Here is a 57671-nt window from a genome sequence, read left to right on the forward strand (position 1 = left end):
CTGCGTTGAATAGCACCCCATCACCCCGTGGCGACCAGAATAAGTGTCTTTCCACTTGCCCCCCATGGTGTGTGCACAGTCTTCAATTACTTTCACACCGGCAGCGTCACAAATCTGCATAAGGCGGTCCATATCGCAAATGTGGCCGCGCATATGTGACAGCAACAGAACATCAGCCTGATCAATTTTGGCCGCAAGGTCATCAAGATCAATCTTAAGGTCCTCGCCTACGCCCACAAAAATTGGCGTAGCCCCCAGACTAGCAATAGCGCCGGGCACAGGCGCCAGCGTAAACGCGTTCGTCAGAACTTTGTCGCCTGCTTTCACACCACAGGCCCGCATCGCGGTGGCCATGGCGTAGCCGCCAGAGGCACAAGACAAACAGTATTTTGATCCCATTTGTGCTGCGAACTCTTCTTCCAGCAGCGCAGTTTCCGCAATCTCATCACCGTGGGTGTTATAGCGGTGCAAGCGCCCACCATTCAGCACGGCCAACGCTGCATCAATGCCCTCCTGAGGAATTGGTTCTTGCTGCGTAAACGCACCAGTAAATACATCAGGCGTGGCGGGTTGTGGGGTGTGCTTTGTCATATTCACAGATGGGCAAACTGTTGCCGCGCCGTCAAGCCCCATTCGCCACAGGTCTAGCCGATAAGTGAGCTAACCACAGATCGCAGGTGACGGTAATCTGACAACAGCGCTTCGGGGTCCATGGCTTTAACGTCCTCAGCGCCGGGTCCGAAAGTGACCAATACAGATGGGACGCCCGCATTCAGGCTGGTTTGCCTATCAGTCATCGTGTCACCGACCAGCAATGATCTTTCGACCGAGCCGCCCGCTTGCTCAACCGCCGCCACATAGGGCGCGGTGTCAGGTTTGCGCGTAGGCAGCGTGTCTGCGCCAATCAGCGAATGAAACTCTTTCAGCACACCGAGGCGGGTCAACAACAAACGCGCGAGGCCTTCGGGTTTATTCGTGCAGATACCCACGCGGTAGCCTTCCGCCTTCAGGTTTCCGATAGCCTCCATCGCATGGGGATAAAGCGTGGTATGGGTGTCAATATTTGTGCCGTAATGGGTCAACAGCTTTTGATAATGTGCGTCCATATCTGAAGCAGCGGCCTGCCCTTCGGCGCCCTTTCGCTCAAACCCCAACGTCAGCATCGCGCGACCACCACGCAGCGCTGTGCCAGCGTCACCGACAGGGTCCAACAAACCGCCCCACCCCAGATCCACAAAGCAGGCATTGGCCGCCGCGATCAGATCCCCACTGGTGTCCGCCAATGTTCCGTCCAAATCGAAAATTACTGTTTGCATCACGGGCGCCTTTCAAAGCTGAGCGTGGGGTGTGTTACGGTCTTGAAGCGTCATGTGACGGGCCGCCCCCTTGCGCCCCACCCTTGAACGGATAAAACGAGCCAAAGGCGTTGGCTAGAGTAGAAAAGAAACATGGCAGTAGCACTAATAATTCTTGGCGCCGGAAAAGGCACCCGCATGCAATCAGATTTGCCCAAAGTGATGCATGAAATTGGCGGTGCTCCGATGTTGGTACACGCGATAAAGGCTGGCGAAGAACTCGAACCATCGCGCATCGTTGTCGTAGCGGGACACGGAGCAGATGTGGTTGAAGCAGGTGCGCTGGACTGGAACCCGATGACCCAAGTCGTGCTGCAAAAAGAGCAACTAGGCACCGCACACGCCGTGGCGCAAGCCAAAGATATTCTGGGCTCGTTTGAAGGCAATGCAATCGTTTTGTACGGAGATACACCGTTCATTTCAGCGCAAACTCTTGAGGCAATGATTGACGCGCGCGCAACCTCGGACGTGGTTGTTTTGGGTTTTGACGCCGATGACCCTGCCGCATACGGCCGCCTTGTCATGGACGGTAACAGCCTTGAGCGGATCGTTGAGTTCAAGGACGCAAGCCCGCAAGAGCGTCGGATCAGCCTATGCAATTCAGGGGTGGTCTGCGCTGATGCAAAAGTACTGTTTGAGCTGATTGAAGCTGTTGGAAATGAGAACGCCAGTGGCGAGTATTACCTCACAGACATCGTTAGCGTTGCCCGCCAATCAGGGCGCAGCGCAGGTATCGTGATCTGTGATGAAGAAGAAACCATGGGCGTCAATTCGCGCGCCGAATTGGCCCGTGCGGAAGCCATCTTCCAGAACTTCAAACGTCTTGAGGCTTTTGACAACGGTGTCACCCTTCAAGCACCTGATACTGTGATTTTCGCACATGATACGTTCATCGGGCGCGACACGGTAATTGAGCCGAACGTCGTTTTCGGCAACGGCGTATCGGTGGAAAGCGGTGCGCGTATTCGCGCCTTTTCACACCTTGAGGGCTGCCACGTCAGCTCCGGCGCTGTGGTCGGACCTTACGCGCGCCTAAGACCGGGGGCAGAGTTGGGCGAAGACGTCAAAGTGGGCAATTTCGTTGAGATCAAAAACGCAGTCCTCGAGACGGGCGCGAAGGTGAACCATTTATCATACGTGGGCGATGCGTCCATCGGCGCTGCGGCAAACTTGGGCGCAGGCACGATCACCTGTAACTATGACGGCGTCTTCAAACACCACACCGACATTGGCGCGCGGGCTTTCATCGGCTCGAACACGATGCTTGTGGCCCCCGTGCGTGTTGGCGCGGATGCAATGACCGCAAGTGGCTCTGTCATCACCCAAGACGTACCAGACGCTGATCTGGCGATTGCACGGGCAAAACAAGACAACAAGCCAGGCCTCGGCAAGCGTTTGATGGACAAACTCCGCGCCGCCAAAGCCAAACGAAGCGAGGGCAAATAACGATGTGTGGTATTATTGGTATCCTTGGCAATCACGAAGCCGCACCGATCCTCGTTGATGCCCTGCGACGGTTGGAATATCGTGGCTATGACAGCGCGGGCATTGCAACGGTAAACGGCGGTATCCTTGATCGGCGGCGCGCGGTCGGCAAACTGGTTAACCTCGCAGATTTGCTGGTGCATGAACCGCTGGCCGGTAAATCCGGCATTGGCCACACCCGTTGGGCGACCCACGGCGCACCGTCAGTGAAAAACGCCCACCCGCATATGACCGCGCGGGTTGCGGTCGTTCATAACGGTATCGTTGAAAACTTTGCTGAACTACGCGCCCAGCTGGCCCAGAACGGCATCGGTTTTGTCACTGACACCGATACAGAAACCATCGCCCTGCTTGCGCAACTGCACATCGACCGAGGCATGGCGCCCGTTGAGGCCGCGAAAGCAACCATCGACAAACTGCACGGCGCTTTCGCGCTTTGTTTTTTGTTTGAAGGTGAGGAAGACCTAATTGTTGTGGCTCGCAAGGGTTCACCCCTCGCGATTGGGCACGGCGACGGCGAGATGTTTGTTGGGTCTGATGCAATTGCTCTGGCGCCCATGACCGATCAGATCACGTACCTTGAGGAAGGTGATTGGGCCGTCTTGACCCGCACGAGCCTTGAAGTCCGCGACGTCAACAACGCGCTGGCTAATCGCGAAAAGCGCACCATTCAAATCGATACCGCACAGGTCGAAAAAGGTGGGCACAAACACTTCATGTCCAAAGAAATCGCAGAGCAACCATCGGTGGTCGGCAATGCGTTGAACCATTACGTTCGCGGCGGCGCGATACAACTACCGACAGAGCTAGATTTCACCAAAATTGAGCGGCTTACAATGGTGGCCTGTGGTACGGCCTACCTTGCCTGCCTCACTGCGAAATACTGGTTCGAACAGATCGCCCGTCTGCCCGTTGAAGTGGATGTCGCGTCTGAGTTCAGATACCGCGAGCCCCCGATGACACGCGGAACAGTTGCACTTTTTGTAAGCCAGTCTGGCGAGACCGCCGACACATTGGCCGCGCTTCGCTACGCCAAAGAAAACGCCGATCAGATCGTGTCCGTAGTCAATGTTGCGGAATCCAGCATCAGCCGTGAAGCAGACATCAGCCTGCCTATTCTTGCGGGCACCGAGATCAGCGTTGCCTCAACCAAAGGCTTCACGTGCCAACTGACGGTTTTGTTGATCATGGCGCTGCATGCAGCCCACCAACGCGGCCACCTGACCGCAGAACAGCTGGCAGAGCGGCTGGATCAGCTACACACCATGCCGGGCCTGATGAATGTCGCCTTGGCTGGCAGTAGCGCGGTAAAAGCCGTCAGCCGCAAACTGGCATCGGCCACAGATATTCTATTTTTGGGTCGTGGCGCAATGTTCCCATTAGCCCTTGAAGGTGCGCTAAAACTCAAAGAAATCAGCTATATACACGCTGAAGGTTATGCATCCGGTGAACTAAAACATGGCCCCATCGCGTTGGTGGATAAAAAGACGCCCGTGATCGTGTTCGCCCCAAGTGATGCGCTGTTCGATAAAACCATCAGCAACATGCAAGAAGTCATGGCCCGAGGCGGCAAAGTGTTGTTGATCACAGATAGCGCAGGCGCACAGCAAGCGGGCGAAGGGGTTTGGGAAACGCTGATCCTACCCGAAGTAGACGACGCACTGGCCCCGCTACTCTATGCGATACCAGCCCAACAAATTGCGTATCACACGGCCATCGCCAAGGGGACCGACGTGGACCAACCCCGCAACCTCGCTAAATCTGTGACAGTGGAATAAACATGACACCCCAAGCCGCCATTGAGGCCTTAAACGCTCATAGTGACGAAGCTGAAGCCCTTAAAATGCGGGGCTATCACAAAGTTGCGCGTCCTTATCTGGGGGTTCCCGCACCGGTTATCGAAACGCTGTGCAAGGAATGGCGCGCGGCATGTTCGCTGGACGAGCGGCTCGCGGTATGTGCCGCACTTTGGGACAGCAACTCATTCGAAGGGCGCATCGCCGCCGCAAAACTTTTGACCCAAGCCCGTATCCGTCCGGACGACACCGAAGCGTGGGCCTTAATCAAGTCGTGGGTTCCAGAATTTGACTGTTGGGCAATCACCGACGCCGTCTCAATCGCAGGACAAAAACGTCTGGTATGGAGCCCTGATCGCGTAGAGGACCTTGTCCCATGGGTCACATCAGAGCACATCTGGACCCGCCGCGCCGCGTTAGTCATGACGTTACCTTGGACCAAGCAAAACACGCCTAAAGAGGCTGAATTGGCGGTGCGTGACCAAGTATTGGGCTGGGCTGCTGAATTGGCGTCGGATCACGAGCCATTCATTCAAAAAGCAATCGCATGGTGGCTTCGCGAGTTATCAAAACATGACAGCCCCCGCGTGCATGATTTCCTCAGCCAACATGGTCAGAAGCTAAAACCGTTTGCGCAAAAAGAAGCCGCCCGCAAACTTGCGTCTCAAGACTACGCACGGCTATTCAACGGGTAACGCGCTGCTAATTCGCAAAAACGTTGACACGAACCAGTTCGGTTAGCGGGGCTTGCAACAGCCGCATCGCGGAAAGGGATAGTTGCGACGCCCCTGTTGGTTCTCCCCTGATCGGGCGCAGCTCCAGCACGACTGAGCTATCGCCGTATTGCACCCTGCCTGCCTGAACTGTGTCGACCAACGGGGTCAAAAGCCAAATGCCGGTATCGGCAGGATTGCCAAGACTTGCGATGGTCTCACCTAAAAATGTCGATGTCTGAGGATTTGTCTGCACCGCAGCCGCGCGTTCCGCTAGCGTTGTTATATCGAAAGCTTCAGCGGTGCGTGCAGTTTTGGGGACCGTCGGCGCATCAGCATTGCTAGTATCGTCACCCTGCACTGCCTCCGCTCCTTGAATGGCAGGACTGGATGAGGCCAGATTAGACACATCACACCCACCAAGCAGGACCAGCACACTCAAACCAATAACAAAACATCTCATGGCGCGAGCTTAGGTGCTGACAGAAGATCGAACAACCGGTTTTATAGACTGGAAAACGCCGGTTTTGAACTTGTGGCGCATCAGCGTGCTGCCTACATTCGCCCCATGAACATGCCTCTTATTGACCCTTTTGCGCGCGCGATCACCTACTTGCGCCTGTCTGTCACTGACCGCTGCGATTTCCGCTGTGTGTATTGCATGTCTGAAAACATGACGTTTTTACCCAAACGTGATTTGTTGACCCTCGAAGAGCTTGATCGTTTGTGCAGCCGCTTCATCGCGATGGGCGTTCGCAAGCTGAGGATCACAGGTGGTGAGCCCCTTGTGCGCCGCGAAATCATGACATTTTTCAACGCCATGGGCCGGCACCTTGAAAACGGCACACTGGATGAACTGACCCTGACCACCAATGGTAGCCAGTTAGAAAAATATGCAGGTGCGCTTTACGCCGCCGGTGTGCGCCGCATTAACGTAAGCCTCGACACGCTTGATGAAGCAAAGTTTGCTGAAGTAACCCGCTGGGGCCGGCTACCCCAAGTTTTACGTGGATTGGATGCCGCACAGGCAGCGGGCTTGCGGGTCAAGCTGAACGCCGTTGCCCTGAAAGGGTTCAACGAGGATGAATTGTTCACGCTGGCTGAGTTCTGTGCGCAACACGACATGGACCTAACGTGGATCGAAGTCATGCCAATGGGCGACATCGGTAACGAGAACCGGATCGGACAATATTGGTCCTTAAAAGAACTGCGCAAAACGCTTGAAACCCAATACACCCTGACGAATCTGAGCGACAGAACAGGTGGTCCTGCGCGCTATGTTCGGGTTGAGGAGACAGGTCAAAAAATCGGCCTCATCACCCCGCTGTCCCATAACTTTTGTGAAAGCTGCAACCGTGTGCGGATCACATGCACAGGCGAGATTTACACATGCTTGGGCCAAGACGGAAAATCAGACCTTCGCGCACCGCTGCGTGCTAGTGAAGGCAATGAACAGTTGGATGACGCCATTCGCGCGGCAATCGGCCTAAAGCCAAAAGGCCACGATTTTGATTACTCAAGACAGAACGTCGAAGGCCAAGTGGCGCGGCACATGTCACATACGGGTGGCTAAGGTCTATCCAAGTGACATGCGGCTTTGGGCCATTTCCACCCACCATGAACAGCCCGCTGGGATCGCATCATCGGTAAAGTTGTACTCCGGGTGGTGCACTGGCGCGGTGTCACCGTTGCCGACCAGAATGTACGCACCGGGGCGGGCATTGGACAAAAACGCAAAATCCTCGCCCCCCATAATAAGCGGCGCTTCATCACACGCACCGCTTACTGCGCGCGCAGCAGCAGCGGCATATTCTGTTTCAGCTTCGGCGTTCACCATCACTGGATAATTACGCAGATAGTCGACCTCGGCGGTGGCGCCCATCATCTCGGCGGTGCCATTGGCAATTTCACTCAAACGGCGCTCAGCTAAATCTCGGACGTCCTCATCAAGCGTACGGACGGTCCCTTTTAAGGTTACTGTTGATGGGATGACATTATGGGCTTTGCTCTCGGTTTCAAAGCTGGTCACCGATACCACTACCTGTTTGGTCGGATCGACATTTCGGCTTGCGATGCTTTGAAGCGCTATCACCATATGGCTTGCCGTCACTGTGGGGTCGACCGTTTCATGAGGTTTGGCCGCGTGCCCACCATGCCCTTTGACGGTGATCGTCCAGTTGTCCGCAGCTGCAAAAAACGGCCCTGAACGGATTGCAAATGTACCAACAGGCACACCGGGCCAATTGTGCATTCCGTAGACCTCTTGAATGCCAAAGCGTTCCATCAAGCCGTCATTCACCATTTCACGGCCGCCACCGCCACCTTCTTCGGCGGGCTGAAAGATCACAACCACAGTGCCATTGAAGGCTCGTGTTTCAGTCAGATACTTCGCCGCACCAAGCAGCATCGACGTATGGCCATCGTGACCACAAGCGTGCATCTTACCCTCGGCTTTGCTGGCATACGCAAGGCCTGTGGCCTCAAAAATCGGAAGCGCGTCCATATCTGCGCGCAGGCCCACAACGCGACCATCTGTATCAATCTTACCCTTGATCACACCAACAACACCGGTACGGCCCAAACCTTCGACAACTTCATCGCAGCCAAATGCACGCAGTTTCTCGGCCACAATGCCGCTTGTTCGATGGGTATCGAACAACAACTCGGGATGGGCGTGAAAATCATGGCGCCACTCAGTGATCTCGGGCAACATTTCGGCAAAGCGGTTTTTGATGGGCATCGGCTAAATCTCGATCAATAATGAAAGTGCGCACTGCGACCTAATCAGGAGCACGTCGGATAGTCCAGATGGTGAGACCTGCCAGTTCAGTCCATCGATTGACGAATACGGCGGACAAGCCACCACACCAACAAGATAATGATCGGTGTTGTTACCGCAGCCAATGTGACTTTTGCCAGGTCCAAGGATTTTCCCACAGGTCCCAACACATAGAGTGCAAGGTTGACCGCGTAATAGCTGATCGCCACCACAGATAGGCCCTCAACGGTTTTTTGTAGACGCAGCTGCAAGTCGGCACGCTTGTCCATGCTGGCCAAAAGCGTCTGGTTCTGCGCGCTGCGTTCCACGTCAACCCGTGTGCGCAACAATTCAGCTGCGCGCACCGCACGGCCCGCCATGGCTTGTAGACGCGCCTCGGTGGATTTGACGGTACGCATCGCAGGGTCAAAGCGGCGCATCATGAACTCCGCAAATGTTTGGCGACCGCTAAAACGTTCTTCACGTAGAACATCGATGCGTTGGTTTACGATTGCCTCATAAGCGCCGGTTGCACCGAAACGAAATGTTGACTTAGCGATCATGTTTTCCAGCTCTGCTGAAATCGTCAAAAGCTGCTGCAATGTGGTGTCCGCGTCCACATTCGCGTCGGTCATCGCACCCACCATCGAGGACAGATCCGCCTCCAAAGCGCCCATCCGTGCGCCCAACTGTTTGACCCGCGCCAACCCCAGCATGGAAGCAGACTTATACATCTCAATCTCGCACAGGCGTTGCACGACACGGCCAATTCGGCGGCTGCCCGTGTCATCATCCGCAAATATCGCGAACCGCATGTGTCCCGCAGGATCGATCCGGAAATCACCCGCAATAATTGCCGCGTCATCAAGCACACAGCTGACCGCAAGGCTTTCGGGGACAAACCAATCCTGCAGATTTTTAACTACAACATTATCAGCAGGACGAGGTGCTATGTGAAAAAGAGCCGAAGTCAGCCGCACACCCGGGGCGGCATCCAGCCAATCATTTGGAAACACATCGAACGCAACAGGATCAAACGCATTGCCGCGGTCACTTTCCTCAAAAACCGTGTAGGTCACAAATTCCGTATGCTGTTCCCACTTCAGCGTGAAGCGACCAATCTGGCCGTAAAAATGCGTCGCATCGGGGGGCGGGTGTGCTGCACCGAACCGATCAAGCAAGTCCACAAGATGGGCCCTGTCGGTACTTCGGTCCCGCGCAACAGCATTGGCTGGCTGCTTGATCGCCAGAAACACAGCCGTGCACGGCGCATCAAGCGATGGAAAGGGGCGCGCGTGAAGTTCATTGGCCAAATCATAGCGCAATTGGTGGTCGGTGATCGGAGCCATTGGGTCTGTCCTAGTTAGTTGACACTCAACGTAGGAGGGTTGCGCCTGTTCGCAAACAGAAAAACCCCTTTATTTTCAACAATCTCAGTCTACCAATGTATGCACTTTGGCCTATCGGAAAGTTTTGCGACCTCCCGTGGGCAAAGAAAAAGCCGCGCTCCGAATGGCGGAACGCGGCTTTTGTCATTTTAAATCGTTCAAAGATCAGTCGATCATCGGCAACAGTTTATCCAAGGATTGCTTGGCGTCACCGTAGAACATCCGTGTGTTTTCTTTGAAGAAGAGCGGATTTTCGATACCCGAGTAACCAGTGCCCTGCCCGCGCTTGCTAACGAACACCTGTTTGGCTTTCCAGCATTCCAGCACAGGCATGCCTGCGATTGGGCTGTTGGGGTCATCTTGCGCCGCCGGATTGACGATATCGTTTGAGCCAATGACGATCGCAACATCTGTTTCGGGGAAATCATCATTGATTTCATCCATTTCCAAAACGATGTCATATGGCACTTTGGCTTCAGCCAAGAGCACATTCATGTGACCGGGCAAACGGCCCGCCACAGGGTGGATCGCAAAGCGAACGTTTTTGCCTTTGGCGCGCAGCTTACGCACCAACTCGCTGACCGTTTGTTGGGCCTGCGCAACCGCCATGCCATAGCCCGGGATGATCACAATACTGTCTGCGTCGTTCAGCGCAGCCGCTACACCGTCGGCCTCAATGGCGATTTGCTCACCTTCGACTGCCATCTGCTCACCTGCTGGGCCACCAAAGCCGCCCAAAATGACCGAGATAAAGCTACGGTTCATCGCTTTGCACATGATGTAGGACAAGATCGCACCGGACGAGCCAACAAGCGCACCCACAACGATCAGAAGGTCATTGCCAAGTGAGAAACCAATCGCCGCAGCTGCCCAGCCTGAATAGGAGTTGAGCATTGAAACAACGACCGGCATGTCAGCACCGCCAATGCCCATGATCAGGTGATAGCCGATAAAGAGCGCCAGCAACGTCACCAGCACCAACATGAACATGCCGCCACCGTTGAAATACATGATCGCGAACAGCACAGACAGCGCCGCAGCACCTGCATTCAGCATGTGACCACCGGGCAATTTGGTCGCGGATGTATCCACCCGTCCCGCAAGCTTGCCGTAAGCGATGACCGAGCCTGTGAACGTTACTGCACCAATGAAGATGCCCAACACCAACTCAACACGTAAGATTGAGACCTCGACAGATGACTTTTTGGCCAAAAGCGCCGCAAAACCCTCAAGGCCTTTTTTGGCGGTGTCATCCATTGCCAAAACGCGGGTCAGCTCAATATCGGCGTTAAAGCCCACGAATACCGCAGCCAGACCAACAAGGCTGTGCATCGCAGCAACCAATTCTGGCATCTGTGTCATTTGCACTTTGGTTGCGAGTTGATAGCCAATCGCGCCACCTGCTGCGATCAAAATGATCGACAGTGCCCAGTAACCTGAACCAGGCCCGATGAGCGTTGCAAAGACCGCAAGCGCCATCCCGACAATGCCATACCATACCGCGCGCTTGGCGCTTTCTTGACCCGATAGTCCCCCAAGGCTGAGGATGAACAAAACGGCCGCGACGACGTATGCCGCTGTTGTGAAACCATATTCCATGTCTCTAACCCTCTTAAGATTTCTGGAACATGGCAAGCATGCGCCGTGTGACGAGGAACCCGCCAAAGATATTGATACCAGTCATAAAGACCGCCAGCGCACCAAGCACCACAACGATGCCAGACGTCGATCCAATTTGCGTCAAAGCGCCCAAGATGATGATGGACGAAATCGCATTGGTCACCGCCATAAGCGGCGTGTGAAGCGAATGCGATACATTCCAAATCACTTGGAAGCCAACAAAGACCGAAAGCACAAACACAATGAAGTGCTGCATAAAGCTGGCTGGTGCGACAAGACCAATCGCCAACAACAAAGCACCACCGGCAGCCAACAGGCCAACTTGGGTTTTGGTTTGCTTTTTGAAGGCTTCAGTCTCGAGCGCGCGTTTTTCGTCCGCAGTCAGCTCTTTGATCGGCTCTTTCTTTTGAACCGCAATCGCGGCCACTTTTGGTGGGGGCGGCGGGAACGTGACCTCACTTGCGTGTGCAACAGTTGCGCCACGGATCACATCGTCGTCCATATCGTGAACGATCACACCATCTTTTTCAGGAGTGAGATCAGCCAGCATGTGGCGGATGTTCGTGGAATAAAGCGTCGATGATTGGGCAGCCATTTGGCTTGGGAAATCCGTGTAGCCAATGATGGTTACGCCGTTATCCGAAACGATCTTCTCGTCCATGACGGTCAACTCACAGTTGCCGCCCTTCTCTGCCGCCAAGTCAACAATAACAGACCCGGGCTTCATCATCTCAACCATGTCTTTGGTCCACAGAAGCGGCGCCGCACGGTTGGGGATCAAAGCAGTCGTAATAACGATGTCGATATCAGGAGCGATCTCGCGGAACTTTTCAAGCTGCTTTGCCTGGAACTCCGGCGATGAGGGCGGCGCGTAGCCACCTGTTTCAGCGCCGTCAGGCAATTCGCTTTCGTCGAATTCAAGGAAGACAAACTCGGCGCCCATGCTCTCGATCTGCTCTGCCACTTCGGGGCGCACGTCGAACGCGTAAGTAATCGCGCCAAGCGAAGTGGACGTCCCGATCGCAGCCAAACCTGCAACACCTGCGCCCACAACCAAGACTTTTGCGGGCGGCACTTTACCGGCAGCCGTGACCTGACCTGTGAAAAAGCGACCAAAGTTGTTGCCCGCTTCAATAACGGCGCGGTAGCCTGCGATATTTGCCATTGAGCTGAGCGCATCCATTTTCTGCGCACGGCTGATGCGGGGCACCATATCCATGGCGATGACGCTTGAGCCTTTCTTGGCCAGGCTTTCCATCAGCTTTTCGTTTGCTGCCGGATAGAAGAACGAGATCAGCGTTTTTTCCGCGCTCAATCGTTTGGCTTCTGTATCCGAGGGCGGACGTACCTTGACGATCACGTCGGCAGCTTTCCACAGCGCCGCTGCGGTTTTCACCACCTCGACACCTGCAGTCGCATACGCGTCGTCAGAGAACCCCGCAGCTGCGCCGGCCCCCGTCTCGATCACGCACGAATGCCCAAGTTTCTGCAACTGGAGCGCGCTATCGGGCGTCATTGCGACCCGGGCTTCGCCCTCAAAAGTTTCTTTTGGTGCGCCAATTATCATCTGGTGCGTTTCCCTTCAGTAAGATTTATGACCCTAACCTAATACGCTGGGTCCATTTGGCACTACCCATTGAAATAATATTGCGCAAGGGATGTGCGCGCTAACAGTGCTGCGGTGTGCCAAATTAGTGCACTAGCGCCTATTTGTTATACCTCTAAGAACCCATGTCCGTACGATTTAGCCTACTGAAATCTTTCTGAAAGACACCGTGATTAAGATCAAAAATATCGAAGATGCGGACGCTGCAGGGTGTTACGAAGTGTTTTACCGCGCCATTCACGACGGCGCGCAGCCTGCTTATTCTGCGCCTCAACGACACGCTTGGGCGCCCTTCAAAGAAATGCCTGTGGGGTTCGCACACGCCCTTCAAGCCCCGTGCGCACTCATGGCAATCACGGACAAGATCGTTGGTTTCATCACGGTATTACAGGACGGCTATCTGGATTTGCTCTTTGTAGCACCCGACCATCACCGCCAAGGTGTGGCTACAGCGCTTTACCAAAGCGCCTTACTGCAAACAAAAGGCCCCCTTTATACAGAGGCCAGCCACCTATCGCGGCCATTCTTTTTGCACCACGGCTGGCGCGAAATTACCCCGCAAAGGGTCGAAAAGCGTGGGGTGTGGATGACCAATTTTGTGATGGAGCTAAGCCGTTAATTCCTAACGCTCTGCACGGTATGCGCGTGCCGCATCCCCAAATGCTGCAAATAAGGGCCGCGAAACTACGTCTTTGTCTGCCTGATATTCCGGGTGCCACTGCACTGACAACGTAAAGCCCTTGGCATCTTTGATATAAGTGGCCTCTGGCGTTCCATCAGGCGCCCAACCATCAACGACAATCCTGTCACCCGCGGTTTTGATCCCCTGCCCGTGCAACGAATTAGTCATGACCTTGGCCCGCCCCATCAGCTTTGCAAACGGGCCACCTTCCGTGAACGTCACTTCGTGGCGCATCGCAAATTTCTCTTCAAGAGTACCATCAGGCGGCATTCGGTGGTTATCACGCCCCTCCAGATCACGGATCTCAGGATGAAGCGTGCCGCCCATAGCCACATTTACTTCCTGAAACCCACGGCAAATCCCCAAGATCGGCAGGCCCGCGTCAACACAGGCCCGAATAAGCGGCAGAGCGATCCGGTCACGACATCTATCAAAAGTGCCATGGGCAGGTGTTTCCGCCTCGCCATATTCTTCAGGGTGCACATTAGGCCGCCCACCGGTGAACACAAAGCCATCACAGGTCGCCATCAGGTCATCGACTGTGACGTGCTCCGGATCAGACGGCACAATCAAGGGCAAGCCACCGGATACACGGGCAACAGCTTCGCAATTCATCGTGCCCGCCGCATGGGCAGGATACTGATCATTGATCAGATAAGAGTTACCGATAACCCCAATCACTGGACGTTGCATAGAATCCCTCTCGTTGATGCGTGCGTTTACTTTAGAGACAAAACCGCAAAGCGAAAGAGAATGAGCGCACAAGCACCTCTGCCTGCACGCTCATTTCATTTTACATCATCTGGGGGCTTGGCCCCCCAAGATGTGCGTTAGATTTCGCCTTCAAGCTGCGCCAGCGCGAGGCCCGCCAATGCGGCCTCTGCATCATTGTCAGATGTGTCGCCCGTGACACCAACGGCACCAATAACAGCGCCTTTTTTGTCGCGCACCAAAACGCCGCCCGGGACAGGAACAACCTGACCGCCATAAACACCGTTAACCGCGGCCATGAAATACGCCTGCTGCTCTGCACGCGCCATCTGTGCGGTGCCTGCCATGCCAAGCATAACGGCGCCGTAAGCTTTGCCCTGCGCGATAGCGAAACGACCCGGTGCCGCCCCATCTTCACGCTCGAACGCTTTGACGTGACCGCCAGCATCCAGAACGATTACAGAAAGCGGCTTCAGCTCCATCTCGCGGCCCTTGGCAAAGGTGCCTTTGATGATTTGACGTGCTTTACGAATTGAAATCTCAGCCATTTGTCAGGCTCCTATTCTTTATTGAGTTGCTTTAAGATCGAGACGGCGCGCGTGAAGAACCGGCTCTGTGTAGCCGGATGGCTGTTTCGTTCCTTCAAATACCAACTCGCATGCAGCGTTGAAAGCAACACCATCAAAGTCGGGTGTCATCGGGATATAGGACGCATCATTTGCGTTTTGTCCGTCAACCACAGCCGCCATTTTGCGCAGCGCATCCATGACGCGGTCACGGCTTACAACACCGTGATGCAACCAGTTTGCAAGAGCTTGGCTGGAAATACGGCATGTTGCACGGTCTTCCATCAGACCCACATCATTGATATCTGGCACTTTTGAACACCCAACGCCTTGATCGACCCACCGCACAACATATCCCAAGATACCTTGGGCGTTGTTTTCGATCTCCTGCTGGATTTGCTCTGCGCTCCACTGGGTGCTGTCAGCCACTGGAATGGTCAGCAGGTCAGCCAGTGTCCCGCGCGCACCGCCAGCTTTCAGATCATCTTGGACCGCAAAAACATCTACGTGGTGGTAGTGCGTCGCATGCAACGTCGCAGCCGTTGGGGATGGAACCCATGCACAGTTCGCACCAGATTTCGGGTGACCGATCTTGGCGTCCATCATGTCTGCCATGCGATCAGGCATCGCCCACATACCTTTGCCGATCTGCGCTTTGCCCTGCAGGCCACAGGCCAAACCGATATCCACGTTGCGATCTTCATAAGACGCGATCCACGGGGTTGCTTTCATATCGCCCTTCATCATGAACGGGCCTGCTTCCATAGAGGTGTGAATTTCATCACCCGTACGGTCCAAGAAGCCTGTGTTGATAAACGCAACTCGTGATTTTGCTGCACGGATACATTCTTTAAGGTTCACAGACGTGCGGCGCTCTTCATCCATGATGCCAAGCTTCACCGTATTTTGCGGCAGCCCCAAGATGCTTTCAACGCGGGTGAAAATCTCGTCTGCAAAAGCAACTTCCTCTGGTCCGTGCATTTTGGGTTTCACAACATAAACCGACCCGTGCAGTGAGTTACCGCCGTCACGCTTAAGATCATGCATCGCAATAAGCGTGGTGCACATCGCATCAAGCAAACCTTCGCCAATCTCATTGCCGTTCGCATCCCGTACCGCGGGCGTGGTCATCAGGTGACCAACGTTGCGCACCAACATCAATGCACGCCCCTTCAGGGTAAGCGCAGTGCCGTCTTTTGCTGTGAACTCCAGATCATCGGCCAATACGCGGTCGAAAGATTTACCGCCCTTGCTAACGGTTTCGCGCAGATCGCCCTTCATCAAGCCGAGCCAGTTTTTGTAAACCAGCGCCTTGTCCACACCGTCAACGGCCGCCACGGAATCTTCGCAATCCATGATGGTCGACAGTGCAGATTCCAAAATGACGTCGGCAATGTTTGCAGGATCCGTCTTGCCGATCTGATGCTCTGCATCGACAACGATGCGAATATGCATGCCGTTCTTCACAAGCAGAATTTCAGAGCGTGAGCCGTCCTTGTGGCCGACAAATTGCGCGGGGTCCGCAAGGGCCACTGCGCCACCTGCGGTCACACAGCTCAACGCGCCACCCTCGACACTCAAGCCAGTCACATCGGACCATGAGCCTGTAGCAAGAGGCACTGCAGCATCAAGATGTGCCTTGGCTTTTGCCACAACGCGCAATCCGCGCGCCTCATCATAGCCGCCCGCTGCAGGCAGATCGCCCAAGGCATCCGTGCCGTAGAACGCATCATACAAGCTACCCCACCGCGCGTTCGCAGCATTCAATGCAAAACGTGCGTTGTTGATCGGCACAACCAATTGGGGCCCTGCGATGCTTGCAATTTCAGGGTCCACATTCGCAGTTTCAATCGCAAAATCATCCCCCTCGGGGACAAGATAGCCAATCTCTGTCAAAAATTGCTGATAGGCCTGCGCATCATGATCCGTTCCACGGCGCTCAATATGGTAGGCGTCAAGCTTCGCTTGGATGTCTGCGCGCTTGGCCAGAAACGCAGCGTTCTTTGGACCCATGTCGGCGATCAGGCCTGCGAGACCGTCCCAGAATGTATCAATATCAACGCCAGTACCCGGAAGGGCAGATGTTTCAAGAAATGTGGCGAGTGTTTCGTCAACATCCAGCCCTGCACGTTGCACGCGATTTTGGTTTGTGTCGGTCATGAGGTGCCCTCCCAGACAAGTCATTAGAATTTCGGGTTGGCCAGACCCTGATGGATTGATGGCCCCTTCGCAAACGAGAAATATTGACTGTCGATTAAGTTTTACTTCACTGAACGTGGTTTTGACTTGGCATCGCGGCGACACCGGTCTGAGCAAAAACGGACCTCATCCCACACTTTTTCCCACTTTTTCCGCCAGTTAAACGGCAAACCACACTGTGCACATGGTTTTGAGGGAAGGTCAGATTTCTTTCGCATTTTTGGCATATCAAATATCAAAGCTCATTTGGCGTGTGTCCGGATCTTTGGGGGCTTTGTCGCGCTGAAAGCCCCGATCTGATTTGCGGCTGGCGTGCTTTTTGACGATCGTTTTCGCCTCATTGCGAAAGGCCGCGCCCTTGCGGACTGACCAGACTTGATCGCGTGCAAAACGCGCGGCTTGCGGCAAATCGACTATGGGCTCAGGGTATAACGTGCCAACAACTGTGCCCGCACCGTCCCAACGCCAAGGTTCCTGCAAAAAGCGATCAGGGACCTGTGCCAATTCAGGGCACCAGCGGCGTGTAAATATTCCGTTCGGGTCCTGATCAACCCCCTGTTTTACCGGGTTATACATCCGCACCGTATTGATACCGGTTGTGCCAGATTGCATCTGGACCTGACTCCAATGAATGCCCGGCTCATAATCTGTGAACATCTGCGCCAAGTGCGGGCCTGTGCTGCGCCAATCAAGCCAAAGGTGATAACTTGCGACAGACATCAACATCGACCGCATCCGAAAATTCAGCCAACCGGTGTGGACCAGATATCGCATGCAAGCGTCTACAAATGGAATGCCCGTTTGTCCGGTTTTCCACGCGTGAAGTCGTTCAGCGTTGGGATGTTTTGGCCTAAGGTTTTCGTAGGCCGAATGCATAGCCTGATACTCAAGCCGCGGTGCATCTTCGAGCTTTTGCATAAAATGATCGCGCCATGCCAAGCGGCTTTGAAAGCTGCGCAATGAACCGCTCCACCCTGACCGAGTACCTGCCACTTCACGACTCCGCGCCTGCCCTGCATGGGCTGCCTCACGGACCGAAAGCGCGCCCAGCGCAAGATGCGGCGACATCCGTGAACAGGCCCACTCCCCTTCAAGCGGTGATGACATTGCAGCGCGGTAAGACTGGCCGCGCTCTGTCAGAAACCCACCGAGCAGCGACAACGCTGAACCGCGCCCACCGGCCTGCCGGTTCGGACAATCGTCAATCAACGAAAGCTCCACAAGGCTTGGCATACGCTGGCTTTCCACACCGTGAGGCCGCATGGCAACGGGGGGATCAATCTGAGCCAGCCGAACAGATTTCTCTCGACTGGCCGCCCACCCATCCCGAGAGCGCAGGCCACGAACCACACCAAATTGCGGCACCTGCGTCCACGTAATACCTGTATGTTTAGCCCACGCAGCTACCCGCTGGTCCCGTCGAAACGTCCATGCGTTACCCGTTTCTTCTGTGCTAACAATTTGGTTAATCGGGAATGTCTTTGACAGCCCATCAAGAGCCTGAACTGCATCTGAAACGCATACAACCAAAGGCGCGCCAAGCCCGGCTAGTGTTTTGGCAAGATCGTGTAGGGTTTCTCGCAAAAATGCATATTGCCGCGCCGAAGTATCAGGTAGCTGCCAATATTCCGGCTCTACAATGTAGAGCGGCACGACGGAATGATCACCCTGCATCGCTTTAGCAAGTGCGGGATTGTCGGCAACGCGCAGATCACGCTTGAGCCATAAAATATTTATCATCTGGTCCACGCGGTGGGATGTAAGGCGGGCGAACATATGGACAAGCATGAATGTCTATCAAATGCGTCGGATCGACTTGCTCCGCATCATCCCTCGGCCTACGTTTGAGCGCAACGTAGCTGACACATTTGTGCGCAAGGATACCCCATGAAAGATGCAAGCCCCCAAACCATTTACTTGGCTGACTACACAGTTCCCGCGTATCTCGTGGACAGTGTGCATTTAACGTTCCAGCTGCACCCAACGGCAACACGGGTGACCTCAAAGATAGCATTTCGCCCTAACCCAGAAAGTGCGGACCGCGCTTTCCATCTACACGGCGAGCACATGAAACTGATATCGGCGCGCATTGACGGCCAACTTGTTGATGTGAGCCTCACGCCCTATGGCCTTACTGCGGATGTGCCTGACGCACCGTTCACCTGGGAAGCGGAAGTCGAGATTGATCCACAGTCTAACACCGCACTTGAAGGGCTTTACTTGTCCAACGGAATGTTCTGCACCCAATGTGAGGCTGAAGGCTTTCGCCGTATCACGTATTACCCGGACCGGCCCGATGTTATGTCAGTCTTCACCGTCCGCATCATATCTGATCTGCCCGTTCTATTATCAAACGGTAACCCAACAGACAGTGGTGACGGCTGGGCCGAGTGGCACGATCCATGGCCAAAGCCCGCGTATTTGTTCGCGCTTGTTGCCGGTGATCTGGTCGCGCATTCAGACAGATTTACAACATCCGAAGGCCGCGATGTGGCGCTCAATATTTATGTGCGTGCAGATGACATCGACAAATGCGCATTTGGAATGGAGGCGCTTAAAGCCTCGATGATATGGGATGAACGTATTTACGGACGCGCCTATGACCTGGACATCTTCAACATCGTTGCCGTCGACGACTTCAACATGGGCGCGATGGAAAATAAGGGGCTGAACATCTTCAATTCCTCTGCGGTCTTGGCCAGCCCCGAAACCGCCACCGATGCCAACTTTGAGCGTATCGAGGCAATCATCGCCCATGAATATTTCCACAACTGGACTGGTAACCGGATCACCTGTCGTGACTGGTTCCAGCTATGTCTCAAAGAAGGGCTTACTGTATTCAGGGATCAGCAATTCACTGCAGACACCCGTGATCCCGCTGTCGCGCGCATCAATGACGTAAACGCCCTACGCGGACGGCAGTTTCGCGAAGATGCTGGCCCACTGTCACACGCAGTACGCCCTGATAGTTTTGTAGAGATCAACAATTTCTACACCGCCACAATCTACGAAAAAGGCGCCGAGATCATCCGCATGTTGATGACGATCTTGGGTGAAGAGGACTATTACAAAGGCCTGACTGAGTATTCCGAACGGCACGATGGGCAGGCCGTCACGATTGAGGATTTCTTTGCCTGCTTTGGCGATGATCCGCGTTTGGCGGGATTCTCTCGCTGGTGGCACCAATCGGGCACGCCGCACGTGACCATAGAACAAGCATGGCAGGGCAGTGAGTTGACGCTTACAGCACGCCAAGAAACGCCCCCTTCTGCGCAGCAACAGCACAAAGAAGCCCTTCCGATCCCCTTAGCAGTCGGGTTGATTGATGCAGATGGTCGCGACCTGACGCCTACCAATGTCTTGATGCTGAACGAAACCACACAAAGCTGGACGATCGATACCCGCACCACCTCTCCAGCTTGGCAGGACAGCACCGCATCCGCAAGCGACCAGCAGAACAGCGGCGCGCCCGACACCCCCACCCTTTCGCTCAACCGTGGTTTTGCCGCGCCAATCATTTTGCACGCAGATCAAAGCGAGAATGACCTGCTTCGTCTCATGGCCCATGACAGCGATACATTCAGCGCGTGGGAAGCAGGCCGGACCTTGGCGTTGAATACTCTTGGTGACATGGCGCGCGGCATCAAAACCCCGTCCGATGCTTACGTCGATGCGTGGTGCTTGAGCCTGCGCAGCGAAGACCGCGCGCCCGCGTTTCGCGCACTGGCCAGCGCGTTGCCTTCTACGATGGACATCGCCACGCACATCAAATCCCAAGGACACACACCCGACCCACAAGCAATTTATGATGCGCGCGAAACTTTGAGCCAGCAATTTGCGGAGGCCGCCCAAGATAGCTTGCAAAGGCTCCTTGCGCAGCACCAAGTCACCCAAGCCTACCGCCCAGATGCGGAGCAATCAGGCAAACGCGCGCTTTGTGGTCGTATCTTGGGGCTGATCACGCGTCTTGATGGCGGTGCCGAGGCTGCAAAACAGCACGCCAACGCCGACAACATGACGAACCAACTCACTGCATTGGGCTGCCTTATTGGCACCGAGCATGCCACGAAAGCCCTTGAGGCCTTTTACCAACAATGGGCCCACGAGCGGCTGGTCATCGACAAATGGTTCGGCATTCAGATCGGCCAAGCAGCACCCGCTGAAGCCAGCAAAGTCGCTAAGTTTCTCACAGAACACGAGGCCTTCAACGTCAAGAACCCCAACAGGTTCCGCGCGACACTCGGCGCACTTGCCGCCAATACTGCAGGTTTTCATGCGGCGGATGGCAGCGGGTATGCGCTATTGGCCGATTGGCTCATTACGCTGGATGGGATCAATCCACAGACCACGGCACGGATGACTTCTGCATTTGAAACATGGGCCATGTGGGACAGCGCCCGCGGCGAGAAAATGCGCGTTGAAATGAAGCGCATTCTGTCAACGCCAAACCTGAGCAGTGACACCACAGAAATGATAACGCGGATACTTGGATAGATTATATTTAGGGGGCTACCGCGGTTCCGCACCAATGGACCTCGGCTCAATGCTGGAAATAATACACAAACCCATCGCTGACTGGGCCGTGCTCACTTGCTCCTGCTTACGGGCACCGTTAGAAGCGACGTCGAAAACCAAGAGGATACGTCTATGTTGGATCTGAGCCACACTGCCCCCAAACCCAAAGTGATCGCAGGCGCGAAACATGACTGGGAACTGGTGATTGGGCTAGAAGTCCATGCTCAGGTCGCGACAAAGGCAAAGCTTTTCTCTGCAAGCTCAACACAGTTCGGCGCAGAGCCAAATGCCAACGTTGCATTCGTTGATGCGGGCATGCCGGGTATGTTGCCTGTCATTAACGAAGAATGTGTCGCCCAAGCTGTCCGTACCGGCCTTGGTTTGCGCGCAGATATCAATCTTTACTCGGCTTTTGATCGGAAAAACTATTTCTACCCTGATCTGCCGCAAGGCTATCAAATTTCTCAACTCTATCACCCCATTGTGGGGGAAGGTGAGGTTCTGGTCGAGCTTGGTGACGGAACTGCGCGGGTTGTGCGCATCGAGCGTATCCACCTTGAGCAAGACGCCGGAAAATCGATCCACGACATGGACCCAAATATGAGTTTCGTGGATCTTAACCGCACAGGTGTGGCCCTGATGGAGATCGTCAGCCGCCCCAATATTCGCGGCCCCGAGGAAGCCGCCGCATACGTCAGTAAACTGCGCCAAATTATGCGTTATCTCGGTACATGTGATGGCAACATGCAGAACGGCAACCTGCGTGCAGATGTAAACGTTTCTGTATGTCGTCCAGGCGCGTACGAGAAATACATGGAAACCCAAGATTTTGACCATCTTGGCACCCGTTGTGAGATCAAGAATATGAACTCACTGCGCTTTATTCAGCAAGCGATCGAATATGAAGCACGCCGCCAAATCGCAATCGTCGAAGACGGTGGTAGTGTCACGCAAGAAACTCGCCTTTATGATCCAGACAAGGGCGAAACACGCTCGATGCGTTCTAAAGAAGAGGCGCACGATTACCGATATTTCCCTGATCCAGACTTGCTCCCCCTCGAGATTGAGCAATCATGGGTCGACGACCTGGCCGCAAATTTACCCGAGCTACCGGATGCCAAAAAAGCACGGTTTATAAGTGACTTCGGACTGTCCGATTATGATGCATCTGTGCTGACGGCTGATACAGAAAATGCAGCATTTTTTGAAAAAACTGCCGATGGCCAAGACGGAAAGCTGGCGGCGAACTGGGTAATCAACGAACTGTTTGGTCGCCTGAAAAAAGACGACAAAGACATCACTGAAAGTCCTGTCAGCCCCGAACAACTGGGCGGCGTGATTGCTCTGATTAGCAAGGGTGACATCAGCGGCAAGATCGCAAAAGACTTATTCGAAATCGTCTACACAGACGGTGGCGACCCTGCCGTGATTGTTGAAGAACGGGGCATGAAACAGGTTACTGATTTGGGTGCCATCGAAAAAGCCGTTGATGAAATCATCGCAGCTAACCCTGACCAAGTCGCCAAAGCCAAGGAAAACCCCAAACTTGCAGGCTGGTTCGTTGGCCAAGTCATGAAGGCTACCGGCGGTAAAGCAAACCCGAAAGCTGTGAACGAATTGGTCGCCCGCAAACTACAGGGTTAAACGATTACTGTGTTTGGGAGAGACGCGCGCCATGCCTCAATTTGAGTATAAAGTTCTGCCTGCTCCGACAAAGGGAAAGCGCAACCGTGGCAGCAAAGGTAGCGCGGGACGGCTTGCGTTTGCCGTTCAGGAAATGATCAATGATCTGGCGCTCAGCGGGTGGGAGTATCAACGCTCTGACACCCTTCCCATGCAAGAACGCAGCGGATTGGCTGGGCGTGTGACCGTCTACCACAACATGCTTGTGTTCAGACGCCCCGTGGACGACGCACCACACGAACAATCACTGGCAGTGCCACGCAAATCAGAACCTGACGACAATATTTTCGAGGCTGATGCCCACGACAGCGAAACGCCCTGACTACTTGATATCAATCGAGAATGCGTGAATTTCAGCCATCAAATCAGCGCCAACAGCAGCGTGGATCGCGCGGTGTTTTGCAATCCGGCTACCGGTCAATGCATCACTTTTGATGATCACATGAAAGTGGCTTTCGCCGCCGTCTTGATAGCCTGAATGACCGCGATGTGCCTCTGATTGATCTTCCACGATCAACTGCTCTGGGGACAAAGCCTGAAGAGCCACCTCGATCCGTTCTTTGCGTGTCATTCTATTCGTCATATTCTTGATTTCACCCCTTTCGCCTCGCTGTCAAAACACTATTCTTATCGCTCCGAGTCGGACACCACTTTCTGAAGGATGTTGAAGATGAAAAAAGACGATCCATTTGGCTTTGATATGTCTGTGTCTTCTGCAAAGAAAAAAAACCCGCGCGGACGCCGCGGGATGTCTGGTGCATCGGAAACATCTACCCGCGTATGCGATCGGCCGGGCTGTGAAGAACGCGGCCAATATCGCGCCCCCAAAAGCCCCGATATTTTGGACGACTACTTTTGGTTTTGTAAAGATCACGTGCGCGAATACAATCTGAAGTGGAACTTCTTCGACGGCACATCCGAAGAAAGCTTTGCCGAGCAAATGGACAAAGATCGGGTTTGGGACCGCGAAACAAAACCTTTCCGCACACCTGATGAACAGCGCGCATGGGCGCGTCTTGGGGTCGATGACCCACACCAAGTTTTGGGCGCGAACGCCACGCAAAACCTTGGCCGAACATCCGGGACAACAACGCGCCGCCTGCCCCCAACCGAGCGCCGCGCCATCGAGATTTTGGAAGCCAAGGACCACTGGACCAAGACAGAAATTCGTAAGTCTTACAAAGCACTTATCAAGATATTGCACCCCGACATGAACGGTGGCGACCGTTCAGACGAAGACAAGCTACAAGAGGTTGTCTGGGCGTGGGATCAGATCAAAGATAGCCGCAATTTTAAGTAAATCTGCGCAGCTTACTTTTGCTCTGGTAACGTTTTCGAAAGCACGTCTCTGCTAGGGCTCCCCACGTAACACAAACGCGTGGGGTTCGATATGCGGCATTGGTCTTTAGGACGTCAAATTATGGGGGGCATGATTGTCCTACAAATCTTGGCATTCGCAGTCTTTAGTTTTGGTATTTTCAAGACAGAGCATCAGGGGGCCGAGCAAGACCGCTATTTCAAGCTAACTGACCACTTGTCACGAGTTGATGCGCTTAGCTTCAAATATACCGCCGTTGACGCGTCCTTACGCACGTACAACGCCTCGCCTTCCATAGACACGCTAGAGCAACTGGTTGCCCAACTTGACACCACCCAGACCGAAGTGGAGATCCTCCAGCAAACACTCGGCTCAGCATCAAACATTACGGGTAAGCTGGCTGAACTAAATACGACATTAAACGCGTTCGACACTGATGTTGTGGCACTGAAACAAGCGCAAACAAAATTCAGAGAAGCCAACACGTCGCTGCGCGACATTGGGGACGAACAAATCAAGCAAACGAAGGCCGTTATTGAGGCGGCTTACGCAATTGGTGACAGCTTTTCCGCATACCGTGGTAACTTGGCGCTCATTGATGCCATGACAGCGCAAACCTTCGTACGTGACTTTCTGGCGACCGGTAATCCCGAACTGCTTGAAGATGCCCGCGCATTGCTCGCGACTTCCGCTGATAATGTCTCTCAAATTATCCAACGGACCCAAAACAAGCCTTATCAGGTCTTCGCAATTGAAGTCGAAAAGCTGCTCAGTGGCTATGTCACAGTGATTGATCAGCTGACCGCGTCTCGCACGGAACGACGCAGTCTTTACGCGACAATCGATAGTCACAACATCACTGCGCGCAGCCTACTTGCTCAACTTGTACAGCAGACCGCAAAAGCTGATACAACCAACCGGGCTGAGCTTGCTGCAGAAAAGGACAGTTCAGTCCTTACGTTCGCCATCGCGTCGGGCGCGGTACTTCTATTCGGGTTGATATCTTCCGCAGCTTTTGTAGCCAACTTGCGCCGTGATATCTCAAGCTCAATTTCAGAAATGATGGCCGTAGCAGACGGTGATTTCGACCTAGAGGTCAGCGGGTTAGACCGCAAAAACGAGCTTGGCCAGATCGCACGTGCATTGGATGTTCTGCGTAAAGAAGGGGCGCGCGCCAAAGAACTGACACGCCAGAATGCAAAAGAAGCCAACAAACGGATCGAGCTTGAGCAAGCAAATGCCCAGCAACGTGAAGCGCAGCTCAAGAAAGAACGTGAGCAGCAAGAAAAAGAGGCCAAACGAATAGCCGTTGAAAATGCTGAAATGGTCAGGTTGCGCGCCGACATCGCAAACGTGGTGGATGCTGCGTCAGACGGCGATTTCACAAAACGGATCGTATCAAAGTTTGAAGACCGTGATTTGCAGAACGTAGCCGCCTCCATAAATGCGCTGGTTGCTCAAGTTGAAGACGGGCTACAAACTACGGGCCTTGTGATGGAGCGCTTGGCATCAGGTGACGTAGGGGCGCGTATGGAGGGTACTTTCCACGGTGCTTTTGCAAGGCTGCAAGAAACCGTAAACGAAACGGTACAGTCGCTCGCGCAGCTGGTGAGCACCATTCAAACGGACTGCTCACAGCTTGACCACCAATCTGCTGATATGACGCTAAGCTCGAACGACATGGCCAAACGCGCTGAACAGCAGGCAAGTGCTCTGGAAGAAACCACAGCTGCCATGTTGCAGATCAAAGACCGCGTTGACCAATCCACAAAAACACTTGGTGACATCAGCCGATTTGCAGATACCACCTCTATGGAGGCCGAAAACGCCAGTAACGTCGTTTCAAAAGCTGTGGATGCAATGAAAGACATCGAAACCGCATCTGGTGAAATAAGTAAAATTGTCGGCGTGATCGATGAAATCGCTTTTCAAACAAACCTTCTTGCCCTCAATGCGTCGGTTGAGGCCGCCCGCGCCGGCGAAGCGGGTAAAGGTTTCTCTGTAGTCGCAACAGAAGTGCGCGCGCTAGCACAGCGCTCGGCCAATGCGTCTAGTGATATCAGAACGCTGATCGAAACCAACGTCAGCGATGTAACAAAAGGTGCCGCCTTAGTGGGCAACACGGGAGACGCACTGACAAACATTCTGGCACAGGTTCAGAAGATGTCCGCAAATCTTGGCGATTTGCGTGAAGGTAGTGAAGTGCAAGTGGGTGGTCTTACGGAAATTTCGACTGCCCTTGAAGCATTGGACAAGCTGACGCAGCATAACGCCAATATTGCACTCACGGGGCGCGAGACTGCGCAGAACCTAAAATCGCAAGTGGCCAACATCCAAGGCGCGATTTCCGTCTTCCAACACAGCGACGCAAACGCAAACGGAGGAGGCACATCTCACTATGCGGATGTGGGCGCCGCCTAACGGGAGTATTTTAGCCCTAGCCCTTGCCGAGACTTGGATTATGTTGCACCCAACGACGCAACAACATGACAAGACGTAGGTAGGACCCTTTCAAATGGCTGACGGAATGATCGATATTGAAGCAAAGCCCACCAAACCAATTTCGGTTCGTGAAACATTTGGTATCGACGTGGATATGGTGGTTCACGGGTTTGAAGAAGCCTCTGACCGCGTGCCGGAGTTGGACCCTACGTACAAATTTGATCACGATACAACTTTGGCGATCCTCGCGGGGTTCGAACATAACCGCCGCGTGATGATTCAGGGCTATCATGGCACCGGCAAATCTACCCATATCGAGCAAGTTGCGGCGCGCCTGAATTGGCCCTCCGTGCGGGTGAACCTCGACAGCCACATCAGCCGAATTGATCTTATTGGTAAAGACGCAATTAAGCTGCGTGACGGCAAGCAGGTCACTGATTTCCAAGAGGGCATTCTGCCTTGGGCTCTGCGCACGCCAACTGCAATTGTTTTTGATGAATATGACGCCGGTCGTGCAGATGTGATGTTCGTGATCCAACGAGTATTGGAGGTAGACGGCAAACTTACACTGCTCGACCAAAACAAAGTGATCACACCGCACCCGTATTTCCGTATCTTCGCAACAGCCAACACCGTCGGTTTGGGCGATACAACGGGACTTTATCACGGCACGCAGCAAATCAACCAAGGTCAAATGGACCGCTGGTCACTTGTCTCAACGTTGAACTACCTATCTGTTGAGAAAGAAGCCTCGATTGTTCTTGCTAAATCGCCTTACTACGACACAGATCACGGGCGCAAAACACTTCAACAAATGGTACAGGTCGCAGACCTTTCGCGTACTGCATTTATGAACGGTGACCTCTCAACGGTTATGTCCCCGCGCACAGTCATTGCTTGGGCACAAAACGCAGAAATTTTTGGTAACGTTGGCTATGCTTTCAGACTTTCGTTCTTGAACAAATGTGACGAGCTCGAACGCCAGACAGTCGCCGAATTCTACCAACGCTGCTTTGACGAAGAGCTTCCTGAAAGCGCTGCAAACGCCAGCCTGGGCTGAGGCAAAGGGCTGACGATAGGCCAACAGGCGTCCCCATGGGACGCCACCCACGCCCCAATTTTTGCTCAATATTTCGATTGTGCCCTACGCCAATCGCACTAGATTGCTGATCATGACGAAAAACAACGACAACCCCGCGGACCCGTTCAAAAAGGCACTCGCCGAGGCCACAAAAGTAATGGCCAACGACCCAGATTTGTCCGTCAGCTTTTCAGTCGACCCACCCGGAGCAACAAACGAAACGATCCGTCTGCCCCAGATCAGCCGCCGCATGACCCGCGATGAGGTGCTGCTTGCGCGTGGCACTGCGGATGCTTTGGCACTACGCCATAAGTTTCACGATCCATCAACGCACAACCGCTACGTTCCAGATGGACAGATGGCCCGCGATATTTACGAGGCTATGGAAACGGCTCGGATTGAAGCAGTTGGCGCCGAATACATGCCAGGCACCGCTTCGAATATCGATGTGAAAATTACCAATGACGCGCTGCGCAAAGGCTATGACCAAATCAAAGAACCCGCAGAAGCGCCCCTCGCGGTTGCCGCGGGCTACCTGATCCGTCATCTCGCAACGGGTCGCCCACTTCCTGCCGGTGCACAAAATGTGATGGAGCTGTGGCGTGGATTTATAGAGGACCGCGCAGGTGGCACTCTCGAAAACCTGTCAGAGATGCTGCAAGACCAGCAAAGTTTCTCGAAGTTTGCACGTCAGATCATTGATGACTTGGGCTACGGCGATCAGCTTGGTGATGATCCCGACGACTTTGAGGATGACGAAGCAGACGACAGCGACGGCGCATCTGAGGACCCCCAAGAGCCTGATAGCACTGGCTCGGATGATGACACTGGTGAGGAAGAAGCCGAGGCCAACCCTGAGCAAAGCCAAGAACAGCAACAGGATGCTGCGCAGTCATCAGTTCAGCTTGATGATGCCGCTGAGCAAGACATGGGCGAAGAGACCGAAATGCCCGAAGGCGAGGCCCCTACTGAGCCACCGGCGCCACAGCCCATTTCCGATGCAGACCCCCTTTACGAGGCTTGGTCGACAGAGCACGATGAAGAAATCCGCGCCGAAGATCTTGCCGAACCTGCCGAGTTGGAAAGACTGCGCGCTTATCTTGACCAGCAGCTTGACCCTTTAAAGGGCGCGGTTTCGCGCCTTGCGAACAAGCTTCAGCGCCGCCTTCAAGCACAGCAAAACCGAAGCTGGGAATTTGATCTTGAGGAAGGCACCCTGGACGCAGGCCGCTTGGCACGCGTGATTGCGAACCCGACCACCCCGCTTTCATTCAAAGTTGAAAAAGACACAGAGTTCCGTGACACAGTCGTAACACTGCTACTCGACAACTCCGGCTCCATGCGTGGGCGGCCTATCTCGATTGCGGCAATTTGTGCAGATGTCATGGCGCGAACGCTTGAGCGTTGTCAGGTGAAAGTAGAAATTCTGGGGTTCACGACGCGGGCGTGGAAAGGTGGACTTTGCCGTGAAAACTGGCTCGCGGATGGGCGTCCACAGCAGCCAGGCCGCCTAAACGATTTGCGCCACATCATTTATAAATCGGCTGATTCACCATGGCGGCGTGCGCGGCCAAACCTTGGCCTTATGATGAAAGAAGGCTTGCTGAAAGAGAACATTGATGGCGAGGCGCTTGAGTGGGCGCATCGGCGCATGATCTCGCGACCAGAAGCGCGCAAAGTGTTGATGGTGATTTCAGACGGCGCACCCGTTGATGATGCGACCTTGTCCGTCAACCCTGCCAACTATCTTGAAAAACACTTACGCGACGTGATTGCTATGGTTGAAAAACGTAAGGCAGTTGAACTGGTTGCGATCGGTATTGGGCACGATGTAACCCGCTATTACGATCGCGCGGTCACGATCACGGACGTTGAACAACTTGCTGGCGCGATGACCGAACAACTGGCCTCGCTGTTTGACACGGACCCACGCGCCCGCGCCAAAGTACTGGGAATGAGGAAAGCCGGATAATGCATCAAGCCTTTGTAACGCGCACACGCCCCCAAGACGGACCGCCACGATTGGCCGCACTCCGGAATGAAATGCAGCGCGCAAAGGTTGACGCTTTCCTTGTGCCCCGCGCCGACGCCCATCAAGGCGAATACGTAAATGATCACGATGCACGGCTTAGCTGGCTGACAAGTTTCACAGGCTCTGCGGGTGAATGTCTTGTGACAGCGACCTCAGCCACGATGTTGGTTGATGGGCGCTACACGTTACAAGCGCGCACCCAATGCGCCGATGACTTTGAGGTGATCCTGAGCACCGAAACGCCACGCCATGAATGGCTGCGCAACACGCTCGAGAGCGGCAATACGGTTGCCTATGATCCTTGGCTGCACACCGCCGGCGAAATTGAAGCGCTGACAAAAGCCTTGGACGGATCGGGCATTGCGTTGCGCGCAACTGAGAACCTGATCGACAATATCTGGGCGGGCCAACCTGAGAGGCCGCAGGGTCAAGTTATCGCATACCCCGAAGATCTTGCCGGCAAAACATCCCGAGAAAAATGTCGTACTTTGGCGGCTGAGTTGTCAAAAGCGGGTCACAGCGCTGCGGTACTAACGCTCCCTGATAGCATTTGTTGGCTTTTGAACATCCGCGGCAGCGACATTCCCCGCAACCCCATTGTCCAAGCGTTTGCGATTTTGCATGCCACCGGTGCTGTTGAGCTTTTCAGCGATACCCAAAAATTTGCAAAACTTAAGCCTCAAGAAGGGCTGACTTTGCGAGAGCGGGGCGAATTTGAGCAAGCCTTACAGGCCTTACAAGGTGATGTGCTTGTTGATAAATCAAGCATTCCTGTCGCCGTGGTGTCGCAGCTTGCCCGGCCTGTACTGGCCCGTGATCCATGCATCTTGCCGAAAGCATGCAAGAACGAGGCGGAACTAAGCGGTACCAAGTCCGCACATATCCGTGACGCCGCTGCCATGGTTGAGTTTTTGGCATGGCTGGACGCCGCGGATCACAGCACACTTAGTGAAATTGACGTTGTCACAAAACTCGAAAGCTTTCGCGAGGCAACCGGCGCGCTGCGCGACATCAGTTTTGAAACCATCTGTGGCTCAGGGCCCAATGGTGCGATTGTTCATTACCGCGTAACTGAAGAAACCAACCGCAAGCTTGATACAAACTCAATGCTGCTGATCGACAGCGGTGGGCAATATATCGACGGAACAACCGATATCACTCGCACGGTTGCGCTTGGCACACCGACTGCCGAGATGACGAAATGTTTTACGGCAGTTTTACGCGGTATGATTGCTGTGTCGCGGGTTAAGTTTCCGAAAGGGGCCGCAGGCCGTGATCTTGACCCCCTCGCGCGGCAGTTTTTGTGGTCGGAGGGTTTGGATTTCGGTCATGGCACTGGCCACGGCGTCGGTGTGTACCTGTGTGTCCATGAGGGCCCGCAGCGGATTAGCCGCGCCTCGCACGAGCCTTTGCAAGCAGGCATGATTTTGTCGAATGAGCCCGGCTACTACGTCGAGGACAAATTTGGCATCCGCATCGAAAATTTGGTGATTGTACGTGATGCAGAACAGACCCGAACACCAATGATGTGTTTTGAAACACTGACATGGGTTCCAATTGATCGCCGATTGATAGATACAGACACTCTGAGCGCAGATGAACGCGCGTGGCTCAATGCATATCACGCGGACATTAGTCGTAAATTATCAGGTAAACTGTCAAAATCAGCGGCGGCATGGCTTGAGCAGGCTACGGCGCCTCTTTGAAAGGATCACATATGACCAACACCATTAACGTTCGCCGTGCAGATACAACGACAGTCGTCCGTGTGGCTGGTGCAGTCATCGGCGAAACCCGTGACGCACTGATCCTGAGCGAAGGTGATTTGGCAGAAGTGATGTACTTTCCCGTTACAGACGTGGCGATGGCCTTTTTGGATACCTCAGAGACAGTGACCAACTGCCCCGCCAAGGGCGCTGCGAGCCACTACACCATTCAGACAAAATCCGGTTCTCTTGAAGACGCCGCTTGGTCGTATGAAAACCCTACCGAAGCAGCCATGCGCATCAAAGGGCACATCGCTTTTGACACATCGCGGGTCACTGTCGAGAACGTCTAAGCTTTAGCTGTGCTCTTCGGCGGCAGTTTCGGCCAGCGCCTTGTTGTACGCACGTAGGGCATCCACTTGAAAAAGCGCGCCCCACAATTCAGGTGGCGCATCTTCACCACCCAATGTGACGACGGGAATAAAGCTGATATTTGAGGCCTCGAACAAAGGCATCGCCTGCTCAAGCGTTGCGTTCCCGTCCACATAGACCCCCTGTTCGATCAGCTCCCAGCAGTGTTCTGTGCTTGCAGCGTTCTCGTCGGACACGGGGCGCATGACGTTCGCCACGTTAAATAGTGCCAACAAATAGGCCTGTGGCCCTGCCGCAAGGTGGATGTTACGCCGTTCAAGCTGAGACAAAAAGAACGAATGATCCACCAACCGACTGGCCACAGCCGTAGAAAGTGACACTGCAACCATCACCGCCAGTCCAGTTTGCCAATCTCCGGTAAGCTCGAACACAATCAAAGTCGTTGAAATCGGTGCGCCTAAAACTGCAGCTGCGACAGCCCCCATGCCCGCCAAGGCATAAAGCGTCGTAGCACCCGATACATCGGGAAGCAGCGCGGTTGCCACATATCCAAATGTCAGCCCTGTCAGCGCACCCACCATCAAAGACGGCGAAAATACCCCGCCCCCCATCCGGCCAGCCATGGTGATCGCTACAGCAACTACTTTCAGCACTGCAAATACAAGCGCTTCGTGCCAGAGCAGGCTTCCTGTAAGCGCTGCCGAAGTAGTCTCGTAGCCCACGCCAATGATGTGCGGAAAGCCGATAGCCAAAACGCCCAAAGCGAGACCGGCGAACGCAGGGCGTAGATACCGCGGTATCGCAAACCGCGCCTGCCAGCGTGTCGTGACATCATCCGCCCAGAAAATTGTCCGCATCATGACAACGGCTACCAAGCCGCATGTCAGGCCCAGCATCAAAAAAGCAGGCAATTCTTGGTAAAATGACAGGGTGTTCGCTTGGCTTAGTGTGAATTCGGTCACGTCGCCAAACATCAATCGATTGATCACCGTACCCGCAGCCGAGGCGATCACGATCGGTGCAAACGCATGGACGGCGAAGTGCCGTAAGATCACCTCAAGCGCAAAAAGTGCACCTGCAATTGGGGCGTTAAAACTGGCCGATACAGCAGCGGCCACCGCACACCCCAACAGATCACGCCCCGTAATTCCGTCTGCTTTAATCCAATTGCTAACCCACGTCGAAAGAACCGCTGCCATGTGCACCACAGGTCCTTCGCGGCCTGTTGAGCCACCAGTTGAAAGCGTAATCAGCGACGCTGCCGCTGATGCCAATCCGGCACGCCGTTCAACGCGCCCCTCGTTCATCGCAGCGCCTTCTATAACGTCTGCAACACTGCGCACGCGTCCATCCTCGGTGAAGTTATGCAATATAAGTCCCACGATAAGCCCGCCAATCACGGGCGGCGTCACAAGCCAGATCCAATGCAGGTCTGCCGCAAACGAATGAATACGCTGAATATCAGGCGCGCCGTAGACCCAGCTTTGCAACGCAGTGATGCCTTTACGAAAGAAAACAGCGGCAAAACCCGCAGCAATACCGACCCCAAGTGCGATGAACCAAAACTGGATTTGACTGGGGCCGTTCGCGCGGATCAGGCGGATCACATCACGCAGCGTGTGCGCTGCCTGACGAAGTGACGCACGCAGGTTTTGCCACACCCCTGATGTACCGCCACCAAGCATCAGCCACCCAGCAAAGCGCGGGCCGCGCCACGCGCCTCGTCGGTAATTTTGTCGCCAGAAAGCATTCGTGCTAGCTCATCAACGCGGTCGCCCGCGTTTAATGGCACAACCGTCGATGTGGTAATGTCCCCGTCTGCTCCTGCAGTCACGCGCTTTTCTACACGCCAATGATGCGCGCCCAATGCCGCAACTTGGGGACTGTGTGTCACAACCAAAACTTGCCCCGCACTCGCGACTTCAGCCAATCGGCGACCAACAGCATCCGCTGTGGCACCCCCGACCCCACGATCAATCTCGTCGAAGATCATGGTCAGCCCTGTCGTAGACCGCGTCAAACATACTTTCAGCGCCAATAAGAAACGGCTCAATTCGCCACCAGACGCAATCTTGTTAAGCGGGCCTGAGGGCGCGCCCGGGTTGGTCGCCACGCGAAAAGCAACTTCGTCTTTGCCGGTCGGCCCAGAATCACAAGGCGTGACATCGGTGGTGAAAACCGCGCGCTCCATCTTCAAAGGCGCAAGCTCTGCCGACATTGCGGCATCAAGATTAGCAGCGGCCAGTTGGCGTTGCGCGGTCAATGCGTCAGCGGCACGATCATACGTCTTTTGCGCCGCAGCCAATGCTGCCTCAAGATCGGAAATCTTGTGCGCCCCACCATCCAGAGCCTGCAGTTTGATACGCAACTCATCTGCAAACGCGGCCAAATCATCAGGCAACACGTCGTGTTTGCGCGCAAGAGCACGGATCGCAAAAAGCCGCTCTTCGGTGTCTTCAAGCTCGGACGGATTAAACGCCAGACTATCAAGCACACGGTCTACGCCTGCTTGTGCATCGGCAAGTTCTGACATGGCTCGCGAAAGCGCTGCAACGGGCTCATCAAGGCCGCCTTCTGCGCCGCTCGCGGCATCATCAAGCCAACGCATCGCCGCATCCAGCTGCGCTTCTGCGCCGTCACGCCCCATGGCAGTGTGCGCACGGGCAATATCATCACGAATTTTCTCTGCGCCTTGCATCAAACGTCGGCGCGTATCGAGTGCGGCTTCTTCGCCGGGCTCAGGGGCAAGCGCATCCAGCTCCCCCACAGCGTGGCGCAAAAATTCTTCTTCGTCTTTAACGGCGACCAGCTCAGCCCGAGCCGCATCTAACGCACGGTTTGCAACCCGAACGTTTCGCCAATCGGCCGCCACATCAGACAGCGCAGCCTCAAGGCCTGCAAATTCATCAAGCAAAGCACGGTGGCCGCGCGCATTCAGCAAACCGCGATCATCATGTTGTCCGTGCAATTCAACCAAAGTCTCGGACACAGCGCGTAGCACCTCACCGCTGGCTCGGCGGTCGTTGATCCACGCGGTTTTGCGCCCATCGCGAGTATTCACCCGGCGCAGGATCAGCTCATCCTCAACGTCCCATCCCGCTTCACGCAAAACATCAAACGCCGCATGATCCGGTGACAGCTCAAACCACGCGGTCACTTCCCCTTGGTCAGCTCCTTGACGGACCAATTCCGCACGTCCACGCCAGCCCAATACAAAGCCAAGACTATCGAGAAGAATGGATTTACCCGCACCGGTTTCGCCCGTCAAAACGTTGAGCCCCGCGCTGAAGTTCAACTCCAGTCGGTCAATGATAAGCATGTCCCGTATGTCGAGCCCGCGCAGCATCTTCGTGCTACAGCCATTCGCCCTTGAGAACCTGACGGTAAATTTGGCGCAACCAGCTGTCTCCGCTGGCCTCTGCCTCAAGACCGTTACTCGTCAACAAATTGAAACTATCTTGATACCAGTCCGTTGACTGGAAATTATACCCAAGGATCGCACCGGCTGTTTTTGCTTCATCAGCCAAGCCAAGTGACACGTAGCTTTCGACCAAGCGGTGTAACGCTTCGGGTGTGTGTGAAGTTGTTTGGAAATCTTCAACAACCACGCGAAAGCGGTTAATGGCCGCCGTAAAGTGGCCTTTGCGCAAGTAATAACGGCCAATTTCCATCTCCTTGGCCGCAAGGTGATCAAAAGCCAGATCAAACTTCAAAATTGAAGAGCGGGCATATTCCGTATCAGGATAACGCTCGATCACAGTGCGCAATGCCTGCAACGCCTGAAACGTCAAACCTTGGTCGCGACCGATCTCATCAATCTGGTCGTAAAAGCTAAGCGCCAAGAGGTACTGCGCATATGCCGCATCCTCATCTGCAGGATAAAAGTCAATAAATCGCTGTGCCGCTGCGCGTGAACTTGGGTAATCACGGTCTTTGTGGAACGCGAATGCCTGCATGATCAGACCGCGCTTGGCCCACTCAGAATAAGGATAAAGCCGCTCGACCTCGCCAAAAAAGCGCGCAGCTTCTTCGGGGTTGCTCTCGGCAAGTTCAAATTCACCACGTTGGTAGATTTCTTCGGCGGTGTAGGATTCCAACGGGCGATCACGCCCTTCGTTTGACAGCGCCGCACAGCCAGCAATAGCGACAAGCCCAACTACCGCAACAGTTGCGCGTGCTGCACGGGCGTAGCGGCCCTGTATTTGGGGCGATTTTCGTTTTACTCGTGACTGCGTCGCGCGTTCCCGCATGGCCCGTCGATCCCTCTCTCGGTCCTTTAACAAAATGTGTAAAGACTGCTCAAAGATTTATCCAGAGGCTATCCGCAGTGACGCGCCCAGAACATAAACAAAAACGATTGATCAGCAGGCTTGCGGCAGATCCAACACCTCAACACCTGCGCCCGGAAGGCCAGATGCCATTTCAGGTGTGCATGTGACAACTTCAAAGGCGCTTGGGTCCGCAAAGAGCGCGCGCAACAGACGGTTCGTCATTGCGTGCCCTGCGCGAACGCCGGTGTACCGGCCCAAAATAGGGTGCCCTGCAAGCGACAAATCACCCAACGCATCGAGCATTTTGTGACGTACCGCTTCATCCGCGTGGCGAAACCCACCTGGCGAGAGGACTGCGTCACCATCAACAACAACCGCGTTGGTCAATGTGCCACCCAACGCCAAACCATTTGAGCGCATCGCGTCCACGTCTGATTGACGGCAGAACGTACGGCTGTCGGACAGCTCACGCACAAACGTGCCGTTGCGCAGATTGAGGTGCTTGCGCTGTCGACCAATCGCGCCGTCCGCAAAATCAATTGAGAAATCTATTTCAAGCGCATCTGAAGGGGAGAGTGATGCAGTCGCACCGTCTACTGTAACTTCAATGTCTTTCAGAATTCGGATCGCTTGCAGCGGCGCGCCCAAAGTCTGCACGCCCGCGTTCAGGAAAGATTGTGCAAAAGTGACCGAACTGCCGTCCAGAATGGGCACTTCGCCACCATCAATTTCGATCATCGCATTATGAATACCGCAGCCGGTCAATGCCGCCATAACGTGCTCAACCGTCGAAACCGTTACACCAGCATCATTGACCAACAACGTGCATAGCGGAGAAATTTCTACGCGGTCCCACGTGGCTGGGATCAAATTGTCTTTCGAGGACGCCACATCCGTGCGGCGAAACCAGATACCGTAATTCGCAGAGGCAGGCGCGACTGTCATACGCACAGCGCGGCCAGAGTGCAGGCCGGTGCCGGTAAATGTAACAGGGGTACGCAATGTTGTTTGCAAGATGTGCCTCAGACAGGTGATGCTTTTGTGCAACCTTGCTATGAAAAGCCCGCCAAAGTCACAATTAACAGTTTGTAACGTTTTGTAACAGTCGATCTGCGGCTCGGCGGAACCTCGCCATACTTTTCGTCAAGTCATTAATATCAAATAAAAAAGGCCGCCTCCAAAGGAAGCGGCCCGTTGAAGTTATTTAGCTAAACCTAGTTTGCTTGACGGCGCAAGAACGCAGGAATTTCGATGCGGTCTTGCTCGGCATTTGTGCTTTGCTCATCATCATATGCTTCTTGAACCGGAGGCTGCTGGCGCATCGCCGCCGGTGCAGAACGCTCAGACTGCTCTGCTCCACCAGTCATGCGACCAATTAGGCTGTTGATGCCAAAACGAGGACGCTCTGCTGCTTCGGGCGCTTGCGGCGCAGGGGCTGCAGTTGGAGCAGGCTGCGCTTCACGTGCCGGCGTGTTGGACACGGCTGCATTCAAACGCGCAAGCGCTTCCGCAGAGGGCTGCCCAGGTGCAGGCGCTTGCGGCGCGACATACTGCTCGGCCGCAGGCGCCTCAGGTGCTGGCTGGTACGCGGGAGGAGGTACGTCACCGCCAGCAGAAGAAGCGTCAAAGATGTTCTCTGCGGCATCAGCCTCGACAGGCTGCTCAGCGTCAAGCTCGTTAAACAGGCTCGGCTCTGCCGTGGCTTCACGCGCGGCTACTGGTGCGGGCTGAGCTGGCTCTGGTTGAGCGGCCTGTTGTGGCGCAGCAGGTGTAGCGCTGGCGCGGCGTGGGGCAGGCATATCGTGTACACTGGTGGCAGCGTCGATACCGGTTGCCACAACGCTGACCCGCATGATGCCATCGAGAGTTGTGTCCAAAGTTGAACCGACGATGATATTTGCATCCGCGTCCACTTTGTCACGGATAACATTTGCCGCTTCATCCAGTTCGAACAATGTAAGATCGTAACCGCCAGTGATGTTGATGAGCACGCCATTCGCGCCGTTGAGGCTGATCTCGTCGAGAAGTGGGTTCGCGATGGCTTTCTCTGCAGCCTGCTGCGCACGATCCTCGCCAGACGCCTCGCCTGTTCCCATCATCGCCTTGCCCATTTCGTCCATCACAGCGCGAACATCTGCAAAGTCGAGGTTGATCAGACCGGGGCGGACCATCAAATCAGTCACGCCTTTCACGCCTTGATAAAGGACATCGTCAGCCATCGAGAAAGCTTCGGTGAACGTAGTTTTTTCATTCGCCAAGCGGAACAGGTTTTGGTTCGGAATGATGATCAGCGTGTCGACCATCTTTTGCAGTGCCTCAATACCTTCTTCAGCCTGACGCATGCGTTTTGCACCCTCAAACTGGAACGGCTTTGTAACCACACCAACAGTCAAAACACCCAACTCACGCGCCGCTTGCGCGATGATTGGCGCCGCACCTGTACCGGTGCCACCACCCATCCCAGCGGTAATAAAGCACATGTGCGCACCCGCAAGGTGGTCAACGATTTGCTCAATGCTTTCTTCGGCAGCGGCAGCACCAACAGACGCGCGCGCCCCAGCACCAAGGCCTTCGGTTACTTTTACACCAAGCTGGATTTTCGATGGCGCGCCAGACTGCTGCAATGCCTGCGCGTCTGTATTGGCAATCACGAACTCAACACCCTCAAGGGCTTTTTCGATCATGTTATCAACAGCGTTACCGCCAGCACCCCCAACACCGAAAACAGTGATGCGGGGTTTGAGATCTTCTTGTCCGGGCATGGAGAGATTAAGTGCCATAGTGATATATCCGCCTGAGTTCGCCGCAGCCCCCAAATTTCTGGATGCGGCTCGTTTTCAACATTGTGCTCGCCCTGCTTTTCCAGGTGCGTACTGCCTTCATTGGAGAGTATGATACCGCGACAATTGGCGCGCGTCACCTGAAAAACGGTGATTTCAGCACAAAATAACGGCAAAAAACCGCTCAAACGCCCCTTATCTGGGGGTATAGCCATAGATTTCGGGGTTACCAGTTGTCTTTGAACCACCGGAAGGCGCGCTTTAGGCTGCGCGCAGGATACATTTCAGTTGGTACATCAAAGTCCCACCACTCGTCCTGAGGGTTCGCCGCAAAAAGCGCCAGCCCAACAGCAGACGAAAATGCAGGTCCCGTTACAGCCTGCGGAAGCCCTTGAACCCGCAACGGCCGCCCCATGCGGACGTGCTGTCCCAAAATGCGGCTGGCCAACCCGTCAAGGCCGGGGATTTGGCTCGCGCCACCAGTCAGCACAATCTTCTGGCTTGGCAAATGTTCAAAGCCCGCCGCATCAAGCCGTGCGCGCGCTTCTTCCAAAATTTCTTCTACGCGGGGACGCATGATACCAATCAACTCCGCGCGGCTTGCTTGACGGCTATCAAGCTCCCAATCACCCGTGTCACCGCCAAGTTGGATCATGTCACGGTCATCCATACCCGTGGCGTGAACGCCGCCGTAATATGTCTTAAGCCGTTCCGCTGTTGGTGTTGGCACACGCAGACCCATCGCGATATCGGATGTAACGTGATCGCCGCCCATACGCACCGCATCTGAGTAAATCATATGTTTCTTGATGAAGATCGAAATACTGGTCGAGCCGCCGCCCATGTCGATACATGCAGCGCCCAGCTCTTGCTCATCCTCGATCAAGGCAGAAAGACCACTGGAATATGCCGCCGAAGCAAGGCCAGCCAGCTCTAGGTCGCAGCGCTTCACGCATTGCACGATGTTTTGAATTACAGGTGCATCAACTGTCAGCAGATGCAGATCGGTCATCAATTCTTGCCCCGCCTGCCCGCGCGGATCCGCAAGGCCGGACCGGTAATCCAGCGCAAAGTTCACAGGCTGCGCGTGCAAAACCTCGCGGCCCGCACCGATGTCAGGCTCATCGCACATCGCCAGAACCCGGCCAATGTCCGCATCCGTCACAACGCCAGTCTCAAGTTCGACTTTACCATCAAGACCGTAGCTGCGTGGGTTCGCACCGCTAAAAGACACAATCACATGATCTACGCGGGTCTCGGCCATTTTTTGGCTAGCCTGCACAGCGGTACGAATGGCGCGCTCGGTCTCAGCCATTGTGGTGATTTCACCAAAACTCACCCCACGTGAACGGGTTGTTGCAACACCAATGACGCGGAAACTTGACTGTCCTGCCAATGACCCGATCCCCTCGGAGGACGGGCCTTCAGAGCCGTCAAAACGTAAAACAAAGCACGCTGTCTTTGATGTGCCGATGTCCAATACCGCAATGACACCTTTTTGAAGGGCCGCTTTGCGGGCGGTTCGCATGGCACGCTGCATGGCATAGGGCTGGCTCATCGTTGGCCTCCAAACTCAATTTCATTGATTTCACGGATATCGTCGCGGGCCGCTTCGCCCAGCCGTACAGTCGGGCGATATGACAATCGCATATCAACGGCCATGACATCACGGTTCAAAATATCTTGTGCACGGTCCAAAATCACCACACGCTCAAGGGCCGTTACAGGCGCATCCACGGGCAGCATTATGCGCTGCCCTGTTTGCAAAACAACATCCCAACGGCGCTCGCCCATGCGGACCAATCCCTGAACACGATCAGCAATTGGCGCCGCGGCAGCGATCACTTGCAGCGCTTCGGCTACGTGGTCTTGCGCCCCCATGCCTGCAATCAGTGGGAGATGCGGGTAAGCATTTCTGTCCTCAACTGCTGCCACACGGTGCCCTGCATCATCACGCAGTTCCATCCCCTCGTGATGACGCCAAACAACCGCTGGCACCCGCTCATACACATCTATTTGCAGCAAATTTCCTGTACGAACCGCAAGAGATGCGGTCTTCACGGCATCAAGGCTTTCAACTGTTTGGCGCATTGTCTCAAGGTCCAGATCAAAACTGGAGACAGGCAAATCAACAGGTAAAACTTCACGAATTGCGGTGGCTGTCGCATCAGACGCCCCATCGATTGCCATGACGTTGACCATGAACTCGGGTCGGGTTTCAAGTTGTGCACGGGCCTGCTGCCACGCAGCAACTGTTTTGGCGCGGTTATCTGACTGAGCAAAATAAATACCCGCAACAAGCGCCGCTACACACAACGGCAAACCAAGGCGCACAAAGTTGCGGTAACCGGGGCGCAGTCGCAGACGGTGATAACGATATGCCCACTTTGACGGCGCGGGGTCACGGCGCGGCGCTGACGCCTCGGGCTGTGCAGTATTGGACGTGCGGGCACGTAGAATTGAGCGCTTGCCTATCTGTTGCATGACGCGTCCCTCACCATCCATTCGCAAAACTCAGCGTATGACAGCCCTGCGTGTTGCGCCTGCTCGGGGCTAAGCGAAGTGGGCGTCATCCCCGGCTGCGTGTTGGTTTCAAGCAGGATAATACCGTCAATGCCACGCGTGTCGTCCCAGCGAAAATCAGTTCGCGAAACACCACGACAGCCCAATGCGGAATGGGCGCGTAACGCGTAATCCTGACACGCCTTGGAGATGTCATCCGGAATATCCGCAGGCACAACATGGCGCGACCCACCCGCTACATATTTTGCATCATAGTCATAAAAACCGTCGGTCAGAATATCAGTTACGGCAAAAACACGCCCCCCCATGACTGTGGCTGTTAACTCACGACCATCTGCATAAGCTTCGACCATCACCTCATCTGGCATGTCGTCGGACAGGTGCGGAGGGCCATTGGCGTCATCAGCAACCAGATAGACCCCAACGCTGGACCCTTCATTATTGGGTTTAACCACATACGGCACAGGCATCACGTGAGACGCCATCACATCTTCGCGCCGCGCAATCACGCTCGGTACAAAAGGCAGCGCGGCCGCGGCATAAATCTCTTTGGTGCGGGTTTTGTCCATCGCGATCGCAGATGCCATAACACCCGAATGCGTATAGGGGATATTAAGCCATTCAAGCAGGCCCTGAACACACCCGTCCTCGCCCCACCGTCCGTGCAGCGCATTGAACGCCACATCAGGAGCAAGCGCCAACAGCTGCGCGCCAAGATCTTTGCCAGCATCAATTGAGTGTACATCATGACCAAGACTACTGAGTGCCGCGCACACTTGCTCACCGGACGACAAAGAGACCTCACGCTCTGCGCTTGGCCCGCCCATCAGTACTGCAATTTTAAGGGGGTCACTGCCTGACTTACCCACCGCTTGCCTCATCTCCCCGCTCTCGTCAGAACGGATTGCGCGCGCATGGTTGCACGCTTCTTTTCATGTCCGAGGGCTGCTCTGCCCGCCATTCTTATCATTGCCCGCTTTTTGCGCGCTTATTTTGCGGCGGGTTCACCCACTCGCATAATTTCCCACTCTAGCGTCAGGCCACTGTTTTCGTAAACCTTTTTTCGCACCAGCTCGCCCAGTTTTTCCAGATCATCAGCGGTGGCATCCCCAGTGTTGATGAGAAAATTTGGATGTTTGGGAGACATCTGCGCACCGCCAAGTGTGAACCCGCGCAGGCCAGCATCTTCAATCACCTTCCACGCCTTGAGGTCGTGAACATCATCCGCCCGCCCAGTTGAGCTGAACCCCGCAGGGTTGCGAAAAGTGCTGCCCGCGCTTCTGTCTTTGGTCGGCTGGGTTTCATCGCGCTTGGCCAGCTGAACCGCCATTGTGTCGTGCAAAGTTTGCGGATTGCCCGCGGGCGCCTCAAACACCGCATGGGTCAATACCCAGCCTTCGGGCAACGTAGATGTTCGATAGCCAAAGGCTAAATCGTCAGGACCAAGCTCAACCCGCTCACCACTGCGCGTTACGGCTTCTGCCTTGATAAAGTGATCGGCGGTATACCGTCCATAACATCCCGCATTCATCCGAACAGCACCACCAATTGAACCTGGGATTGTACGCAAGAACGTCAAATCAAGACCGGCATCGGCTGCTTTACGCGCCACATGGGCATCAAGTGCTGCAACCCCTGCCCGCACAGTGGTGCCGCTAATTTCTATGTCATTAAAACCGCGCCCCATCCGAATGACAGCCGCGCGCAGCCCACCGTCACGAACAATCAAATTGCTACCGACACCCATTGGGAACACCGGCGTCTCAGCAGGTAGGGCCGCGAGAAACGAACAAAGATCGTCCACATCAGCAGGCTGGAAAAGCACGTCAGCGGGACCACCAACACGCAACCACGTCAGGTCCGCAAGGGCGCGCCCTTGGGTAAGTCGTCCGCGCACATCGGGCCAATCCGTCATCGTAGCGCCTTATCTTTGAGCCAATTCACACCGCGATACAGCGGCCAGCGCAGCACAGCAATACCAACACCAAGGCCCAGCACAGCCGCCCAAACGCCACCCGAATACGTTGCCATGCCGAGGGTCGGAATACCGACCGCTATCAAGAAATACGCCCGCCCCCAGTGATTGTCTTTGGACGGGACCGATTGAAGGATTTGAGCAAGAACCACCCAACCGCAGATCAAAACAGTCGCACTCATGAGCGTACAGGCTCGCCAATCATTTGACGCGCTACATACAAAAGTGGCACGCGAAACAGCGATACAAACGCCGCAAGACCAAGTGCGACGGCACCAAGGCCATGTTCAAATCCCACGAAAATAAGCAAAAATGGCACAACGATTGCCAACATAATTGCGGGCGCATACTGGACCCGCAACGGCAACAGCGCTGTGATACTAGCCAGTAAGGCCCAGACACAACATGACACGATGGATGCACTAACAATCATTGATCGGCTCCCATTTTTGCGGGCAAGCCATTGGCCCAAGCTGAAATGGTACCGGCACCAAGGCATACGACCATATCCCCTGCCACGGCTTGTTCGCGTACCAAGCGCAAAAGGTCATCCTCACCCACAACCGCACGGGCGTGGCGATGGCCATGCCGGATTAGCCCCGCCACCAGGTCATCACGGTTAGCCCCTTCGATGACATCTTCGCCCGCGGCAAAGACCTCGGAAATTGCCACAACATCTGCGTCATTAAAACAGCTGCAAAAGTCATCGAACAGGTCGTGCAAGCGTGAATAACGGTGCGGTTGGTGCACAGCGATTACGCGGCCTTCTGTTGCCTGCCGCGCTGCACGAAGGGCCGCAGCAATCTCAACCGGATGGTGTGCATAGTCATCAATAATCGTCACGCCACCTACTTCACCGATACGCGTAAAGCGTCGGTTCACACCGCGAAAATTCTCAAGCGCTGATTTGATCTCATCACGCTTCAAACCAAGATGGCGCGCCACAGCAACTGCGGCCAGCGCATTGGATACGTTGTGATCGCCGGGCATAGGCAACATACAGCCCTCAATCATCTGGTCCTCGCCTTGCAAAGCCACATCGAAATACGCCGCCCCATTGCGGTACATCAGGTTCACTGCACGCACGTCAGCCTGTGCGTTAAAACCATAGGTGACAACACGCCGGTCCGTGATCTTGCCCACCAGGGACTGCACCTCGGAATGATCCGTGCAACACACTGCCAAGCCGTAAAACGGAATATTTGAAACGAAGTCCAGAAAGCCTTTACGCAGGTTATCAAAACTGCCCCAATGCTCCATATGCTCGGGGTCAATATTGGTGACCACAGCAATCGTTGCAGGGAGCCTATTGAAGGTACCGTCGCTTTCGTCGGCCTCAACCACCATCCACTCCCCCTGCCCCACGCGTGCGTTAGAACCGTAGGCGTGAATTACGCCGCCGTTGATAACAGTCGGGTCGACACCGCCCGCATCCAACAACGCGCTGACCATGGTTGTCGTCGTGGTTTTGCCGTGGGTTCCCGCGACGGCCACGTTAGATTTCAAGCGCATCAATTCCGCCAGCATTTCGGCGCGGCGCACAATCGGCAGGCCCTTCGCCCGCGCAGCATCGTATTCAGCGTTACCGGGCTTGATCGCACTAGAGATCACCACAACATCCGCATCCTGAAGGTTTTCAGCAGCCTGCCCGACGAAAATTTTAGCCCCCAAACCGGCCAAACGATCCGTGATTTTGGATGCCTTCAAGTCCGAGCCTTGCACAGTATAGCCATGATCCAGAAGAACTTCGGCAATGCCGGACATGCCAATGCCGCCAATCCCCACAAAGTGAAGCGCGCCTAATTTCGTGGGAAGTTTCGTTGCTGCCATATCAGTGCCTACCGTCTTTTTATTTTTGTGTTTTGTGCTGGCTTTGCGCCAGTTCTAATGTGAGATCAGCCAAGGCTTGGGTCGCATCTGGCCGCCCCGCCCCAAGCGCCGCCTGCGCCATTGCAGTTGCTTTTTTCGAATCGCTAAGAATACCTGAGATCTGCGCTGCGACCGCCTCAACCGTAAAAGTATCTTCGGTCATCACCACAGCCCCGCCAGCTTCTGCAAGCCCACGCGCATTTACGGTTTGGTGATCATCTGTCGCGATGCCAAGTGGCACCAAAATCGATGGCCGACCAATCACTGAAATATCCGCTACACTACTTGCGCCTGCACGGCTGATGACCAACTGGGCTTCTGCAAACAGAGTGGGAATATCATCAAAGAACGGCTGCACGTGCGCAGTGATGCCGTGTTGTGCGTAAAATTCTGTAACACGGGATTCGTCTTCTCCGCGTGCTTGATGGATGACGCGCACATTCGCGCGGACACTTTCGGGCAGTCGCGCGATGGCCGCTGGCACCACATCAGACAAAATACGCGCGCCTTGGCTGCCGCCAATGACGACAATCGACATGGGATAATCTCCGGGCGGAATATACCCCGCTGCAGCGCGGGCCAGCACGGTTTCACGCACAGGGTTGCCCGTTGGAACCCCCTCAATGCCATCTGGAAGGCTCATTGGCCACGTGCCGCATGCAACGCGGCTTACACGGGACGCAAACAGTTTGTTCACGCGGCCCAACACACCGTTTTGCTCGTGCAGCATGCGAGGGCGACGCAGCAAAGTTGCCGCTGTCAAAGCGGGAATTGAGGGATAACCACCGAACCCGACCACCACATCAGGGCGGTCGCGCAGCATTGTCAAAGTTGCGCCCACACACCCTGCAATGATTTGAAACGGCGCCAACACTTTTGCCAAAATACCACCACGCGACAGAGTAGCGCTGCTAACCTGCTCTATTTTCACGCCAGCGGGAAAGCCACCGGCGTAGCGCGCACCGCGCGCGTCTGTGCTCAGAACAACACGCCAGCCTTGTGCAAGCATCGACTCTGCCAGTGCTTGCGCGGGAAACATATGCCCGCCCGTGCCGCCCGCCGCGATGATCAGGAGGGGTTTGCCCGCCATGACTTACACGCCCCGGCGGGACAGGATATCACCAATCTCACCTTGCGGGCGTTTGCGTGTGAACGCGAGCAACATCCCAACTGCAATACCACCAGCGATCAACGACGAGCCACCATAACTAACAAACGGAAGGGTCATACCTTTTGCCGGCAACAACCGCACCGCGACACCCATGTTAACCAAAGCCTGAATACCGAATGTGCACGCCAACCCCGTACCCGCCAGACGAATGAACGGATCCCGTTCACGGGTCAAACGGTGCAGCGAGCGCAGCACGATTGCGGTATAAAGAAGGATAATAATCAGCACTAAAAAGAGGCCATATTCTTCAGCCGCAACAGCAATAATGAAGTCCGTGTGGGCATCTGGCAGTGATTGCTTAACCTGCCCTTCGCCAACACCCACGCCAAAAAAACCACCCTCACGTATAGCATTGGTCGCGTAGCCAAGCTGGGTTGTGGGATCAACTTCGGACGACCAATAGCCATCAATGCGGCGCGCGAAGTGCTCGCTTGAGGAATAGGCAACAAAGCCACCCGCGATGACCAACCCCATCAGACCGATCAACAAAACCGCAGGCGCGCCAGCGACAAACCACATCACGCCCCAGCCGAACAGAACCAAGCACGCTTGGCCAAAATCAGGTTGTAGCGCCAACATCAAAACGATCATGACGCACAAGATAAATGACATGGATTTGCCGGGAGGGCCTTCAAGTTCCTGACTGGCCGCCATCATCCACGCCGCCATCACAACAAAACCGGGCTTCAAAAACTCGGACGGCTGCAAAGACGCAAACCCAAGCGAATACCACCGCACCGCACCTTTTCCAAAGTCCGTTCCAAAAACAGGCAAAGCCGCAAGCGCAACAAATGAAGCCATAAATCCAAGAACCGCCAAGCGGCGCACCATATCAGGCTGCATCATCGACACGACAAACATGGTGATCATCGCCATAAATCCGAAAATGATCTGACGCTCTACATAATGAAACGGAGCGAAGCCATTTTTGGCAGCAAGCGGAGGGGACGCCGCAAGTCCAAGCAGCAAACCGATCCCAAACAGGATCAGAATGCACGACATTGTCCACTTGTCGATCGTGCGCCACCAGCGTGGAAGCACAGCATCGCCGCTACGCACGGGAACCGTGCCATAGACCATTTCTGTCATGGTTTACCTACTCTAACCGCCTCAATCGCCCCGTTTTCGGGGTCTCTAGGGATACATTACTACGAAACCACATGTGATTCTACGGAAATTACGCATGAATTTGAGGTTTCTGAGTACGGCAAGCGGCACTCCGCTTGCCAACGCGCGTAACCTGGGCCACTCAACAGATATGCAAATTAATACACTCATCATTGGCGCTGGCGCCGCAGGCTTGATGTGCGCCGCCCACAGCGGCCCCAAAACTATGGTTGTGGATCACGCCAAAGCGGCTGGTGAAAAGATCCGCATTTCGGGCGGGGGTAAGTGCAACTTTACCAATATGTACGCAGAGCCACAGAATTTTCTGAGTGCAAATCCGCATTTCTGCAAGTCAGCCCTGTCACGCTACACCCAGTGGGATTTCATCGAGATGGTCACCGCAGCAGGCATTCCCTACCATGAGAAAACGCTGGGTCAGTTGTTTTGCGACACCTCCGCCAAGGACATCATCAAGCTGCTCAAAACCCAAGCGCGCGGTGCGGACATTCGCCTCAACACCTCTGTTGAGCATATCGCCAAGACCGAAAACGGTTTTGACGTAGCCTTAATGCACGAAGGCAAGCTTACATCCGTCTCAACCGCGAATTTGGTTGTGGCCACTGGCGGCAAATCAATTCCCAAAATGGGTGCTACAGACTTCGGCTACCGGATTGCGCGACAATTCGACATTGATGTGTTGCCGACCCGCGCAGGGCTGGTTCCCCTTACCTTCGGACAAGATATCATGGAGGCCCTAAAGCCCATGGCAGGCGTGTCACTCAATGCGCGGGTCAGCTGTAATGGTGCCGCTTTTGAAGAAGGGTTGCTGATCACCCATCGCGGTCTTTCTGGACCATCCATATTGCAAGCCAGTTCGTATTGGCACGAAAAAGACAGCTTGTTTCTGCATCTTGAGCCTGCGCTCGACATTGTGCAGGCGCTCAAAGACCAGCGTCAACAAGCCGGCCGCATGGCCGTTCACACAGCACTGGGCGCGCATCTGCCCTCAAAGCTTGCCAACTACATCATAGAAATTGCGGGGCTTAGCGGAAATTTAGCCGATCAATCCGACAATGATCTGGCCCAGCTTGAAGCAGTTCTGACCGAATTGGAAATGCGCCCAACAGGTAGCGAAGGATACAGAACCGCCGAAGTGACCCTTGGCGGCGTGAACACCGATGCTCTCAACTCAAAAACAATGGAAAGCCGCAGCGTACCAGGGCTTTATTTCATCGGTGAAGTTGTCGACGTTACCGGATGGCTTGGCGGATACAACTTTCAGTGGGCATGGTCATCTGGATGGGCCGCGGGCACAGCAATCGCGGGCTAAGGCATCGCCATCTAGTCCGCGGCCACACGCTTGACGCAATCCACAAAATCATCTCCGCGGGCCTCAAAGCTGTCGTATTGATCAAAACTTGCAGCCGCTGGCGCCAACAAGACAACATCACCTTCCTGCGCATCCGCTACGGCCTGAGAGACAGCCTCTTGCATTGATCCGCACACGGCAGCGTCGCAGCTAAGCTGGCGCGCAAAACTCTCTGCCTCGCGCCCAATGACGTAAGCTTTCTGAACATTGCCAAGATGCGGCAGAAGCGCGTTAAGACCGCCCTCTTTTTGCAAGCCCCCACAAATCCAGCGCACGTTTTGGAATGCCTGAAGCGCTTTGGCGGCACTATCCACGTTGGTCGCTTTGCTATCGTTCACAAAACGAATTCCACGGTGCTCTGCAACAGTCTGGGACCGGTGGGGCAAACCTGCGAAGGTATGAAGTGCGGCCTCAATTTGGCGCGGGCCGATACCCACCGCACGGCAGGCGGCATAAGCAGAGCAAGCATTTTGATGATTATGTGCACCGGGCAGACCCGCAATGCCACGCAAATCAATGCTGGCGACTTGGCGACCCTTGCGCCACTCCGCGAGAAAGCCCTTCTTGGCAAAAACACTCCAGCCATTTGACGTCAGCTTACGCTCAACCGAGACAGAAATCACCCGATCCTCACCCGCAGCTGTAGCCGTCTGGTTGGCCAAAAACTGCCCTTCAATTTCATCGATGCCGATGACAGCCCGTTCTGGACCACCTTCTGCAAAAAGCCGGCGCTTGGCGTTAAAGTACCCGCCCATTCCTGCATGACGATCAAGGTGATCGGCGCTTAGATTTGTCCAAACCGCAACATCAGGCGTCAAGGCGCGCGCAAGCTCGGTTTGGTAAGACGACAACTCAAGCACAATCACTTCGCCGTCATGCGCCGGTTCAATGTCCAACACCCCACGGCCAATGTTGCCAGCCAACTGCGAGGGCCGGCCGCTTGCCTGTAAAATGTGATGGATCAACGCAGATGTTGTGGATTTGCCGTTGCTACCTGTGACAGCGATCACCTGCGGCGTGCGGTCAAATGCGTTCCAATCGTTGGTAGCGTAACTGCGGAAAAACAGCCCGATGTCGTTATCCACGGGCACGCCAGCGGCCCACGCCAGCGCAATAACAGGGTGTGGTGCGGGATAAAGATGCGGAATTCCGGGGCTAACGATCAGGGCAGACACGTCCTCAAACGCGCCTTGCTTGGTCAGGTCGTGCAACAACAGCCCCTGCCCTTCGGCACGCAGACGTCCTTGCTCACTATCGTCCCAGCAAAGCGCCTCCGCCCCGCCTTCTTCCAACGCATGCGCCGCAGCCAATCCCGAGCGCCCAAGACCCAAGACCGCAACCCGCTTACCCTCAAAACCTTGCACAGGGATCATCGCCGCACCCTACTTTTTCTTTTGTTTATAAATATCCAAGCCCGACGGCTCACAGCTTACCGTACTTTGAGCGTCGCCAGACCGATCATCGCGAGAATAAGTGAGATAATCCAGAACCGGATCACAATCTGTGGTTCGGCCCACCCTTTTTTCTCATAGTGGTGATGGATAGGCGCCATCAAGAAAACCCGTTTGCCGGTCCGCTTGAAATAAAGCACCTGAATGATCACCGAAAGCGCCTCAACCACGAACAGACCGCCTACAATACCAAGAACCAGCTCGTGCTTTGTGGCCACCGCAATCGCGCCGAGCGCGCCGCCAAGCGCAAGCGAACCTGTGTCCCCCATGAACACCGCCGCAGGAGGGGCATTGTACCAAAGAAAGCCAAGCCCGCCGCCAAACAACGCCGCACTAAAGATCAAAATTTCGCCGGTGCCCGGCACGTAATGCACATCAAGATACTCGGTGAAATCCACGCGACCCACCGCGTAGGCAATCACACCCAAAGTACCCGCAGCAATCATCACAGGCATGATCGCCAAACCGTCCAGACCGTCCGTCAGGTTCACCGCATTTGCGGACCCAACGATGACAATCATCGCAAATGGCACAAAGAAAAAGCCCATGTTAATCAGCGTGTCTTTGAAAATCGGCAGCGCCAGTTGATTGGCCAATTGGTCCGGATGCACCTGACTGGCCCAAAAGCCAGCAATACCCGCAATGACAAAGCCCAACAAAAGCCGCACGCGACCACTGACCCCGTCGGTATTTTGCTTTGAGACTTTGGCATAGTCATCCGCAAAGCCGATGGCCCCAAACGTCATTGTGACGAATAAAATCAGCCAGACGAAATGGTTGTCCCACCGCGCCCAAACCAGCGTTGAAAACAGGACAGCTGAAAGAATAAGCAAGCCCCCCATCGTGGGTGTGCCCGCCTTAACAAAGTGACCTTGTGGGCCGTCTTCGCGGATCGGCTGACCCTTGCCTTGTCTGCGGCGCAACACGTTGATGAGCGTCGGCCCAAACACAAATCCGAAAATCAACGCCGTTAGAAACGCCCCACCCGCGCGAAAAGTAATATAGCGAAAAAGGTTGAAAAAATCGCCCCCGTCAGAAAGCTCGGTCAGCCAATACAGCATTTTGTGGTCGTCCCCGTTCTTCATCAGGATTTAGGTGGTACTGGTAGTGCTTTGACCCAATTTACGCAAGGCATCAACGACCTGCGTGACACGGCTGCCCAATGAACCCTTGACCAAAACCACATCACCGGCATCGACGATATGGCTCACTTCGGCAGCAAGTTCCTGGGCCGTTTCGTACCACCGCCCGCGCTGTGGTGCCCCAAGCGCATCATAAAGCGCCTTCATGCGCGGTCCGACACAATGCACTTTGCTGACGGCGGCCAAATTTGGATCTTGGGCAACACTTGCGTGGATGGCCATTTCATCGCTACCTAACTCAAGCATATCGCCAAAGATTGCGATGCGTCTGCCTGAGCTGACCCGCCCAAGATTATCTTGCGGCTCTGCACTGCTTAGCACCGCCAAGGCCGCAGCAAGGGACGCAGGGTTGGCGTTATAGGCATCATCAATAACGTCGATCACAGCATCCGTATCAACAACATCAAGCACAATCCGCTCGCGCATGCCGCGTCCCGCAGGCGGCTGCCAGCGTGCCATATCAATCGCTGCACGGCCCAGATCGCCACCAAGCGCATCCACAACTGCCAATGCACCAAGCGCATTCATCGCAAAATGCGTGCCTGCGGACATCACTTTGAACAAAATGTCTTCTGTGCCTGTGTCTGTTTCAATGCGGGCTTCCACAATTGTTAGGTCATTCAAAACGCGGGCTGAACGCAATTGGTAAGCAGACGACATTTCACCAAAAAGCCGCATCTGGCAGCCTGATTTGAGCGCATGGTTTTGTAAAATTTCACTCGTCGCGATATCAGCGTTCAACACAGCAACACCGCCTGCCAGCAGCCCGTCAATGATTGAGGCCTTTTCACGCGCGATGCCTTCGATATTTTCAAAAGCCTCAAGATGCGCAGGTGCGACTGTTGTCACCATCGCCACATGGGGGCGGGTCAACTTGGATAGTGGCGCAATTTCACCGGGGTGGTTCATCCCCATTTCAATGACGGCAAACTGTGTATCCGCAGACATTCGCGCCAATGTAAGCGGCACGCCCCAGTGGTTGTTGTAACTGGCAACAGACGCATGGGTACGCCCTTGGGCAGACAACACATCGCGAAGCATTTCCTTGGTGGAGGTTTTACCAACACTGCCCGTGATACCAACAACTTTGGCATCGGTCCGTGCACGTGCTGCGACTGCCAAACGCTCAAGCGCGGCCAACACATCATCAACAATCAAAAGTGGGGCATCGCTTGGCACATCGTCAGGTACACGCGAAACCATGGCAGCACCCGCACCGGCCGCAAGGGCAGCTGCCACAAAATCATGCCCGTCGCGTACGTCTTTCAGAGCAACGAATAAATCGCCCGCCTCAATCGTGCGCGTGTCAATGCTAATGCCATCTACGGCCCAGCTTCCTTGGGCGACCCCGCCTGTGGCTTCAACCGCTTGTGCACTGGTCCATAAGCTCATCTCACATCATCCCGTCCAAAGCGGCCACTGAAATGCTGGCCTGTTCCACGTCGTCAAATGGTAAAACATCCGCACCAATGATTTGACCCGTCTCGTGACCTTTGCCTGCAATCAAAAGGGCGTCACCCTCTTCCAGCATATCGACTGCGCGCAAAATTGCCTCTGCCCTATCGGCCACATTAATCGCATCGGGACACCCTTCCATGACTGCTGCGCGGATCGCTGCAGGGTCTTCGGAGCGCGGGTTGTCATCAGTCACAATCACCACATCCGCCGCCGCGGCCGCAGCCGCACCCATCAACGGCCGTTTAGTAATATCACGGTCCCCGCCGGCGCCGATGACAGCAACCAGTTTGCCAATGATGTGCCCGCGTAGCGAGGCGATAGCCGATCGCACCGCATCAGGCGTATGCGCGTAATCTACGAAAACCGCCGCACCGTTTTGGCGGGTCGCGGCCAACTCCATGCGGCCGCGCACGGTTTTAAGATGCGCAAGACTGTCAAATACTTCATCCGCTGCACCGCCTGCGGCAATGACCATGCCTGCTGCAACAAGGGCGTTCTCTGCTTGAAACTGCCCCATGACGTTCAGGCGCAGCGTCCGCGCTTTACCTTGCCACGCGATCCGCAGTGTCTGGCCTGTGGCATCAAGACGGTGATCCAATATGCGCAGGTCTGCGTCCTCGGCCTTGCCCACGGTGATCACATTAAGGTCACGGGCAACGCAAAGCTGTTTAACGCGCGGCCCCATTGCATCGTCGATATTGATAACCGCCGTGCCGTCTTCGACCAGAACGCGCTCAAAAAGACCCATCTTGGCGGCGAAATACGCCTCGAACGTCTCATGGTAGTCCAGATGATCTTGGGTGAAGTTCGTAAAGCCCGCCACTTTGATATGGCACCCGTCCAGCCTGTGCTGATCCAGCCCGTGCGATGACGCCTCCATCGCCGCATATGTCACACCGTTCTGCGTAGCCTCAGCCAAAGCCGCGTGCAGCGTAATGGGATCTGGAGTCGTGTGCGCTAGCGGTGCGGTCCAGTGCCCCTCAACGCCGGTTGTTCCAAGGTTAACCGCAGGCTTGCTCATCTCTTCCCAAATCATCCGCACAAAAGTGGCAACAGATGTTTTGCCATTGGTGCCCGTCACCGCCACCATAGTCTCGGGCTGGGCGCCGAACCAAAGGGAGGTGGCGCGCGCAAACGTTTGGCGTGGCTCATCTGCTACGATCAGCACCGCATCAGAGGCGGCCAATTCTTCCTTGGCGATCTCGGCGCCCTTAGGGTCAGTCAAGATTGCCGCAGCCCCTTGGCGCAGCGCGTATTGAATAAAGCTGGCCCCATGAACTTGCGCACCTGCGAAAGCCGCAAACAAAAAGCCAGCCTCCACGACGCGGCTATCTAAAGCCACCCCTGTGATGGCAACGTCCCGTGCCGCCGTCAGCCCAAGTTGCGAAAGTGTTTTAGTCGTCATTTCTGCCAATGCTCCTCAAAAACACACCCAGTGATGTCCCGCCCTGACAGCCGCGCGCCGCTGCCGCGAAGGCCTTACTGTGAGGTCAGTGTTACACGCGCAAGGCTAGCAGGTTCAACAGTTGGGCGCAGGTCCAAAAGCGGTGCCACACGCCGGATCATTTCAGCGGTCACTGGTACCGCAGTCCATCCCGCCGAGCGACGCATCCGACCCAGCCCCATGATCTCGGGCTCATCCAATGTCACAATCAAAACGTACCTTGGATCATGGCTTGGGAACATTGTCGCAAAGGTCGCAATGACGCGGTCCTCATAATATCCGCCCGTTGGTTTTGGTTTATCTGCCGTACCTGTTTTACCGGCAACTGAATATCCTGGCACATCGCCAAAACTTGCGGTGCCATCAGTGACCACAGCGCGCAGCATTTTTTGCGCCTCGCGTGCCGCCTCGGGCGACATCACGCGGGGGCCAAGCGGCACTGTGCTGTCTTGTTTCAACAGTGTTGGCGTGACCGCCGTGCCACCATTCGCGATGGCCGCATAACCCGCAGCAAGCTGCATGGGTGAGGTAGACAAGCCGTGGCCATAACTGATGGTCACAGTGCTTAACTCGGTCCACTTGGGAGGCAGCAAAGGCGTGCCACGCTCAACAGTTTCAACGGGTGCGGCCTCAAAAAAGCCCAAAGATTTGAGGAACTCTTGCTGACGCTCTGCGCCGATCTCAAGCGCCAAACGTCCGGTGCCGCGGTTCGAAGACTTCACCATGATGTCCGACACGCTAAGTTTACCGTAGTTCTTGTTCTCAAACTCACCGATAGAACGCCTTCCAACACGCATCGGACCTTTTGTATCAATGATGGTCTCGGCATCAGCGATACCCAGATCAACAGCTTGTGCGGCTGTGAAAATCTTGAACGTCGAGCCAAGCTCGTACACACCCTGTAACGCGCGGTTAAAAAGTGGGCTGTCGCTTTGGTCTTTGTCTTTGTCAGCAACCGTCAAAGGACGCGGGCGGTTGTTGGGATCAAAATCAGGTAGGCTAACGACGCTGATCACCTCGCCGGTTTTTGCGTCCATCAACACCGATGACGCGCCTTTGGCGTTCATGATCTTCATACCGTTGAACAGCACTTCTTCGGATGCTGCCTGCACCGTCAGGTCAAGCGACAACTCAAGTGGCTCATTGGCTTTGGCAGGGTCGCGCAAACGGTCATCGAAGAACTTCTCAACCCCCGCAACGCCCAGTACTTCTGCACTACTTACGCCCTGCTCACCAAAACGCGTACCGCCCAAGATATGCGCCGCAATTGCGCCGTTGGGGTAAAGACGCATCTCACGCGGCCCGAACAACAACCCTGGGTCACCAATATCATGTGCGGCTTGCTTTTGCTCGGGACTAAGCCGTTTTTTAACCCATGCAAACTTGCGATTGCCGCCAAGTTCCTTGCGCAGTTTTTGCTCGTTCAGATCAGGAAATATCTCAAGCAATTTGGTAATTGTGCCGTCCTTATCAATCATCTGATGAGGATGTGCATACAGCGAATACGTGTCGTGATTTGTCGCCAAAATGCGGCCACGGCGGTCCAGAATGTCTGCGCGGTTTGATCGGATTTGCACATTCATCGCAGAGCTGCGCGGCTCTGCTACATCCGAGGCAGACAGCGTCGCCATCCGCCCACCCACAGCACCGAAGGCGGTCAAAAAGAACAACCCCAACACCACCAAACTGCCCTCAGCACGGCGGCGGGACTGATCGCGCATTTCTTCGTGACGCTTACGCTTGTTATCGCGTTCAATCGCATCAGGATTTTCGCCGCTTTCGCGGGCTTTCAAGATGCGAGCAAGGGGGCGAAGTGGCGTGCGGATCATTGTGCGTCCCCAAGTGTCGCGTTTGTATCAACGGCGCCCGTGATCAACCCAAGCGGCGCAATCACAGAAGGATAACTGATCTGGTCAACGCGGCCAAATTGCTGCGGCTCCATCGGCAAAAGACCCAGCAAATCAAAATTGATCTCGGCTAAATCGCGCAGCCGCTCAGGCCGGTTCAGATATGCCCACTCACCACGTAAAATGCCCAACGTATCGCGCGCCTCAGCGATGTCACGCTGTAGGACACGAACCTCTGCCAAGGCATCTTTCGTCCGATAATTTTCTTGGTAGGCCCAAAAAGCCAGCCCCATGACCGCAAGTGCCGCGCTGATATAAAGCAACGTGCGCATCGCTTAGCCCCTTCCCAACGTCGGCATGCCAATGTCGCGCGGCGCCAGTGTTTCGCCCGCCAGATCAGCCGGAGCATCACTACGAATTGCAACACGTAGCTTTGCACTGCGCGAGCGGGGGTTTTCCTCAAGTTCCTGCGCATCTGGCCCGATTGCTTTGCGAGACTTCAGAGCAAACGCAGGGATTTCTTGTTCAGCCTCCGGTGCATAACGGTTGGCATTACCCGTCGTGCCCGCACGCATTTGCAAAAAGCGTTTCACCATCCGGTCCTCGGTGGAGTGAAACGTGACCACCGCCAATTTACCACCGGGCTTCAACGCCCGCTCAGAAGCCATAAGACCTTGATAAAGCGCATCATACTCACCATTCACCGCAATGCGGATCGCTTGAAAGCTGCGAGTCGCAGGATGGCTTTGACCCGGTTTTGAGCGCGGCAGTTGACCTGCAATCAGGTCGGCAAGCTCAAGAGTTGTCGTAATAGGGGCCGCAGCGCGTGCCTTCACGATTGCCTTTGCGATCCGGCGAGAGGCGCGTTCTTCACCATATAGAAACAAAACATTCGCTATTTCAGCTTCGGACAATGTCGCGATCAGATCAGCCGCCGAAGGTCCATCTTGGGCCATCCGCATATCAAGGGGGCCGTCCTTCATGAACGAAAAGCCGCGCTCGGCTTGGTCAAGCTGCATCGAACTTACCCCAAGGTCCAAAACAATGCCGTCAAGATTTTCCGCATAAGTATCAAGTTTCGCGAAATTCCCAGCAACCAGCGTCACGCGATCATCGGCCCACGATTTTGCCATCTCAAGTGCTAGCGGATCTTGATCAACGCCAATCACCTGCTCTGCACCTGCTTCAAGGAGCCCGCGCGTATAGCCACCGGCCCCCAGTGTACCATCAAGCCAG

The 57671-nt window shown here is 54.9% G+C and carries 49 protein-coding genes (2 of these 49 running past the window's edge); 15 read left to right on the top strand and 34 right to left on the bottom strand.

Going from position 1 to position 57671, the window contains the following annotated elements:
• Both NeNHUV3_RS03315 and NeNHUV3_RS03320 read right to left on the bottom strand, forming a co-directional pair.
• Positions 1 to 591: the 5' portion of a DegT/DnrJ/EryC1/StrS family aminotransferase gene (locus tag NeNHUV3_RS03315; protein WP_391482485.1), read on the bottom strand. The gene continues 621 nt to the left of window position 1, outside the view; only the first 591 of its 1212 coding nucleotides appear in the window; the start codon lies at positions 589 to 591; its stop codon lies off the left edge, out of view.
• A 53-nt stretch (positions 592 to 644) separates the two neighbouring features.
• Positions 645 to 1316 carry an HAD-IA family hydrolase gene (locus NeNHUV3_RS03320; RefSeq protein WP_391482487.1) on the bottom strand — a complete coding sequence of 224 codons (672 nt, stop codon included), beginning with the start codon at positions 1314 to 1316 and terminating at the stop codon, positions 645 to 647.
• A 132-nt stretch (positions 1317 to 1448) separates the two neighbouring features.
• On the opposite strand from NeNHUV3_RS03320, the gene glmU reads away from it, so the two are divergent.
• The 3 genes from glmU to NeNHUV3_RS03335 are packed head-to-tail and all read left to right on the top strand — an operon-like array spanning position 1449 to position 5331.
• A complete protein-coding gene (glmU, locus tag NeNHUV3_RS03325; RefSeq protein ID WP_391482489.1) occupies positions 1449 to 2801 on the top strand; it encodes a bifunctional UDP-N-acetylglucosamine diphosphorylase/glucosamine-1-phosphate N-acetyltransferase GlmU in 1353 nt (450 codons plus the stop codon).
• A 2-nt stretch (positions 2802 to 2803) separates the two neighbouring features.
• Positions 2804 to 4618 (top strand): glutamine--fructose-6-phosphate transaminase (isomerizing), encoded by a 1815-nt coding sequence (gene glmS / locus NeNHUV3_RS03330; protein ID WP_391482491.1) that lies wholly within the window; start codon positions 2804 to 2806, stop codon positions 4616 to 4618.
• A gap of 2 nt (positions 4619 to 4620) precedes the next feature.
• Positions 4621 to 5331 (top strand): DNA alkylation repair protein, encoded by a 711-nt coding sequence (locus NeNHUV3_RS03335; RefSeq protein ID WP_391482493.1) that lies wholly within the window; start codon positions 4621 to 4623, stop codon positions 5329 to 5331.
• 7 nt (positions 5332 to 5338) lie between these two features.
• On the opposite strand, the gene NeNHUV3_RS03340 is transcribed toward NeNHUV3_RS03335, so the two are convergent.
• A complete protein-coding gene (locus tag NeNHUV3_RS03340; RefSeq protein WP_391482495.1) occupies positions 5339 to 5812 on the bottom strand; it encodes a hypothetical protein in 474 nt (157 codons plus the stop codon).
• A gap of 105 nt (positions 5813 to 5917) precedes the next feature.
• Between NeNHUV3_RS03340 and moaA the strand changes: the two genes are divergently transcribed.
• Positions 5918 to 6922 (top strand): GTP 3',8-cyclase MoaA, encoded by a 1005-nt coding sequence (moaA, locus tag NeNHUV3_RS03345; protein WP_391482497.1) that lies wholly within the window; start codon positions 5918 to 5920, stop codon positions 6920 to 6922.
• Positions 6923 to 6925: 3 nt separating this feature from the next.
• Here the strand turns inward: moaA and NeNHUV3_RS03350 are convergent, their stop codons facing one another.
• The 4 genes from NeNHUV3_RS03350 to NeNHUV3_RS03365 form a co-directional block, all read right to left on the bottom strand.
• Positions 6926 to 8089 carry a M20 aminoacylase family protein gene (locus NeNHUV3_RS03350; protein WP_391482499.1) on the bottom strand — a complete coding sequence of 388 codons (1164 nt, stop codon included), beginning with the start codon at positions 8087 to 8089 and terminating at the stop codon, positions 6926 to 6928.
• Positions 8090 to 8175: 86 nt separating this feature from the next.
• Positions 8176 to 9456, bottom strand: a complete 1281-nt coding sequence (locus NeNHUV3_RS03355) for a DUF3422 family protein (RefSeq protein ID WP_391482501.1) — start codon at positions 9454 to 9456, stop codon at positions 8176 to 8178.
• A gap of 204 nt (positions 9457 to 9660) precedes the next feature.
• Entirely contained in the window at positions 9661 to 11094 is a 1434-nt protein-coding gene (locus NeNHUV3_RS03360; RefSeq protein WP_048597906.1) for an NAD(P)(+) transhydrogenase (Re/Si-specific) subunit beta, read from the bottom strand.
• 13 nt (positions 11095 to 11107) lie between these two features.
• The gene (locus tag NeNHUV3_RS03365; protein WP_391482503.1) at positions 11108 to 12682 is read right to left on the bottom strand and encodes a Re/Si-specific NAD(P)(+) transhydrogenase subunit alpha; all 1575 of its coding nucleotides are present in this window, start codon (positions 12680 to 12682) and stop codon (positions 11108 to 11110) included.
• A 208-nt stretch (positions 12683 to 12890) separates the two neighbouring features.
• Here NeNHUV3_RS03365 and NeNHUV3_RS03370 point away from each other — a divergent pair, with 208 nt between their 5' ends.
• The gene (locus NeNHUV3_RS03370; RefSeq protein ID WP_391482504.1) at positions 12891 to 13340 is read left to right on the top strand and encodes a GNAT family N-acetyltransferase; all 450 of its coding nucleotides are present in this window, start codon (positions 12891 to 12893) and stop codon (positions 13338 to 13340) included.
• Positions 13341 to 13343: 3 nt separating this feature from the next.
• Here the strand turns inward: NeNHUV3_RS03370 and NeNHUV3_RS03375 are convergent, their stop codons facing one another.
• The 5 genes from NeNHUV3_RS03375 to NeNHUV3_RS03395 all read right to left on the bottom strand — a co-directional run bounded on the left by NeNHUV3_RS03375 (position 13344) and on the right by NeNHUV3_RS03395 (position 18667).
• Positions 13344 to 14096 (bottom strand): gamma-glutamyl-gamma-aminobutyrate hydrolase family protein, encoded by a 753-nt coding sequence (locus NeNHUV3_RS03375; protein ID WP_391482506.1) that lies wholly within the window; start codon positions 14094 to 14096, stop codon positions 13344 to 13346.
• Between the two features lie 137 nt (positions 14097 to 14233).
• On the bottom strand, positions 14234 to 14662 hold the full coding sequence (locus NeNHUV3_RS03380; RefSeq protein ID WP_048597899.1) for a heme-binding protein: 429 nt from the start codon (positions 14660 to 14662) through the stop codon (positions 14234 to 14236).
• 18 nt (positions 14663 to 14680) lie between these two features.
• Positions 14681 to 16840: a malate synthase G gene (locus tag NeNHUV3_RS03385; protein ID WP_391482507.1), complete on the bottom strand. Its 2160-nt coding sequence runs from the start codon at positions 16838 to 16840 to the stop codon at positions 14681 to 14683.
• Between the two features lie 101 nt (positions 16841 to 16941).
• The gene (locus tag NeNHUV3_RS03390; RefSeq protein ID WP_074842023.1) at positions 16942 to 17106 is read right to left on the bottom strand and encodes a DUF2256 domain-containing protein; all 165 of its coding nucleotides are present in this window, start codon (positions 17104 to 17106) and stop codon (positions 16942 to 16944) included.
• A gap of 1 nt (position 17107) precedes the next feature.
• Positions 17108 to 18667: an FAD-binding domain-containing protein gene (locus tag NeNHUV3_RS03395; RefSeq protein WP_391482509.1), complete on the bottom strand. Its 1560-nt coding sequence runs from the start codon at positions 18665 to 18667 to the stop codon at positions 17108 to 17110.
• Positions 18668 to 18766: 99 nt separating this feature from the next.
• On the opposite strand from NeNHUV3_RS03395, the gene pepN reads away from it, so the two are divergent.
• From pepN to NeNHUV3_RS03410, 3 genes are all read left to right on the top strand, one after another.
• Complete coding sequence (gene pepN, locus NeNHUV3_RS03400) at positions 18767 to 21373, top strand: aminopeptidase N (protein WP_391482511.1); 2607 nt, start codon at positions 18767 to 18769, stop codon at positions 21371 to 21373.
• Between the two features lie 153 nt (positions 21374 to 21526).
• Complete coding sequence (gatB, locus tag NeNHUV3_RS03405; RefSeq protein WP_391482512.1) at positions 21527 to 23038, top strand: Asp-tRNA(Asn)/Glu-tRNA(Gln) amidotransferase subunit GatB; 1512 nt, start codon at positions 21527 to 21529, stop codon at positions 23036 to 23038.
• A gap of 31 nt (positions 23039 to 23069) precedes the next feature.
• Entirely contained in the window at positions 23070 to 23399 is a 330-nt protein-coding gene (locus NeNHUV3_RS03410; protein ID WP_391482513.1) for a DUF4177 domain-containing protein, read from the top strand.
• Here the strand turns inward: NeNHUV3_RS03410 and NeNHUV3_RS03415 are convergent, their stop codons facing one another.
• On the bottom strand, positions 23400 to 23660 hold the full coding sequence (locus tag NeNHUV3_RS03415; RefSeq protein ID WP_391482514.1) for a BolA family protein: 261 nt from the start codon (positions 23658 to 23660) through the stop codon (positions 23400 to 23402).
• A gap of 87 nt (positions 23661 to 23747) precedes the next feature.
• On the opposite strand from NeNHUV3_RS03415, the gene NeNHUV3_RS03420 reads away from it, so the two are divergent.
• The 6 genes from NeNHUV3_RS03420 (at position 23748) to NeNHUV3_RS03445 (ending at position 32009) form a co-directional block, all read left to right on the top strand.
• Positions 23748 to 24377: a DnaJ domain-containing protein gene (locus NeNHUV3_RS03420; protein ID WP_048597887.1), complete on the top strand. Its 630-nt coding sequence runs from the start codon at positions 23748 to 23750 to the stop codon at positions 24375 to 24377.
• Between the two features lie 90 nt (positions 24378 to 24467).
• Positions 24468 to 26816, top strand: coding sequence for a methyl-accepting chemotaxis protein (locus tag NeNHUV3_RS03425; protein ID WP_391482515.1), 2349 nt, complete (start codon positions 24468 to 24470; stop codon positions 26814 to 26816).
• Between the two features lie 94 nt (positions 26817 to 26910).
• Positions 26911 to 27897 (top strand): cobaltochelatase subunit CobS, encoded by a 987-nt coding sequence (gene cobS / locus NeNHUV3_RS03430; protein ID WP_391482517.1) that lies wholly within the window; start codon positions 26911 to 26913, stop codon positions 27895 to 27897.
• 112 nt (positions 27898 to 28009) lie between these two features.
• On the top strand, positions 28010 to 29890 hold the full coding sequence (gene cobT, locus NeNHUV3_RS03435) for a cobaltochelatase subunit CobT (RefSeq protein ID WP_391482518.1): 1881 nt from the start codon (positions 28010 to 28012) through the stop codon (positions 29888 to 29890).
• Positions 29890 to 31656, top strand: coding sequence for an aminopeptidase P family protein (locus NeNHUV3_RS03440; protein ID WP_391482520.1), 1767 nt, complete (start codon positions 29890 to 29892; stop codon positions 31654 to 31656). The genes cobT and NeNHUV3_RS03440 overlap by 1 nt, the downstream gene beginning before the upstream one ends.
• Positions 31657 to 31667: 11 nt before the next feature.
• Positions 31668 to 32009 carry a DUF427 domain-containing protein gene (locus NeNHUV3_RS03445; RefSeq protein ID WP_391482522.1) on the top strand — a complete coding sequence of 114 codons (342 nt, stop codon included), beginning with the start codon at positions 31668 to 31670 and terminating at the stop codon, positions 32007 to 32009.
• Positions 32010 to 32012: 3 nt separating this feature from the next.
• Here NeNHUV3_RS03445 and NeNHUV3_RS03450 read toward each other — a convergent pair whose 3' ends face one another.
• From NeNHUV3_RS03450 to ftsW, 14 genes are all read right to left on the bottom strand, one after another.
• The gene (locus tag NeNHUV3_RS03450) at positions 32013 to 33713 is read right to left on the bottom strand and encodes a chloride channel protein (protein WP_391482524.1); all 1701 of its coding nucleotides are present in this window, start codon (positions 33711 to 33713) and stop codon (positions 32013 to 32015) included.
• Complete coding sequence (gene recN, locus NeNHUV3_RS03455) at positions 33713 to 35374, bottom strand: DNA repair protein RecN (protein ID WP_391482526.1); 1662 nt, start codon at positions 35372 to 35374, stop codon at positions 33713 to 33715. The genes NeNHUV3_RS03450 and recN overlap by 1 nt, the downstream gene beginning before the upstream one ends.
• Before the next feature lie 7 nt (positions 35375 to 35381).
• Positions 35382 to 36278: an outer membrane protein assembly factor BamD gene (locus NeNHUV3_RS03460; RefSeq protein ID WP_082136603.1), complete on the bottom strand. Its 897-nt coding sequence runs from the start codon at positions 36276 to 36278 to the stop codon at positions 35382 to 35384.
• A 111-nt stretch (positions 36279 to 36389) separates the two neighbouring features.
• Positions 36390 to 37313, bottom strand: coding sequence for a UDP-3-O-acyl-N-acetylglucosamine deacetylase (gene lpxC, locus NeNHUV3_RS03465; protein ID WP_391482528.1), 924 nt, complete (start codon positions 37311 to 37313; stop codon positions 36390 to 36392).
• Positions 37314 to 37513: 200 nt separating this feature from the next.
• Positions 37514 to 39079 carry a cell division protein FtsZ gene (gene ftsZ, locus NeNHUV3_RS03470; protein ID WP_391482530.1) on the bottom strand — a complete coding sequence of 522 codons (1566 nt, stop codon included), beginning with the start codon at positions 39077 to 39079 and terminating at the stop codon, positions 37514 to 37516.
• Positions 39080 to 39305: 226 nt separating this feature from the next.
• Positions 39306 to 40637 carry a cell division protein FtsA gene (ftsA, locus tag NeNHUV3_RS03475; RefSeq protein ID WP_341247127.1) on the bottom strand — a complete coding sequence of 444 codons (1332 nt, stop codon included), beginning with the start codon at positions 40635 to 40637 and terminating at the stop codon, positions 39306 to 39308.
• Complete coding sequence (locus tag NeNHUV3_RS03480; RefSeq protein ID WP_391482532.1) at positions 40634 to 41563, bottom strand: cell division protein FtsQ/DivIB; 930 nt, start codon at positions 41561 to 41563, stop codon at positions 40634 to 40636. The genes ftsA and NeNHUV3_RS03480 overlap by 4 nt, the downstream gene beginning before the upstream one ends.
• Positions 41551 to 42483 carry a D-alanine--D-alanine ligase gene (locus NeNHUV3_RS03485; RefSeq protein ID WP_391482534.1) on the bottom strand — a complete coding sequence of 311 codons (933 nt, stop codon included), beginning with the start codon at positions 42481 to 42483 and terminating at the stop codon, positions 41551 to 41553. The genes NeNHUV3_RS03480 and NeNHUV3_RS03485 overlap by 13 nt, the downstream gene beginning before the upstream one ends.
• A gap of 107 nt (positions 42484 to 42590) precedes the next feature.
• On the bottom strand, positions 42591 to 43517 hold the full coding sequence (gene murB / locus NeNHUV3_RS03490) for a UDP-N-acetylmuramate dehydrogenase (RefSeq protein WP_391482536.1): 927 nt from the start codon (positions 43515 to 43517) through the stop codon (positions 42591 to 42593).
• Positions 43514 to 43759 (bottom strand): DUF2484 family protein, encoded by a 246-nt coding sequence (locus NeNHUV3_RS03495; protein ID WP_391482537.1) that lies wholly within the window; start codon positions 43757 to 43759, stop codon positions 43514 to 43516. Before NeNHUV3_RS03495 ends, murB begins: the two co-directional genes overlap by 4 nt.
• Entirely contained in the window at positions 43756 to 44010 is a 255-nt protein-coding gene (locus NeNHUV3_RS03500) for a DUF2484 family protein (RefSeq protein WP_391482538.1), read from the bottom strand. Before NeNHUV3_RS03500 ends, NeNHUV3_RS03495 begins: the two co-directional genes overlap by 4 nt.
• A complete protein-coding gene (gene murC, locus NeNHUV3_RS03505) occupies positions 44007 to 45407 on the bottom strand; it encodes a UDP-N-acetylmuramate--L-alanine ligase (protein WP_391482540.1) in 1401 nt (466 codons plus the stop codon). Before murC ends, NeNHUV3_RS03500 begins: the two co-directional genes overlap by 4 nt.
• Before the next feature lie 19 nt (positions 45408 to 45426).
• Positions 45427 to 46536 carry a UDP-N-acetylglucosamine--N-acetylmuramyl-(pentapeptide) pyrophosphoryl-undecaprenol N-acetylglucosamine transferase gene (locus tag NeNHUV3_RS03510; RefSeq protein ID WP_391482543.1) on the bottom strand — a complete coding sequence of 370 codons (1110 nt, stop codon included), beginning with the start codon at positions 46534 to 46536 and terminating at the stop codon, positions 45427 to 45429.
• 3 nt (positions 46537 to 46539) lie between these two features.
• A complete protein-coding gene (gene ftsW, locus NeNHUV3_RS03515) occupies positions 46540 to 47706 on the bottom strand; it encodes a putative lipid II flippase FtsW (RefSeq protein WP_334066152.1) in 1167 nt (388 codons plus the stop codon).
• 169 nt (positions 47707 to 47875) lie between these two features.
• On the opposite strand from ftsW, the gene NeNHUV3_RS03520 reads away from it, so the two are divergent.
• A complete protein-coding gene (locus NeNHUV3_RS03520) occupies positions 47876 to 49054 on the top strand; it encodes an NAD(P)/FAD-dependent oxidoreductase (protein ID WP_391482545.1) in 1179 nt (392 codons plus the stop codon).
• An 11-nt stretch (positions 49055 to 49065) separates the two neighbouring features.
• On the opposite strand, the gene murD is transcribed toward NeNHUV3_RS03520, so the two are convergent.
• The 7 genes from murD to rsmH form a co-directional block, all read right to left on the bottom strand.
• Entirely contained in the window at positions 49066 to 50466 is a 1401-nt protein-coding gene (murD, locus tag NeNHUV3_RS03525; RefSeq protein ID WP_391482546.1) for a UDP-N-acetylmuramoyl-L-alanine--D-glutamate ligase, read from the bottom strand.
• 56 nt (positions 50467 to 50522) lie between these two features.
• Positions 50523 to 51605, bottom strand: coding sequence for a phospho-N-acetylmuramoyl-pentapeptide-transferase (mraY, locus tag NeNHUV3_RS03530; RefSeq protein ID WP_391483165.1), 1083 nt, complete (start codon positions 51603 to 51605; stop codon positions 50523 to 50525).
• Positions 51606 to 51635: 30 nt separating this feature from the next.
• Entirely contained in the window at positions 51636 to 53078 is a 1443-nt protein-coding gene (murF, locus tag NeNHUV3_RS03535; RefSeq protein ID WP_391482547.1) for a UDP-N-acetylmuramoyl-tripeptide--D-alanyl-D-alanine ligase, read from the bottom strand.
• Between the two features lies 1 nt (position 53079).
• The gene (locus NeNHUV3_RS03540; RefSeq protein ID WP_391482549.1) at positions 53080 to 54549 is read right to left on the bottom strand and encodes a UDP-N-acetylmuramoyl-L-alanyl-D-glutamate--2,6-diaminopimelate ligase; all 1470 of its coding nucleotides are present in this window, start codon (positions 54547 to 54549) and stop codon (positions 53080 to 53082) included.
• A 74-nt stretch (positions 54550 to 54623) separates the two neighbouring features.
• Positions 54624 to 56417 carry a peptidoglycan D,D-transpeptidase FtsI family protein gene (locus tag NeNHUV3_RS03545; protein WP_391482550.1) on the bottom strand — a complete coding sequence of 598 codons (1794 nt, stop codon included), beginning with the start codon at positions 56415 to 56417 and terminating at the stop codon, positions 54624 to 54626.
• Positions 56414 to 56767 (bottom strand): cell division protein FtsL, encoded by a 354-nt coding sequence (locus NeNHUV3_RS03550; RefSeq protein ID WP_048597854.1) that lies wholly within the window; start codon positions 56765 to 56767, stop codon positions 56414 to 56416. Before NeNHUV3_RS03550 ends, NeNHUV3_RS03545 begins: the two co-directional genes overlap by 4 nt.
• 3 nt (positions 56768 to 56770) lie before the next feature.
• On the bottom strand, positions 56771 to 57671 hold the 3' portion of the coding sequence (gene rsmH / locus NeNHUV3_RS03555) for a 16S rRNA (cytosine(1402)-N(4))-methyltransferase RsmH (protein ID WP_391482552.1). Its footprint extends 89 nt past the window's final position; the window shows 901 of its 990 coding nt (coding positions 90–990); its start codon lies beyond the right edge, outside the window; its stop codon occupies positions 56771 to 56773.

Origin of the sequence: Nereida sp. NH-UV-3, assembly GCF_042939535.1 — a bacterium.
Lineage (GTDB): Bacteria > Pseudomonadota > Alphaproteobacteria > Rhodobacterales > Rhodobacteraceae > Nereida > Nereida ignava.

Coding starts and splice junctions, on each gene's coding strand:
- gatB (WP_391482512.1), top strand. CDS start 21,527: ATGTTGGATCTGAGCCACACTGCCCCCAAACCCAAAGTGATCGCAGGC.
- NeNHUV3_RS03450 (WP_391482524.1), bottom strand. CDS start 33,713: ATGCTTGGTGGCGGTACATCAGGGGTGTGGCAAAACCTGCGTGCGTCA.
- NeNHUV3_RS03495 (WP_391482537.1), bottom strand. CDS start 43,759: ATGAGTGCGACTGTTTTGATCTGCGGTTGGGTGGTTCTTGCTCAAATC.
- NeNHUV3_RS03445 (WP_391482522.1), top strand. CDS start 31,668: ATGACCAACACCATTAACGTTCGCCGTGCAGATACAACGACAGTCGTC.
- NeNHUV3_RS03380 (WP_048597899.1), bottom strand. CDS start 14,662: ATGGCTGAGATTTCAATTCGTAAAGCACGTCAAATCATCAAAGGCACC.
- NeNHUV3_RS03350 (WP_391482499.1), bottom strand. CDS start 8,089: ATGCCCATCAAAAACCGCTTTGCCGAAATGTTGCCCGAGATCACTGAG.
- NeNHUV3_RS03460 (WP_082136603.1), bottom strand. CDS start 36,278: ATGCGGGAACGCGCGACGCAGTCACGAGTAAAACGAAAATCGCCCCAA.
- NeNHUV3_RS03410 (WP_391482513.1), top strand. CDS start 23,070: ATGCCTCAATTTGAGTATAAAGTTCTGCCTGCTCCGACAAAGGGAAAG.
- cobT (WP_391482518.1), top strand. CDS start 28,010: ATGACGAAAAACAACGACAACCCCGCGGACCCGTTCAAAAAGGCACTC.
- cobS (WP_391482517.1), top strand. CDS start 26,911: ATGGCTGACGGAATGATCGATATTGAAGCAAAGCCCACCAAACCAATT.
- murB (WP_391482536.1), bottom strand. CDS start 43,517: ATGACGGATTGGCCCGATGTGCGCGGACGACTTACCCAAGGGCGCGCC.
- recN (WP_391482526.1), bottom strand. CDS start 35,374: ATGCTGCGCGGGCTCGACATACGGGACATGCTTATCATTGACCGACTG.
- ftsA (WP_341247127.1), bottom strand. CDS start 40,637: ATGAGCCAGCCCTATGCCATGCAGCGTGCCATGCGAACCGCCCGCAAA.
- mraY (WP_391483165.1), bottom strand. CDS start 51,605: ATGCTGTATTGGCTGACCGAGCTTTCTGACGGGGGCGATTTTTTCAAC.
- NeNHUV3_RS03425 (WP_391482515.1), top strand. CDS start 24,468: ATGCGGCATTGGTCTTTAGGACGTCAAATTATGGGGGGCATGATTGTC.
- NeNHUV3_RS03320 (WP_391482487.1), bottom strand. CDS start 1,316: ATGCAAACAGTAATTTTCGATTTGGACGGAACATTGGCGGACACCAGT.
- murD (WP_391482546.1), bottom strand. CDS start 50,466: ATGATCCCTGTGCAAGGTTTTGAGGGTAAGCGGGTTGCGGTCTTGGGT.
- NeNHUV3_RS03420 (WP_048597887.1), top strand. CDS start 23,748: ATGAAAAAAGACGATCCATTTGGCTTTGATATGTCTGTGTCTTCTGCA.
- NeNHUV3_RS03415 (WP_391482514.1), bottom strand. CDS start 23,660: ATGACGAATAGAATGACACGCAAAGAACGGATCGAGGTGGCTCTTCAG.
- NeNHUV3_RS03395 (WP_391482509.1), bottom strand. CDS start 18,667: ATGCTTGTCCATATGTTCGCCCGCCTTACATCCCACCGCGTGGACCAG.
- NeNHUV3_RS03480 (WP_391482532.1), bottom strand. CDS start 41,563: ATGCAACAGATAGGCAAGCGCTCAATTCTACGTGCCCGCACGTCCAAT.
- moaA (WP_391482497.1), top strand. CDS start 5,918: ATGAACATGCCTCTTATTGACCCTTTTGCGCGCGCGATCACCTACTTG.
- NeNHUV3_RS03355 (WP_391482501.1), bottom strand. CDS start 9,456: ATGGCTCCGATCACCGACCACCAATTGCGCTATGATTTGGCCAATGAA.
- NeNHUV3_RS03340 (WP_391482495.1), bottom strand. CDS start 5,812: ATGAGATGTTTTGTTATTGGTTTGAGTGTGCTGGTCCTGCTTGGTGGG.
- NeNHUV3_RS03550 (WP_048597854.1), bottom strand. CDS start 56,767: ATGCGCACGTTGCTTTATATCAGCGCGGCACTTGCGGTCATGGGGCTG.
- NeNHUV3_RS03390 (WP_074842023.1), bottom strand. CDS start 17,106: ATGCCAAAAATGCGAAAGAAATCTGACCTTCCCTCAAAACCATGTGCA.
- pepN (WP_391482511.1), top strand. CDS start 18,767: ATGAAAGATGCAAGCCCCCAAACCATTTACTTGGCTGACTACACAGTT.
- glmU (WP_391482489.1), top strand. CDS start 1,449: ATGGCAGTAGCACTAATAATTCTTGGCGCCGGAAAAGGCACCCGCATG.
- NeNHUV3_RS03485 (WP_391482534.1), bottom strand. CDS start 42,483: ATGAGGCAAGCGGTGGGTAAGTCAGGCAGTGACCCCCTTAAAATTGCA.
- NeNHUV3_RS03440 (WP_391482520.1), top strand. CDS start 29,890: ATGCATCAAGCCTTTGTAACGCGCACACGCCCCCAAGACGGACCGCCA.
- NeNHUV3_RS03385 (WP_391482507.1), bottom strand. CDS start 16,840: ATGACCGACACAAACCAAAATCGCGTGCAACGTGCAGGGCTGGATGTT.
- NeNHUV3_RS03545 (WP_391482550.1), bottom strand. CDS start 56,417: ATGATCCGCACGCCACTTCGCCCCCTTGCTCGCATCTTGAAAGCCCGC.
- glmS (WP_391482491.1), top strand. CDS start 2,804: ATGTGTGGTATTATTGGTATCCTTGGCAATCACGAAGCCGCACCGATC.
- NeNHUV3_RS03335 (WP_391482493.1), top strand. CDS start 4,621: ATGACACCCCAAGCCGCCATTGAGGCCTTAAACGCTCATAGTGACGAA.
- NeNHUV3_RS03540 (WP_391482549.1), bottom strand. CDS start 54,549: ATGACGACTAAAACACTTTCGCAACTTGGGCTGACGGCGGCACGGGAC.
- NeNHUV3_RS03375 (WP_391482506.1), bottom strand. CDS start 14,096: ATGCAACGTCCAGTGATTGGGGTTATCGGTAACTCTTATCTGATCAAT.
- ftsW (WP_334066152.1), bottom strand. CDS start 47,706: ATGACAGAAATGGTCTATGGCACGGTTCCCGTGCGTAGCGGCGATGCT.
- ftsZ (WP_391482530.1), bottom strand. CDS start 39,079: ATGGCACTTAATCTCTCCATGCCCGGACAAGAAGATCTCAAACCCCGC.
- NeNHUV3_RS03360 (WP_048597906.1), bottom strand. CDS start 11,094: ATGGAATATGGTTTCACAACAGCGGCATACGTCGTCGCGGCCGTTTTG.
- NeNHUV3_RS03520 (WP_391482545.1), top strand. CDS start 47,876: ATGCAAATTAATACACTCATCATTGGCGCTGGCGCCGCAGGCTTGATG.
- murF (WP_391482547.1), bottom strand. CDS start 53,078: ATGAGCTTATGGACCAGTGCACAAGCGGTTGAAGCCACAGGCGGGGTC.
- NeNHUV3_RS03510 (WP_391482543.1), bottom strand. CDS start 46,536: ATGGCGGGCAAACCCCTCCTGATCATCGCGGCGGGCGGCACGGGCGGG.
- NeNHUV3_RS03365 (WP_391482503.1), bottom strand. CDS start 12,682: ATGATAATTGGCGCACCAAAAGAAACTTTTGAGGGCGAAGCCCGGGTC.
- murC (WP_391482540.1), bottom strand. CDS start 45,407: ATGGCAGCAACGAAACTTCCCACGAAATTAGGCGCGCTTCACTTTGTG.
- NeNHUV3_RS03500 (WP_391482538.1), bottom strand. CDS start 44,010: ATGATTGTTAGTGCATCCATCGTGTCATGTTGTGTCTGGGCCTTACTG.